Source organism: Mesorhizobium humile (genome assembly GCF_033977215.1).
GTDB lineage: Bacteria > Pseudomonadota > Alphaproteobacteria > Rhizobiales > Rhizobiaceae > Mesorhizobium > Mesorhizobium humile.
Genome location: NZ_JAVIIV010000020.1, coordinates 1 through 57462, shown reverse-complemented (window position 1 = coordinate 57462; position 57462 = coordinate 1). Strand labels below are relative to the sequence as shown.

At 64.3% G+C, this 57462-nt stretch carries 47 protein-coding genes, 1 tRNA gene and 1 pseudogene; 24 read left to right on the top strand and 25 right to left on the bottom strand.

Going from position 1 to position 57462, the window contains the following annotated elements; translation table 11 throughout:
- Positions 1-25: 25 nt before the first annotated feature.
- Complete coding sequence (hisS, locus tag RFM52_RS25410) at positions 26-1630, bottom strand: histidine--tRNA ligase (RefSeq protein ID WP_320298508.1); 1605 nt, start codon at positions 1628-1630, stop codon at positions 26-28.
- Between the two features lie 213 nt (positions 1631-1843).
- Between hisS and RFM52_RS25405 the strand changes: the two genes are divergently transcribed.
- Positions 1844-2074, top strand: coding sequence for a hypothetical protein (locus tag RFM52_RS25405; protein WP_320298507.1), 231 nt, complete (start codon positions 1844-1846; stop codon positions 2072-2074).
- 46 nt (positions 2075-2120) lie between these two features.
- Here RFM52_RS25405 and RFM52_RS25400 read toward each other — a convergent pair whose 3' ends face one another.
- Complete coding sequence (locus tag RFM52_RS25400; RefSeq protein WP_320298506.1) at positions 2121-2759, bottom strand: DNA-3-methyladenine glycosylase I; 639 nt, start codon at positions 2757-2759, stop codon at positions 2121-2123.
- Positions 2760-2975: 216 nt separating this feature from the next.
- On the opposite strand from RFM52_RS25400, the gene RFM52_RS25395 reads away from it, so the two are divergent.
- Both RFM52_RS25395 and RFM52_RS25390 read left to right on the top strand, forming a co-directional pair.
- On the top strand, positions 2976-3716 hold the full coding sequence (locus tag RFM52_RS25395; protein WP_320298505.1) for a L,D-transpeptidase: 741 nt from the start codon (positions 2976-2978) through the stop codon (positions 3714-3716).
- Between the two features lie 368 nt (positions 3717-4084).
- Positions 4085-5005 (top strand): bifunctional 5,10-methylenetetrahydrofolate dehydrogenase/5,10-methenyltetrahydrofolate cyclohydrolase, encoded by a 921-nt coding sequence (locus tag RFM52_RS25390; RefSeq protein WP_320298504.1) that lies wholly within the window; start codon positions 4085-4087, stop codon positions 5003-5005.
- Here the strand turns inward: RFM52_RS25390 and glcF are convergent, their stop codons facing one another.
- The 5 genes from glcF to RFM52_RS25365 all read right to left on the bottom strand — a co-directional run bounded on the left by glcF (position 5006) and on the right by RFM52_RS25365 (position 11168).
- Positions 5006-6331 (bottom strand): glycolate oxidase subunit GlcF, encoded by a 1326-nt coding sequence (glcF, locus tag RFM52_RS25385; protein ID WP_320298503.1) that lies wholly within the window; start codon positions 6329-6331, stop codon positions 5006-5008.
- Between the two features lie 10 nt (positions 6332-6341).
- The gene (locus RFM52_RS25380; protein WP_320298502.1) at positions 6342-6731 is read right to left on the bottom strand and encodes a DUF4870 family protein; all 390 of its coding nucleotides are present in this window, start codon (positions 6729-6731) and stop codon (positions 6342-6344) included.
- The gene (glcE, locus tag RFM52_RS25375) at positions 6728-7984 is read right to left on the bottom strand and encodes a glycolate oxidase subunit GlcE (protein ID WP_320298501.1); all 1257 of its coding nucleotides are present in this window, start codon (positions 7982-7984) and stop codon (positions 6728-6730) included. Before glcE ends, RFM52_RS25380 begins: the two co-directional genes overlap by 4 nt.
- Before the next feature lie 208 nt (positions 7985-8192).
- Positions 8193-9689, bottom strand: a complete 1497-nt coding sequence (locus tag RFM52_RS25370; RefSeq protein ID WP_320298500.1) for an FAD-linked oxidase C-terminal domain-containing protein — start codon at positions 9687-9689, stop codon at positions 8193-8195.
- A 156-nt stretch (positions 9690-9845) separates the two neighbouring features.
- Entirely contained in the window at positions 9846-11168 is a 1323-nt protein-coding gene (locus tag RFM52_RS25365; protein WP_320298499.1) for a DUF3422 family protein, read from the bottom strand.
- 207 nt (positions 11169-11375) lie between these two features.
- Here RFM52_RS25365 and RFM52_RS25360 point away from each other — a divergent pair, with 207 nt between their 5' ends.
- From RFM52_RS25360 to RFM52_RS25350, 3 genes are all read left to right on the top strand, one after another.
- On the top strand, positions 11376-12173 hold the full coding sequence (locus RFM52_RS25360) for an FCD domain-containing protein (RefSeq protein ID WP_320298498.1): 798 nt from the start codon (positions 11376-11378) through the stop codon (positions 12171-12173).
- 17 nt (positions 12174-12190) lie between these two features.
- On the top strand, positions 12191-13330 hold the full coding sequence (locus RFM52_RS25355) for an alpha-hydroxy acid oxidase (protein ID WP_320298570.1): 1140 nt from the start codon (positions 12191-12193) through the stop codon (positions 13328-13330).
- 114 nt (positions 13331-13444) lie between these two features.
- Positions 13445-14212, top strand: coding sequence for a metallophosphoesterase (locus RFM52_RS25350; protein ID WP_320298497.1), 768 nt, complete (start codon positions 13445-13447; stop codon positions 14210-14212).
- Positions 14213-14462: 250 nt separating this feature from the next.
- Here RFM52_RS25350 and RFM52_RS25345 read toward each other — a convergent pair whose 3' ends face one another.
- Complete coding sequence (locus RFM52_RS25345) at positions 14463-14594, bottom strand: hypothetical protein (protein ID WP_263481599.1); 132 nt, start codon at positions 14592-14594, stop codon at positions 14463-14465.
- 340 nt (positions 14595-14934) lie between these two features.
- On the bottom strand, positions 14935-15633 hold the full coding sequence (locus RFM52_RS25340) for a type 1 glutamine amidotransferase (RefSeq protein ID WP_320298496.1): 699 nt from the start codon (positions 15631-15633) through the stop codon (positions 14935-14937).
- 85 nt (positions 15634-15718) lie between these two features.
- Here RFM52_RS25340 and RFM52_RS25335 point away from each other — a divergent pair, with 85 nt between their 5' ends.
- The 4 genes from RFM52_RS25335 (at position 15719) to RFM52_RS25320 (ending at position 19858) form a co-directional block, all read left to right on the top strand.
- A complete protein-coding gene (locus RFM52_RS25335; protein ID WP_320298495.1) occupies positions 15719-16366 on the top strand; it encodes a hypothetical protein in 648 nt (215 codons plus the stop codon).
- A 31-nt stretch (positions 16367-16397) separates the two neighbouring features.
- A complete protein-coding gene (locus RFM52_RS25330) occupies positions 16398-17132 on the top strand; it encodes a 16S rRNA (uracil(1498)-N(3))-methyltransferase (protein ID WP_320298494.1) in 735 nt (244 codons plus the stop codon).
- 206 nt (positions 17133-17338) lie between these two features.
- Positions 17339-18712: a glutamate--cysteine ligase gene (locus RFM52_RS25325; RefSeq protein ID WP_320298493.1), complete on the top strand. Its 1374-nt coding sequence runs from the start codon at positions 17339-17341 to the stop codon at positions 18710-18712.
- Between the two features lie 102 nt (positions 18713-18814).
- Complete coding sequence (locus tag RFM52_RS25320) at positions 18815-19858, top strand: DUF937 domain-containing protein (RefSeq protein ID WP_320298492.1); 1044 nt, start codon at positions 18815-18817, stop codon at positions 19856-19858.
- 335 nt (positions 19859-20193) lie between these two features.
- Here RFM52_RS25320 and RFM52_RS25315 read toward each other — a convergent pair whose 3' ends face one another.
- Positions 20194-20484 (bottom strand): DUF1127 domain-containing protein, encoded by a 291-nt coding sequence (locus RFM52_RS25315; protein ID WP_320298491.1) that lies wholly within the window; start codon positions 20482-20484, stop codon positions 20194-20196.
- A 182-nt stretch (positions 20485-20666) separates the two neighbouring features.
- Between RFM52_RS25315 and RFM52_RS25310 the strand changes: the two genes are divergently transcribed.
- Complete coding sequence (locus tag RFM52_RS25310) at positions 20667-21623, top strand: LysR substrate-binding domain-containing protein (protein WP_320298490.1); 957 nt, start codon at positions 20667-20669, stop codon at positions 21621-21623.
- 3 nt (positions 21624-21626) lie between these two features.
- Here the strand turns inward: RFM52_RS25310 and RFM52_RS25305 are convergent, their stop codons facing one another.
- Positions 21627-23837, bottom strand: a complete 2211-nt coding sequence (locus RFM52_RS25305; RefSeq protein ID WP_320298489.1) for a putative bifunctional diguanylate cyclase/phosphodiesterase — start codon at positions 23835-23837, stop codon at positions 21627-21629.
- Between the two features lie 122 nt (positions 23838-23959).
- Between RFM52_RS25305 and xseA the strand changes: the two genes are divergently transcribed.
- A complete protein-coding gene (gene xseA / locus RFM52_RS25300) occupies positions 23960-25525 on the top strand; it encodes an exodeoxyribonuclease VII large subunit (RefSeq protein WP_320298488.1) in 1566 nt (521 codons plus the stop codon).
- A gap of 7 nt (positions 25526-25532) precedes the next feature.
- The gene (locus RFM52_RS25295) at positions 25533-26651 is read left to right on the top strand and encodes a DmpA family aminopeptidase (protein ID WP_320298487.1); all 1119 of its coding nucleotides are present in this window, start codon (positions 25533-25535) and stop codon (positions 26649-26651) included.
- A gap of 31 nt (positions 26652-26682) precedes the next feature.
- Here the strand turns inward: RFM52_RS25295 and RFM52_RS25290 are convergent, their stop codons facing one another.
- From RFM52_RS25290 to RFM52_RS25275, 4 genes are all read right to left on the bottom strand, one after another.
- Positions 26683-26934, bottom strand: a complete 252-nt coding sequence (locus tag RFM52_RS25290; protein WP_320298486.1) for a hypothetical protein — start codon at positions 26932-26934, stop codon at positions 26683-26685.
- A gap of 387 nt (positions 26935-27321) precedes the next feature.
- Positions 27322-27513 carry an FCD domain-containing protein gene (locus tag RFM52_RS25285; RefSeq protein ID WP_320298485.1) on the bottom strand — a complete coding sequence of 64 codons (192 nt, stop codon included), beginning with the start codon at positions 27511-27513 and terminating at the stop codon, positions 27322-27324.
- A gap of 132 nt (positions 27514-27645) precedes the next feature.
- Positions 27646-27722 (bottom strand) — tRNA-His (locus tag RFM52_RS25280).
- Positions 27723-28060: 338 nt separating this feature from the next.
- The gene (locus RFM52_RS25275) at positions 28061-28525 is read right to left on the bottom strand and encodes a phasin (RefSeq protein WP_320298484.1); all 465 of its coding nucleotides are present in this window, start codon (positions 28523-28525) and stop codon (positions 28061-28063) included.
- Between the two features lie 276 nt (positions 28526-28801).
- Here RFM52_RS25275 and RFM52_RS25270 point away from each other — a divergent pair, with 276 nt between their 5' ends.
- Complete coding sequence (locus RFM52_RS25270; RefSeq protein WP_320298483.1) at positions 28802-32755, top strand: PAS domain S-box protein; 3954 nt, start codon at positions 28802-28804, stop codon at positions 32753-32755.
- A 495-nt stretch (positions 32756-33250) separates the two neighbouring features.
- Here RFM52_RS25270 and RFM52_RS25265 read toward each other — a convergent pair whose 3' ends face one another.
- Positions 33251-35206, bottom strand: a complete 1956-nt coding sequence (locus tag RFM52_RS25265; RefSeq protein WP_320298482.1) for an acetoacetate--CoA ligase — start codon at positions 35204-35206, stop codon at positions 33251-33253.
- 267 nt (positions 35207-35473) lie between these two features.
- Here RFM52_RS25265 and RFM52_RS25260 point away from each other — a divergent pair, with 267 nt between their 5' ends.
- Positions 35474-37351 (top strand): AsmA family protein, encoded by a 1878-nt coding sequence (locus RFM52_RS25260; RefSeq protein WP_320298481.1) that lies wholly within the window; start codon positions 35474-35476, stop codon positions 37349-37351.
- Between the two features lie 26 nt (positions 37352-37377).
- Here RFM52_RS25260 and RFM52_RS25255 read toward each other — a convergent pair whose 3' ends face one another.
- The 6 genes from RFM52_RS25255 to RFM52_RS25230 form a co-directional block, all read right to left on the bottom strand.
- Positions 37378-38196, bottom strand: coding sequence for an ABC transporter permease (locus RFM52_RS25255; protein ID WP_320298480.1), 819 nt, complete (start codon positions 38194-38196; stop codon positions 37378-37380).
- A complete protein-coding gene (locus RFM52_RS25250) occupies positions 38193-39155 on the bottom strand; it encodes an ABC transporter permease subunit (RefSeq protein WP_320298479.1) in 963 nt (320 codons plus the stop codon). Before RFM52_RS25250 ends, RFM52_RS25255 begins: the two co-directional genes overlap by 4 nt.
- A 9-nt stretch (positions 39156-39164) precedes the next feature.
- Entirely contained in the window at positions 39165-40304 is a 1140-nt protein-coding gene (locus RFM52_RS25245; protein ID WP_320298478.1) for an ABC transporter ATP-binding protein, read from the bottom strand.
- A gap of 82 nt (positions 40305-40386) precedes the next feature.
- Positions 40387-41484, bottom strand: coding sequence for a polyamine ABC transporter substrate-binding protein (locus tag RFM52_RS25240; RefSeq protein WP_320298477.1), 1098 nt, complete (start codon positions 41482-41484; stop codon positions 40387-40389).
- A gap of 339 nt (positions 41485-41823) precedes the next feature.
- On the bottom strand, positions 41824-42789 hold the full coding sequence (locus RFM52_RS25235) for a DMT family transporter (protein ID WP_320298476.1): 966 nt from the start codon (positions 42787-42789) through the stop codon (positions 41824-41826).
- Positions 42790-42998: 209 nt separating this feature from the next.
- Positions 42999-44441, bottom strand: a complete 1443-nt coding sequence (locus RFM52_RS25230; protein ID WP_320298475.1) for a helix-turn-helix domain-containing protein — start codon at positions 44439-44441, stop codon at positions 42999-43001.
- Between the two features lie 251 nt (positions 44442-44692).
- Here RFM52_RS25230 and aceA point away from each other — a divergent pair, with 251 nt between their 5' ends.
- The 3 genes from aceA (at position 44693) to RFM52_RS25215 (ending at position 46954) form a co-directional block, all read left to right on the top strand.
- Entirely contained in the window at positions 44693-45982 is a 1290-nt protein-coding gene (aceA, locus tag RFM52_RS25225) for an isocitrate lyase (RefSeq protein ID WP_320298474.1), read from the top strand.
- A gap of 54 nt (positions 45983-46036) precedes the next feature.
- Positions 46037-46279: an SMc00767 family acetate metabolism repressor gene (locus tag RFM52_RS25220; protein WP_027168360.1), complete on the top strand. Its 243-nt coding sequence runs from the start codon at positions 46037-46039 to the stop codon at positions 46277-46279.
- A gap of 225 nt (positions 46280-46504) precedes the next feature.
- Positions 46505-46954 (top strand): response regulator, encoded by a 450-nt coding sequence (locus RFM52_RS25215; RefSeq protein WP_320298569.1) that lies wholly within the window; start codon positions 46505-46507, stop codon positions 46952-46954.
- Between the two features lie 14 nt (positions 46955-46968).
- Here the strand turns inward: RFM52_RS25215 and RFM52_RS25210 are convergent.
- A pseudogene (locus RFM52_RS25210) lies at positions 46969-47683 on the bottom strand (HAD family hydrolase).
- Positions 47684-47861: 178 nt separating this feature from the next.
- On the opposite strand from RFM52_RS25210, the gene RFM52_RS25205 reads away from it, so the two are divergent.
- On the top strand, positions 47862-49298 hold the full coding sequence (locus tag RFM52_RS25205) for a glutamine synthetase family protein (RefSeq protein WP_430699304.1): 1437 nt from the start codon (positions 47862-47864) through the stop codon (positions 49296-49298).
- A 159-nt stretch (positions 49299-49457) separates the two neighbouring features.
- Positions 49458-50744 (top strand): NAD(P)/FAD-dependent oxidoreductase, encoded by a 1287-nt coding sequence (locus RFM52_RS25200; protein WP_320298473.1) that lies wholly within the window; start codon positions 49458-49460, stop codon positions 50742-50744.
- Between the two features lie 66 nt (positions 50745-50810).
- On the opposite strand, the gene RFM52_RS25195 is transcribed toward RFM52_RS25200, so the two are convergent.
- Positions 50811-51026 carry a hypothetical protein gene (locus tag RFM52_RS25195; protein WP_320298472.1) on the bottom strand — a complete coding sequence of 72 codons (216 nt, stop codon included), beginning with the start codon at positions 51024-51026 and terminating at the stop codon, positions 50811-50813.
- Between RFM52_RS25195 and RFM52_RS25190 the strand changes: the two genes are divergently transcribed.
- Positions 51001-51894 carry an SH3 domain-containing protein gene (locus RFM52_RS25190; RefSeq protein WP_320298471.1) on the top strand — a complete coding sequence of 298 codons (894 nt, stop codon included), beginning with the start codon at positions 51001-51003 and terminating at the stop codon, positions 51892-51894. The genes RFM52_RS25195 and RFM52_RS25190 overlap by 26 nt on opposite strands.
- Before the next feature lie 214 nt (positions 51895-52108).
- Here the strand turns inward: RFM52_RS25190 and RFM52_RS25185 are convergent, their stop codons facing one another.
- Positions 52109-52855, bottom strand: a complete 747-nt coding sequence (locus RFM52_RS25185; RefSeq protein WP_320298567.1) for an SDR family oxidoreductase — start codon at positions 52853-52855, stop codon at positions 52109-52111.
- 257 nt (positions 52856-53112) lie between these two features.
- Here RFM52_RS25185 and zwf point away from each other — a divergent pair, with 257 nt between their 5' ends.
- The 3 genes from zwf to edd all read left to right on the top strand — a co-directional run bounded on the left by zwf (position 53113) and on the right by edd (position 57165).
- Positions 53113-54582, top strand: a complete 1470-nt coding sequence (gene zwf, locus RFM52_RS25180) for a glucose-6-phosphate dehydrogenase (protein WP_320298470.1) — start codon at positions 53113-53115, stop codon at positions 54580-54582.
- Positions 54564-55280, top strand: a complete 717-nt coding sequence (gene pgl / locus RFM52_RS25175; protein ID WP_320298469.1) for a 6-phosphogluconolactonase — start codon at positions 54564-54566, stop codon at positions 55278-55280. The genes zwf and pgl overlap by 19 nt, the downstream gene beginning before the upstream one ends.
- Positions 55281-55341: 61 nt before the next feature.
- Positions 55342-57165: a phosphogluconate dehydratase gene (edd, locus tag RFM52_RS25170; RefSeq protein WP_320298468.1), complete on the top strand. Its 1824-nt coding sequence runs from the start codon at positions 55342-55344 to the stop codon at positions 57163-57165.
- Positions 57166-57462: the final 297 nt, after the last annotated feature.

The following is a 57462-nucleotide window of genomic DNA, read 5'->3' as shown; positions in this document are numbered from 1 at the left end:
GAAGGAAAAGACAGCGCGGCGCCCGTCACTTCGATCGCTCCTCGGCCTGCGCCGCGAGAATCTTCTTCACCTCGCCAACCAGCTCGCTCTCCGCCACCGTCACCTGGGCAGGCCTTGTAGCGCGCCATTCGGCATTGTCGGTGATCTCGGCCGACATACGCGCGCCTTCGATCAGGTCCTTGATCTGCAGCTCGCCCCTGGCGCGCTCGTCGCCGCCCTGGATAATGGCGACCGGGCTGCCGCGGCGGTCGGCATATTTCAGCTGCGCCTTCATGCCGGCGCCGCCGAGATACATTTCGGAGCGGATGCCGGCGGCGCGGAGCTCGGCGACCATCTTCTGGTAGCGGCCGAGGCTTTCGGTGTCCTTATCCATGACCAGCACGACGACCGGAGCGATGACATCGGAGATGTCGAGCTTGCCGAGGTTCTTCAGCGCCGTCATCAGCCGCGAGACGCCGATCGAAAAACCGGTCGCCGGCACGGGCTCGCCGCGGAAGCGCGAAACCAGCCCGTCATAGCGACCGCCGCCGCCGACAGAGCCGAAGCGCACGATCTGGCCGTCCTCATTGGGGATTTCGGCTAGCAGCTCGGCCTCGAAGACCGGGCCGGTGTAGTATTCGAGGCCGCGAACGACGGAGGGATCGATACGAATACGGTTTGTAGCGTATCCAGATGCAGTGCACAGACTCGCTATCGTTTCTAACTCAGTTAGCCCCTGGTCAAGGAGCGGTGTCTCAGGCAGCGCCTCGCGGAGCCGCGCTAAGGTCTCATGGTTGTCGTATACAGCGTACACAGGGCCATCGAGATCATCCGCCTCGATCTCATCTACTTGCCCCAACCCAAACTGCAAAGCTTCAGACGCAGAAATCGCGATTTTCTCGCCTTTGTTGAGCAGAAGCGGACGCACAATACGTGCGATTTGCTTCTCCTCTAAGCCAGCGCCCTTGGTGAAATCACCGGATTCATCCAGCCGTCCTTTGCCGAGCAGCGCTTCAACGCCTTCGATACCAAGCTTGTCGAGCTTGTCGATTGCGCGCAGCACGGTTAGCCGGCGGCCGGCATTGTCCTCGCCGCCAAGCCCGATCGCTTCCAGCACGCCGTCGAGCACCTTGCGGTCGTTGACCCGGATGACATAGTCGCCGCGCTTGATGCCGAGCGCTTCCATCACGTCGGCCATCATCATCGCCATCTCGGCGTCGGCGGCGACGCCCGGCGTGCCTATGGTATCGGCGTCGAACTGCATGAACTGGCGGAAGCGGCCAGGGCCGGGCTTCTCGTTGCGGAAGACCCAGCCGGAGCGGTAGCTGCGATAGGGTTTCGGCAGCTTGTCGAAATTCTCGGCGACGAAGCGGGCCGTCGGCGCAGTGAGATCATAGCGCAGCGACAGCCACTGGTCGTCGTCGTCCTGGAAGGAGAAAACGCCTTCGTTCGGCCGATCCTGGTCGGGCAGGAATTTGCCCAAAGCGTCGGTGTATTCGATCATCGGCTGGTCGACCGGCTCGAAGCCGTAAAGCTCATAGACCGAGCGGATCGTCGCCATCATCTTCTCGACGGCGCGAATGTCTTCGGCGCTGCGGTCGGCAAAACCGCGCGGCAGCCGCGCTTTCGTCTTTTCCGATTTGTCGGCCATGGGATGATCTTCTCTGGTAATGGGCGCGCGTTTCCTAAACGATGCGGCTTGGAGCAGCAAGGGTTAGCAGGCTCTCCTTCTCCCTTCGCGGGAGAAGGAGAGGCGCGCCTGAAACAAAACCGCGCCAAAAACGAAACAATTCCGCCATCGGCGCGGCATGCTGCCGACACAATCGGCGACCATAAAGCGCACCGAAACAAGGGGTTCGGGGCCATGACGACGGCTAACGACATCATCGAGAGCGGCAGATCGGCCAGGCTGCGGCCCGCCGGCAACGCCGCCGTCAAGCCGGCGCAGCAGCCGGCCGGGCCGTTTGAGGTTGCGGCGGCCAAGCCGAGTGCGCGCGACGCGCTGGTGACGGGGCTTCTGGTCATCTACCCGGCCTTCGCCGCGGTGGCGGCGATCCTCGCCGGACTGTTCCTGGCCGGCGCCAGTAGCGTTTGATCGTGCACCCTTGCCTTCTCCCCTTGTGGGAGAAAGAAGAAGGCGCCTACTTCGGCCTTTTGAGCTTCTTTCGCTCCTTCTCCACCTCCGCCCTGCAGTAGCAGCCTTCGAGATGGTCGTTGACCAGGCCCATGGCCTGCATGAAGGCGTAGACCGTGGTCGGGCCGACAAAGCTCCAGCCGCGCTTCTTCAATTCCTTCGATATCCTGACCGACACCGCCGTGGTCGGATTGGCGCGCAGATGCGCCAGGTCGACGATTTCGGGCCGCTCCTGCGGACCCGGCTCGAACTTCCAGAACCAGGCGGCCAGGGAGCCGAACTCGTCCACCATCTCGCGGGCGCGCTTGGCGTTGTTGATGGTCGAGACGATCTTGCCGCGATGGCGGATGATGCCGGCATTGCCGAGCAGGCGCTCGACATCCGCGTCGGTGAACGCCGCCACCTTGTCGAAATCGAAACCGGCAAAGGCCTCGCGGAAATTCTCGCGCTTGCGCAGGATGGTCAGCCACGACAGACCCGACTGGAAGCCTTCCAGGCAGATCTTTTCGAACAGCCGGCGATCATCCGTTACCGGCCGGCCCCATTCATGGTCGTGATAGTGGAGATAGTCCGGCAGGTTGCCGTGCCAGAAGCAGCGCGCCTTGCCGTCGGGGCCGTCGAGAATACCGGCATTTTCAGTCGCCATCGCTCGCAAATCCATTCGTTAATGCGCTTCAGCGCCGCTTTTACCGTGGCTTTACCAGATTCCTGAACCGGCCGGTAACCACACCAAAAGGTTTACTGACAAAGCGGCATTTTACGCATTCCGATTCATGTTTTGCTTGCCGCTCCGCGCCAAGGATCGCGAAACCGAGGGCGTCCTCTCCGCCCCGGGTGAGTTCGACGATCAAGGTGCGTTCCGATGAAGACAGCGTTTTGCTCCCTGCTAGGTGCTGCGGCGATCCTTGCCGCCGGCGCCACGACCTCCCTTGCCAATGACCGTTATGCCGACCGGCCGCCGGTGATGGTGAGCCCCGACCTTTCGGCGCCCTGGGTGCTGCAGCTTGGCCAGGCACCGGGCATCGTCAAGCCCGCTCGCCAGGCAACGCAGCAGCCGCTGCGCCGCCTGTTCCAGGCGCAACCCGACGGGCAGCGGACGGCCACCGTGCAGCAGCCGGCCAAGCGCATGGTGATGCGGCCGCAGATCAATCCGGTCTACCTGCCGCAGGAAGTCGCCTATGACGGGCCGGCGAAGCCAGGCACCATCGTCATCGACACGCACCAGAACTTCCTCTTCCTGGTCGAGAAGAACGGCAAGGCGAGGCGCTACGGCGTCGGCACCGGCAAGCCCGGCTTCGAATGGTCGGGCACCCACAAGATCACCGACAAGAAGGTCTGGCCGGACTGGCGCCCACCGGCGGAGATGATCAAGCGCGAGGCGGCCAAGGGCCGTTACCTGCCGACCTATCTTGCGGGCGGCATGGAGAACCCGCTCGGGGCGCGCGCGCTCTATATCGGCACCACCGAATACCGCATCCACGGCACCAACCAGCCCTGGACGATCGGCGGTGCGGTGTCATCCGGCTGCATCCGCATGCGCAACGAGGACGTCGTCGACCTCTACGAACGCGTGAATGTCGGAACCACGGTCGAGGTGATATAGTCACAGCGAATCAGCCGGTTAGACGGCGCAACACTTTTAGTCTCCTGCTGTTGCAGCCAAGTCATAGTGCGATCCCGCGGGATATGCTTAAACCGGTGACAGAGTTTACGGGGGACGGGCCGTGTGGGGATACGGCCGGTCACGAAAGGGCAGCGCGGGCAACCGCGCTGCCCTTTTCATTTTGATTTTTCCTTTGATGCATGGCGCGGCAAGTCGCCCGGGAAGCAGACGGTTTCGCTTTCGGGGCTGATTTCCCGGCGATCCTCTGCTATTGCACTGCACAAAATCTCAGTTGTTTCGCAATTCCAGACAGAAAGCCGCTCCCGCGCCTGTCCCCTGAATTGCTCCAGAAGGCAGAGGTGCCAGCCATGACCCGGACCGACGACAGCCGCTACCTGAAAGGCGGCCCGGTCGCCCAGCGCATCATCGCTTCGGTGCGCGAAGACGCGGCGATCGCCACGGCCGAAGGCTTTCCGCCGAAGCTGGTTTCAATCACCGTCGGCGATACAGCGGCGGTCGACGTCTATGTGCGCAACCAGCGCGCCAAGGCGGCTCTTGCCGGCATAGGTTTCGAGGAGCGTCGCTTCGCCGCCGACATCACCGCCGGCGAGCTGGAAGCGGCGATCCACGGCCTCAACGCCGACCCGCGCGTCACCGGCATCATCATCCAGCGTCCGGTGCCGGCGCATATTCCGATCAAGACGCTGCAGGCGGCGGTGCATCCGCTGAAGGACGTCGAAGGCATGCACCCGGCCTCGATCGGCAACATCGTCTACAACCAGCTCGACCTGGCGCCCTGCACGGCAGCGGCCTCGGTCGAACTGCTGAAAGAGACCGGCCTCGAGCTCAAGGGGCTCGAAGTGGTCGTCGTCGGCCATTCCGAGATCGTCGGCAAGCCGATCGCCTTCCTGCTGATGAGCGAGGGCGCGACGGTGACGGTTTGCCACCATATGACGCGCTCGCTGGCCGCCCATGCGCGCCGCGCCGACGCGCTGTTCGTCGCCGTCGGCAAGCCGCGGCTGATCAAGGCCGACATGGTGAAGCCCGGCGCCGCCGTCATCGACATCGGTATCAATTCCGAGATCGGGCCTGACGGCGAAACCCGCATCGTCGGCGATGTCGATACCGACAGCGTCAAGGAAGTGGCCTCCTGGATCACGCCGGTGCCCGGCGGCGTCGGCCCGCTCACGGTGGCGATCCTCTTGCGCAACACCATGGTGGCGCTCAACCGCCAGCGCGCGCTCTACCGCGCCACCTACGGCGTGCCGGATCAGATCGCGGCGGAATAGTCATTCGGCAGCGATCAAACCGCTGTCGGAAACGCCTTCCGGCCTCGGACCGCCATAGGCCCAGTCGAGCAGCTTGATCGTGTGCACCACCGGCAGCCTGGCGGCGGACGCGATCTGCGTGATGCAGCCGATATTGCCGGTGGCAACGATTTCGGCGCCGGTCGCCTCGATGTTCTTCACCTTGCGATCGCGCAGCTTGGCGGAAATCTCGGGCTGCAGGATGTTGTAGGTGCCGGCCGAGCCGCAGCAGAGATGCCCCTCGCGCGGCTCGCGCACGACGAAGCCCGCCTTGGCCAGCAACTCCTTCGGCTGGCGCGTGATCTTCTGGCCATGCTGCATCGAGCAGGCGGAATGATAGGCGACAATCGTGCCCGGCTTGCGCACCGGCTCGGGCAGGTCGAGGGCGGCGAGATATTCGGTGACGTCTCTGGCCAGGGCAGAGACGCGCGCGGCTTTTTCGGCATAGGCCGGATCGAGACGCAGCATGAAGCCGTAATCCTTGATCGTGGTGCCGCAGCCCGATGCGGTGATGATGATGGCATCGAGCCCGCCCCGCTCGACAGCGCGTGTCCAGGCGTCGACATTCTGCCTGGCCGAAGCAAGGGCGGCCGCCTCGCGGCCCATATGGTGGACAAGCGCACCGCAGCAGCCCTCGCCTTCCGGCACCACGACCTCGACGCCGAGCCTGGTCAGCAGCGAGATGGTGGTGTCGTTGATGGCCGGATCGAGCACCGACTGCGCGCAGCCGGTAAGGATGGCGACGCGACCACGCTTCGCGCCCTGCCCGACATGAGTGCCGGGTTTCGCCATTGACGATGCCAACGGGATCGAGGATGGCGCGAGCTTCAGCATGGCGGCGACCGGCTTCAGCACCGGCAATTTCTCGAACAGGCCGATGAACGGCCGGCCAAGCCCGGCCAATTTCAGCGCGGTGCGGAAGCGGTTCGGATAAGGCAGCACGAAGGCCAACACGGCGCGCGTCAGCCGGTCGAGCAGCGGCCGCTTGTAGGTCTCCTGGATATGCGCGCGGGCATGGTCGACCAAGTGCATATAGTTCACGCCCGAGGGGCAGGTCGTCATGCAGGCAAGGCAGGACAGGCAGCGGTCGATATGGGTGACGATCTCCTTGTCGGCCGGCCGGCCATTCTCCAGCATGTCCTTGATGAGGTAGATGCGGCCGCGCGGCGAATCCAGCTCGTTACCAAGCGTCACATAGGTCGGACAGGTGGCGGTGCAGAAGCCGCAATGCACGCATTTGCGCAGGATCTTTTCCGATTCCGCGACATGCGGGTCGACAAGCTGGGCAAGGGAGAAATTGGTCTGCACGCAAAAATCCTTACTGTCCCAGAAGCCAGCTTTGCGGGTTCCTGACCGGCTCGCCGCGTTGCAATGTCTGCAGGCCCAGGATGCAGCGGGCGATAAACCAGACGGCGACGGCCAACATCAGCACGAAGCCGATCACAAGCATCATCAGGACCACCGAGATCAACGCGTAGAGAAGGCCGATCCAGAACGTCCTGATCAGGAACGTGTAGTGGCTTTCGACGAAGCCGCCGGCCTTGCCGCGGTTGATGTAGGCAAGCACGATACCGACAATGCCGGTGATGCCGATGACGAGGCCGGCGAGGTAGAGAATGTAGATGACCAGCGCGTTGGTCTGGCCCGGCTCCAGCCAGCGGTCGGTTTGGCGTGGTGCGCTGCTCGGTCCTGGATCGGTATTGCTCATGATGCTGCTCCCTCCATTGATCGGGCAAGAGTAGCAGAGCTGGAGCCCGGCGCCATGCGGCCGGGGTTGAGGATATTCTTCGGATCGAACTCGGCCTTGAGCCGCGCCGAGAGCGCCGCCAGATGCGGCGGCTGCGGTTCGAAGACTGGCACCGCCGCGCGATGCGAGGGCGAGGCGCGCACCAGCGTCGCGTGGCCGCCACCATGCTTGCTGATCAGCCCACGCAGCAGCTCGGCTTCGGGATCGTCCTCGCGCATCGACAGCCACACCAGGCCGCCCTGCCAGTCGTAAAAGGCGTCGACCGCCGCGTGCATGCGCAGCGCCATCACCATGTGATGCGCCTCGGACGGCGCCATCGACACGCGCCAGACCGGCCGTGCGCCGCCATCGGCGAAGGGAGCGCAATCGCGGATGTCGCGCCAGATCGTCTTCGACGCCTCGCCTGCGATCTCTTGGAGCGCGCCGGCCTTGCCGAGCAGCTGCTTCAATGCCTCGATGCGATAGACGACCGACGGGCCGAAACCTTCGACGCGCAGCAGCGTGGCGGCATCGCTGCCGTGCCTGCCACCGGCGACGCGCGCGGCGATCCGCTGCGGCAGATGCGCGGCGCTCGACACTTCAGCGCTGGAGCCGAGCGCCAGGCTCATCGCGGCGACGGCGGCATCGTCGAGCAGGCCGCGAATGGCCAAGGTCACTTCCGTTTCGGCGGCCGGCAGGACCTTGAAGGTGACATCGGTCAGAACGGCAAGCGTGCCCCAACTGTTGGCCATCAGCTTGGAGAGGTCATAGCCGGTGACGTTCTTGACCACGCGGCCGCCCGACTTAAACGCCTCGCCGCGTCCGGAGACGGCGGCAACGCCAAGGATGTGGTCGCGCGCAGCACCCGCCTTGAGCCGGCGCGGGCCGGACAGGTTCGAGGCCAGCACGCCGCCGATCGTGCCTCTGCCCGCCTCGCCGCTGAGCAGCGGGCCATAGTCCATCGGCTCGAAGGCGAATTGCTGGCCGTTTTCGGCGAGCAGCTTTTCGATTTCGGCGAGCGGCGTCCCGGCGCGTGCCGACAGCACCAGTTCGGCCGGCTCGTAGAGGGTAACGCCGGTGAGCTTCGACAGGTCGAGCGTATGCTCGGTCTGGAGCGGGCGGCCGATGCCGCGCTTCGAGCCGTGGCCGAGGATTTCGACGGGCGTTTCTTCCGCCGCAGCCCATTGGACGGTGGAGAGGACTTCGGCTGAGGTGGAGGGGGTGAAGGTGGTCATAGGCCGCGTTCCTTCGCGCCCCCCTCTGTCCTGCCGGACATCTCCCCCTCTAGGGGGGAGATTGGCAGCTTCTGCCACCGCGCCTCACTTGCAATGTCGGAGATTAGCGAAGGCCGCAATGACAGCTGATCTCCCCCCAAGAGGGGGAGATGTCCGGCAGGACAGAGGGGGGCGTGACAGAACGCCGACATGCGAGTTTGAACCCCCATCAAAACCTCGGAATGTCCGGAAACGCCACCTGGCCGCGGTGCACGTGCATCCTCCCCAACTCCGCGCAGCGCCGCAGTTGGGGAAAAACCTTGCCAGGGTTGAGCAGATGGTTGGGATCGAAGGCGCATTTGACGCGCATTTGCTGGTCGAGGTCGACCTGGTTGAACATTTCAGGCATCAGGTCGCGTTTCTCGACGCCGACGCCGTGCTCGCCGGTGAGCACGCCTCCGACCTCGACGCAAAGCCGCAAGATATCGGCGCCGAAACTCTCGGCCTTGTCCAGTTCGCCCGGCACATTGGCGTCGTAGAGGATCAGCGGGTGCAGATTGCCGTCGCCGGCGTGGAAGACATTGGCGACGCCGAGACCGTATTTCTCGGAGAGATCGCGCATGCCGGCCAGCACGCGCGGCAGTTCCTTGCGCGGGATGGTGCCGTCCATGCAGTAGTAGTCCGGCGAGATGCGGCCGACCGCCGGGAAAGCCGCCTTGCGCCCGGCCCAAAAACTCAGCCGCTCCTGCTCCGACTGCGAGATGCGGCAGGTGGTCGAGCCGTTCTTGTAAGCAATCGCCTCGACGAGGCCGATCAGGTGGTCGACCTCGACGCCTGGACCATCGAGCTCGACGATCAAGAGCGCCTCGACATCGAGCGGATAGCCGGCATGGACGAAATCCTCCGCCGCGTGGATCGCCGGGCGGTCCATCATCTCCATGCCGCCGGGGATTATGCCGGCGCCGATGATGTCGGCGACGCATTGGCCGCCCTGTTCGCTGGTCGGGAAGCCGATCAAGAGCGCGCGCGCGGTCTCCGGCTTCTTGAGGATCCGCACCGTGACCTCGGTGACGACGCCGAGCAATCCTTCCGAGCCGGTCATGACGCCGAGCAAATCGTAGCCTTCCTGGTCGAGGTGGCTGCCGCCGAGCCGAACCACCTCGCCATTCATCAGCACCATCTCGATGCCGAGCACATTGTTGGCGGTGAGCCCGTATTTCAGGCAGTGTACGCCGCCGGAATTCTCCGCGACATTGCCGCCGATCGAGCAGGCGATCTGGGAGGATGGATCGGGGGCGTAGTAAAAGCCCTCCTGCTCGACGGCGGTGGTGATGCCGAGATTGGTGACGCCCGGCTGGGCGACGACGACGCGATCGGGATAGTCGATCTGAAGAATGCGGTTGAAGCGGCTCATGACCAGCAGCACCGCATCCTCGAGCGGCAGCGCGCCGCCTGACAGCGAGGTGCCGGAACCGCGCGGCACGACGCGGATGTTGCGCTCGTTGCAGTATTTCAGGACGCGGGAGACCTGCGCCACCGTTTCCGGCAGCACCACGACCAGCGGCAGTTGCCTGTAGGCGGTCAGGCCGTCGCTTTCGAAGGCGCGCATTTCATTGGCCGCGTCCACGACGCCCTCGCCCGGCACGATGATGCGCATGTCGGCGACGATCTCGGCGCGCCGGCGCAGCGTCCCGGCATCTGGCTTGGGCATGGCTAGGCCGGACATCGGGCGGGCCTCATCTCGCTTGACTGGTCAAAATCTTTTACCAGCCTGACGGTTTTGTTGCAAACGCTGCTTTGGTCCCACGCGGACGGCGAGCATAATGCCAGGCTTCCGCAGCGGCAATCTGCCGCTGGCCTCGCAACCCATCGAGGAGGAAGGTTATTCGCCCGGATGCTTCGCCGGCTCGGAATGCATTTTCCGCACCCGGCGCACGCCCCACCAGACCAGCAGTATGGCGACCGGCACGGACGCCGCGGTGACGACCTCGGGCGCAAAGGCGTGACCAAAGATCGAGGCGCCCTTGGCGACATAGCCGATGAGGCCGACGACATAATAGGATACGGCGGCCACCGACAGGCCTTCAACGGTCTGCTGCAGGCGCAGTTGCAGCCGGGCGCGATTGTTCATCGACGCCAGCAGGTCACGGTTCTGCTTCTCGACCTCGACATCGACCCAGGTGCGCAGCAGCGTGGTGGCGCGCGTGAGTTTTCGCGACAGGTTGGCCTGGCGCTCCTCGACCGAGCGGCAGGTGCGCATGGCTGGCGCCATGCGCCGCAAGAGGAAGCCCGCCCAGGTGTCAAAACCCTGTACCGGCTCTTCATCCAGCGCTTCGAGCCTTTCGGTGACGATGCCGTCATAGGCGCGGCTGGCGCCGAAGCGATAGAGGCTGGATGCGGCGTCGGCCTCGAGTTCGGCGGCGAGTTCGGTGAGGTCGGCGAGCAGCGTCTGGCTGTCGCGGGTTTCGACCGCCTTCATTTCCAGCGTGGTCTGCGCCAGGCGGTCCTCGATGCGGCGAGCGCGGCCAGACAGCGTCAACGCCAGCGGCAGCCCGAGCATCGCGAGCGTACGATAGGTTTCGATGTCGATCAGCCGCTGCGACAGGGCGCCGGTGCTGGCCGGCGTCAGACCGCGATCGAGCACCAACATGCGGGTCAGACCGTCGCCGTCCTGGCGGAAATCGGTGAGGATGGCGGCGGCGCCTCGCTCGACCAGCGAATAGCACAAGCTGGTCGGATCGAAGCCGGCGATCAGCTTTTCGCTCGCCTGCGTCCATTTGCGGATCTCCAGGCGGATGCCGGAAATCACCGTGCCGGGTGGCGAGAAGCCATTGCCGAACGGCGAATCCTCCTGCCCCCGGCCGTTTTCGGCCAGTGGCCCTTCCCAGAGATAGGTCGAGAATTCCGTATGCCGCTCCCAGCGCAGCGTGCCCTTGCCCCATTTCATGGCATGGTGACGGGCTTGGCGGTCGGGCGCCGCGATGCCGAGGCGGCGCGACAGTTCGGACAGCACGGCATGATCGACGGCAGCGCCGCCTTCGGTCATGAAGGAAAGCTGGATGAGCACGCGCGGTTTTTCGATCAGCGGGTGCGGACGGGCATGGACCTCGCCCAACGCGCCAGGCCGCCCCTCATGCGCCGGGAAGCCCATGACACTGCCTTGGGCGCGCGGCTGGAACTCGATGTTGGACGTCTCGTCCGACACGGCTGGCCCCCTTGGTTTCGACCTTTCGTGCAATCGAGCCCTCTTGCGGCAATCGCCAACGCACGTAAACAGCAAATATTAGCGCTCGGGGATGGTGACGCATGACGGGTAATGCGACCGGGTTGGACGAATTGGATAAATAATTTGACCAGTTGGCGACAGACGCTTTAATCTGCGCGACCTCTGTTCCGTTTTCCAGGCGTCCCTTTGAGCGACATTTTCTCCAGGATCGAGCATTCGCGCACCGCCGACGAGGTTGTGCAGCAGATCGAGAGCCTGATCCTCGAAGGCGTGCTGCGCACCGGCGACCGGCTGCCGGGGGAGCGCGAACTGGCGCGCCAGTTCGACGTGTCGCGGCCGATCCTGCGCGATGCGCTGAAGGCGCTCGAAGGCCGAGGACTGCTGACGACCAAGGCCGGCGGCGGCACCCATGTCGCCGACGTCATCGGCCAGCTCTTCACCAAGCCTGTCACCGACCTCATCTCGACGCACCGCAAGGCGGTGACCGACTATCTGGAGTACCGGCGCGAGATCGAGGCGGTGGCGGCCGAATATGCGGCGCGGCGAGCGACGCCGGAAGACCTCGCGCTGCTCGACCGCATCATGGCGCGCATGGACGAAGCGCACCGGAACGGCGATTTCGACGACGAGGCGGAAATCGACGTCGAGTTCCATCATGCGGTCTGCGAGTGCGCGCACAACATCATCCTCCTGCACACGCTGCGCTCCTGCTACCGGCTGCTCTCCGAAGGCGTGTTCCAGAACAGGCTGCTGGTGTTCAGCGTGCCCGGCGCGCGCGAGGCGCTGCTCGAACAGCACCGGGCGATACATACAGCAATCAAGGCGGCAGACCCGATCGCGGCGCGCAAGGCCGCGATGGACCACATCACCTATGTCGAGCGCTCGATGGCGGAAGCCGAGCGCAGCGGCGACTGGCAGCGCGTGTCCAGGCTGCGCCTCAGGCAACGCTCGGACGACATCGAACCCACACGCAAACGCTCCTAGCCATCAGCGGGGAACCCATCATGAGCGAAATCCTCACCATCGCCGACCTCAAGGACCTGGCACGCCGCAGGGTGCCGAAGATGTTCTTCGACTATGCCGATTCCGGCGCCTGGACGGAGAGCACCTACCGGGCCAATGAAGAGGACTTCGCCAAGATAAAATTCCGCCAGCGCGTGCTGGTCGACATGAGCAACCGCTCGCTGGAAACGACCATGATCGGCGAGAAGGTGGCGATGCCGGTGGCGCTCGCGCCCACCGGGCTGACCGGCATGCAGCATGCCGACGGCGAGATGCTGGCGGCGCAGGCGGCGGAAGCGTTCGGCGTGCCGTTCACGCTGTCGACCATGAGCATCTGCTCGATCGAGGATGTCGCCTCGGCGACCAAGAAGCCGTTCTGGTTCCAGCTCTACGTGCTGCGCGACAAGGATTTCGTGCTCAACCTGATCGACCGCGCCAAGGCGGCGAAATGCTCGGCGCTGGTACTGACGCTCGACCTGCAGATCCTGGGACAGCGCCACAAGGATATCCGCAACGGGCTTTCGGCGCCGCCCAAGATGACGCTGGCCAACATCGTCGACCTGGCGCTGAAGCCGCGCTGGTGCCTGGGGATTGCCGCTACCCCGCGCCGCACATTCCGCAACATCGTCGGCCACGCCAAGGGCGTCGGCGACGTCTCTTCGCTGTCGTCCTGGACGACGGAGCAGTTCGATCCGCAGTTGTCATGGAAGGACGTCGCCTGGATCAAGGAGCGCTGGGGTGGCAAGCTCATCCTGAAAGGCATCCTCGACAAGGAAGACGCGCTGATGGCGGCCAAGACCGGGGCGGACGCGATCGTGGTCTCCAACCACGGCGGGCGTCAGCTCGACGGCGCCGCCTCCTCGATCTCGGTGCTGGAAGAAATCGCCGATGCGGTCGGCGACAAGATCGAAGTCCATATGGACGGCGGCATCCGCTCCGGCCAGGACGTACTCAAGGCGCTCTGCCTTGGCGCCAAGGGCACCTATATCGGCCGACCATTCCTCTACGGCCTCGGCGCGATGGGCAAGGACGGCGTCACCAAGGCGCTCGAAATCATCCGCAAGGAAATGGACGTCACCCTGGCGCTCTGCGGCAAGCGCCTCGTCACCGACATGGGCAAGGAGCAGCTCCGGCGGTAGGGTACAGCAAGCGCCACTATCGCCAACAGGGGGCAAGGACCGACTCCGCCGCTAGGGCGATGTTCACAGATCGGCGTTAGGTTCGGTCACAGCCTCGTCCCGGAAAACGCCACCTTGACCGAAACCGGCATCCATTACCTCGACGCGCGCGGGCCTGACGGCATGCGGCTCTACGCCATTGGCGACGTGCATGGGCGCCACGACCTGCTTGCCGCCATGCACCGGCGCATCGAGAGCGAACTGGAACACGCGCCCGGGTCCGACTGGCGCATCATCCATCTCGGCGACTATGTCGATCGCGGGCCGGATTCAAAGAGTGTCATCGATTTACTGATCGAGTCGCAAAAGCGCGATCCGCGCAACATCATGCTCGCCGGCAACCACGATATCGGCATGCTCGAATTCCTCGCCGATGCCGAGCCCGACGGCCTGTTCATGAATTATGGCGGCGTCCAGACGGCGCAGTCATATGGCGTGGATTTCACGCGGGACATGCATTGGTTCGGCAAGGCGGAGGCCATCGCGCGGGGGCACATGGCCCTGGTGAAGGCGGTGCCGCCCAGCCATGTCGACTTCCTGCGGTCGCTGCCGTTCTCGGTCAGTTTCGGCGATTTCTTTTTCTGCCACGCAGGGATCCGCCCCGGTGTGCCGCTCGACAGCCAAAGCCGGCAGGACCTGATCTGGATCCGCGACGCGTTTCACGACCACCCTGGACTTTATCCCAAAGTGATCGTGCACGGACACACGCCCGTGCCCGAAGCCGAGGTGAAGGCCAACCGCGTCAATGTCGACACGCTCGCCTGGAAATCGGGGACGCTGAGCGCGTTCGCCGTCAACGGCAGCGACAAGCAGATCATCGACGTGCAAGGCAAAGCGCTCTAAGGCGCATTGATATTCAGGTGAGGCCGGCCTGCGAATGACAGCTTTCTGCGCTTCCGGTGCTCACGTACTTCAGTACGCTCCGCTCCGGCCTTCGCCGGCCGAAGCTCTCACAAGTGTATTCGCTCTATGAAGGCTACGGCCGGCGTAGGCCGGTTCTCGAGAGCCGTCATTCTCGACTCGGCCTGACCTGAATCTCAACACACCTTCGGCGCGATCCCGGCTCGGACGTGCTGCCGATTTTGATGGAGGCTTAGTTCAGCGAGGCGGTGACGCCGTAGCCGTCGACGGCCCGGTGGTTGGTCGCTGCGTCGGCGGCATAGATACCCAAGCCGCAGAGCACGATGGCAGACAGCATGACAAAAGACAGGAGAGCTGCTTTCACGGACGTCATCTCTGGTTAAGCTTTCTGCATCTGGGCACGAGGCGGTTACCAATGCGTTGAAACGATAAAATGCGTCTCAATGTTTCGACGATTTCGCGCTTCTAAGCAGATTCTGTATCGCCGGTGTGTCGGCTGGATCACACAAAAGGTTCATGGCGGTTGCACCGGCGATACAAAGCGCGCCCTCTTAGGCGAGCAGCCGGACACAAACCAAGGAAGAAGAATGTTGTCCCCAAGCAGAAGCCCGCAGGCGTGCCAATTATGCCACGCTGCGTGCCAGGGCCGGCGCCGCTTAGGTGTGTTGAGGCCAGGCCGGCATCACCTGAGTATCGGCAAGCCTTTAGATCGTCGCCACCCAGGCGCGGGCGATCGCCAGCCCGGCGGCGTCGGCGTCTGCGCCATTGCGGGCCAGTTCGTCGTCGAGCCGGTCGTTCCAGTCGGGATGGCGCTCGGCGATCATTGCCGCGAAGGACGTGCTCCAATCGCGCACCATCGGCGTATCCGCCTCGAAGTGGAACTGGAAGCCGTAGACGGCGCGGCCGAGGCGGAAGGCCTGGTTTTCGGCTACCGCGCTTCCGGCCAGCCGCACGGCGTTTTCCGGCAGGCCGAACGTGTCGTCATGCCATTCGAAGATCGGGAATTTCTCGGGCAGCGCCGCCAGGACCGGGTCCGATTTGGCGGCCGGCGTCAGCGACACCTTATGCCAGCCGAACTCGGTGGCGCCACCGATCTGGTTGGTGCCGCCGAAGGCGCGCGCCACAAGCTGGCTGCCGAGGCATATGCCGAGCACCGCGCGATCCTTGTCGGCGAAATCGCGGGTCAGGTCCAGCAAGGCGGGGAAGTAGGGGCAGATTTCGTCGTCGAGCGCGTTCTGGGCGCCGCCCAGCATGACCATGGCGTCATGCTCGCTGCTGTCCTGCGGCAGCGTTTCGCCGTGGTAAGGCTTGCGCAGATCGATATCGGCGCCGGCCTCCACCAGCGCCGCGCCGATCTGGCCAAGGCCCTCATTATCGAAATTCTGGACGACCAAAACCCGCATCGAAAACCTGCTGACATGAAAATGCTGGGGCGAGCGATATCATGCGGCCCGCATTCCAGCCAAGATACGCAGCGGAGAGAAAGCTATGCCACTGCAGAACCGGGTCGATCCCTTCGGCGCCATCCATGCGGTGCCGGAACGTGGCTTGTTCACCGGCAATCGCGGCATCATCCACGATCCAGAGACCAGGACGCTGCTGAAGAAGCGCTGGGCCTTGCCGGCCTGGATCATCTGCGTGTGCCAGTTCCGCGATGTGCGGCGCGAGCCGATGGGCCGCAACCGGCCGGGCGGCAAGGCGGGCTGGACGGAATTGTTCTTCCTCGACGAGGTGAGCGCCTTAGCCGCCGGCCACCGGCCCTGCTTCTTCTGCCGGCGCGAACGGGCGACCGATTTCGTCGGCCGCTTCGGCGAGGCGTTCGGTATTGACGTGCCGCGCGCGCCGATGGTCGACAAGCGGCTGCACAAGGAGCGACTGGCTTCGGGCGGGAGGCCGCCTAGTGTGCACGTGGAAGACCTCGACAGCTTGCCAGACGGCTCCATGATTGCCAGTGGCGATACCGCCTATGCGATCCGCGCCGGCAAGGCACTCGAATGGTCGTTCGCGGGCTACGCCGCTCCCCTCACCTTCGAGCGCCTGGCAGGACAGAAGCTGCGGATGCTGACACCGGCGACCAGCGTTTCCGTATTGAAGCATGGTTTCACGCCGGTCTGGCATCCCAGCGCCGATACTTGACGCAGCCCGTCGCCTCACTCATTCCTCAGCGATGCGCGCCAACTATAAAATGCAGCGGCTGTTCGTGCCGGATGATCTTGAACCCGGCCTCGAATTCGACGCCGGACAGCAACAGAGCCATTATCTCGCCCATGTGCTGCGGCTCGGCGAAGGCGCCGAGGTTCTGCTTTTCAACGGCCGCGACGGCGAGTGGTCGGCTGCGATCGCCGCGAAGTCGAAGAAGGCGGTCCGGCTGAAGGTGCTCGACTTGCAGCGGCCGCAGCCGCCGTTGCCGGACCTCGTCTATTGCTTCGCGCCGCTGAAGCAAGGCCGGCTCGATTACCTGGTGCAAAAAGCGGTCGAGATGGGGGCCGGTGTGCTGCAGCCGGTCATCACCCAGCACACGCAGGTGGCAAAACCCGGCATCGAGCGGCTGCGCGCCAACGTCGTCGAGGCGGCCGAGCAATGCGGCATCCTGGCGGTGCCCGAGGTGCGCGAGGCGGAGAAACTGGAACGGCTGCTTGCCAATTGGGACAAGGAGCGGCGGCTGATCTTCTGCGACGAGGATGCCTCGACCACCAATCCGCTGCCGGCCTTGCAAGCGGTAAGTGAGAAGAAGCTTGCGCTTTTGGTCGGTCCGGAAGGCGGATTTTCCGAGGACGAGCGCAAGATGCTGAGGGCCTTGCCTTTCGTCACCGCGATCCCGCTCGGGCCACGCATCCTGCGCGCCGACACGGCGGCGGTGGCAGCACTTGCCGCGATCCAGGCGACGATCGGCGACTGGTGATCAAATCCTGTTGAGGCCTGGCTCAGGATTTTTTGCTTGATCGGCTGACGGCATTTCGTCCATCTAGCGCCGGCGGCCGTCCGGCCACTGCAGCACCGCGCCTCCTTTTCGTGGAGCAAAGGCCGCTGTAAAACTTAAAGTCTTGCGCAGGACGTCCAGCGGAAATCGATGCCGGTTTTCGGGGATCATGCGCACGGAGGGGCGAGATGGCGCGCGACACAACCGATACCCAGCCCATCGAAGGCATCGATGAATTGGTCGGCTATCTGGCCGACGGCAACAAACCGCGCGAAAAATGGCGCATCGGCACCGAGCACGAAAAATTCCCCTTCTATGTCGACGGCAACGCGCCCGTGCCCTATGGCGGCGAGCGCGGCATCCGCGCCATCCTCGAAGGCATGCAGGAGAAACTCGGCTGGGATCCGATCATGGATGCCGGCCGCATTATCGGCCTGGTCGAGCCGACCGGCCAGGGCGCGATCTCGCTGGAGCCCGGCGGCCAGTTCGAACTTTCCGGGGCGCCGCTGGAGTCGATCCACCAGACCTGCCGCGAGGGCAATGCGCATCTGGCGCAGGTGCGCGAGATCGCCGAGCCTATGGGGATCCGCTTCCTCGGCCTCGGCGGCAGCCCGAAATGGTCGCTGGCCGACACGCCGAAAATGCCGAAGTCGCGCTACGAGATCATGACGCGCTACATGCCGAAGGTCGGCACCAAGGGCCTCGACATGATGTACCGCACCTGCACGATCCAGGTGAATCTCGACTTCGAGAGCGAAACCGACATGCGCCGCAAGATGCAGGTGTCGCTGAAGCTGCAGCCGCTTTCGACGGCGCTGTTTGCCAATTCGCCCTTCACCGAGAGCCGGCCGAACGGCCTGCAAAGCTGGCGCGGCGACATCTGGCGCGATACCGACAACCAGCGCTCAGGCATGCTCGAACTCTGCTTCTCGCCCGATTTCGGCTTTGCCGACTATGTCGAATGGGCGCTCGACGTGCCGATGTATTTCGTCATTCGCGACGGCCACTATCACGACATGACGCGCTACACCTTCCGCCAGTTCATGGCGGGCGCGGCCCGCAACGAAGTCCCCGACGGCCTGCCGACGATGGGCGACTGGGCGAACCACCTCTCGACCCTGTTCCCCGACGTGCGCCTGAAGCGTTTCCTCGAAATGCGCGGCGCCGACGGCGGGCCGTGGCGGCGCATCTGCGCCCTGCCCGCCTTCTGGGTCGGGCTGCTCTATGACGAGCAGGCGCTTGACGCCGCCGAGACGCTGACCGCGAGTTGGACCTACGAGGAAGCGCTGGCAATGCGCAACGCCGTGCCGGAGCTGGGCATCGCCGCGCCGTTCCGCAACGCCACCTTGCGCGATGTCGCCCGCGACGTGCTCGCCATCTCGCGCACGGGCCTGAAGAACCGGGCCAGGAAGAACCGCGACGGCTATGACGAGACGTCCTTCCTCAACACGCTCGACGAGGTCGTGGCGCGCGGCACCACCAGCGCCGAGGAGATGCTGTCGGCCTACCACACGCGCTGGGGCGGTTCGATCGAGCCTGTATTCATGGAATATGCCTATTAACCCGTCCGGCATGCGCCGAGCGGTTGGGCAGCAAATGCCACTTCAATCGGTGATGGAAACGAACTAGGCTCTCCGACGAGGATATTGTCGGAGGAGAACCCAATGCCGTCCCTGTTCGACATTTTCGCCCAGGCCCAGAACGGCGCCGGCATGCAGGCGATGGCCCAGCAATACGGGCTTTCGATGCAGCAGACGCAGGCAGCGGTCCAGGCGCTGCTGCCGGCGTTTTCGCAAGGACTGCAGCGCAACACCGCCGATCCCTACGGGATGGGCGCCTTCATGACGGCGATGGCAAGCGGCCAGCACGCCAAATATTTCGAGGACGCCACCAGAGCCTTTTCGCCGCAAGGCATCGATGAGGGCAACGGCATTCTCGGCCATCTGTTCGGTTCTAAGGACCTGTCGCGCGCCGTGGCGAGCCAGGCCGCGCAGGCGACGGGACTGAGCCAGCAGGTGCTGCAGCAGATGCTGCCGGCAATGGCTTCGATGATGATGGGCGGGCTGTTCAAGCAGACCAACAATCAATTGAGTGGGGGGCAGATGCAGGCCGCCGGCGGGTTCGGTGGCGGCGGCAATCCACTCGGCGAGATCATCGGGGAGATGATGCGGCAAGGCGGCCTCGCGCCGACGCCGCAGACACGCCAGGCGCCGCAGCCGGCGCCCGATCCTTATGGCGAAAACCCGCTCGGCAAAGTGCTGCAGGACATGTTCGGCGGCGGCGCGCCGCAGCAACAGCCGCAGAGCCAACCCCGGCAGGCGCCCAATCCCTACGGCGAAAACCCACTCGGCAAAGTGCTGCAGGACATGTTCGGTGGCGGTGCGGCGCAGCAGCCGCAAGGACGACCGCAGCAGACTCAACCGCAACAGACGCAAAGCCCGTATGGCGACAATCCGCTCGGCAATATCTTCGAGGAGATGCTGCGCCAGGGCGGCGGCGGTTTCGGCCTGCCCGGCGGACAGCCGGCGCCGCAGCCGCAACAGCGCCAGCCGCAACAGCCGCAGACCAACCCGAGCGGCCGGCCCCGAAACCCGTTCGACGACATCTTCGGCAAGATGTTCGAGACCGGCGCGCAACAGCGCGACGAATATGAAAAGAATGTCGGAACGATCTTCGACCAGTTCAAGCGCGACATGGAACGGCGGTAGGTCTCGCGCGATCCTAAGATGCGTCGCCATTCAGATCGGGCCGAGCCGGAGTCGAAGACGGGCGCGAAGCGTCCAAACAAGGTAGGGTCCGAGAGCCGGAGCGGAGCGTACTTAAGTACGTGAGCACCGGAAGCGGACGACGTCGCCGTTTGCAGACCGGCCTCACCTGAATGACGTCCATCTTAAAAAAATGCCCGGTCCTGGAGGAGGAACCGGGCAATGTGCAGGCTGGCCGGCGGGGCACCGGCAGGGAGTGCGGGAGCCTGCATGAGACTTGGTCGCGCCGAGCCGTGAAAAGGTTCAACGCGACCGGAAATCCAGAGCAACGCGGCCGTTCAGGCGACCTGACGAGCAAGATCCTCGATCGTGTCGGCGCGCTCGCTGGCGATCGCGCGCAGCTTCACGGTCGGGTCGCGGCCGAAAGGAATGGCGACAGCGACATGAAGGTCGGCGCGGGTCAGACCGATATCGGCAAGCTCGGCGTCCGACATCTCGCCCAGGCGATAGAAGGCGCGGCGATTTTTCCAGGCGACATAGGCGTTGGCGAGAGCATTGAGCACGCGCGTCGCAACGGCCGGACGCGTGGTGATCCGCGGGGTCTCGGAAGCGAATTCAATCGTGGTCATGTCAGTCTCTCCTTCCAGGAGTCGAGCGGACGAAACCAGGCAACCGGCGCCTTGGGAGAAGCGCCGTTCCGGTTTCCATGCACATGCCTTCATGTGAACAACGCCAATTTGCCATCACGCGATTGATTAATCCAACGAATGTTTTTAATCTCTAGCATCAACATCAATGATGGGTTGGACCGATGAAAGCGCCGCTCGACCTCGATCAGTTGCAAACCTTCATCTCGATTGCCGATACGGGAAGCTTCACCCGAGCGGCCGAAGAGGTGCACCGGACGCAGTCGGCCGTGTCGATGCAGATGCGGCGGCTGGAGGAGCGGATCGGCAAGCCGCTGTTCGAAAAGGACGGCCGCACCAACAAGCTGACCGAGGAAGGCGACAGGCTGCTTTCCTATGCGCGGCGGCTGATCTTTCTCAACCGCGAGACGCTGGCCGCCTTCGACGACCAGCGGCTCGAAGGCACGATCCGCATCGGCACGCCGGACGACTATGCCGACCGCTTCCTGCCCGAGATCATGGCGCGCTTCTCGCGCTCCAACCCGCGCGTCGAACTGACGGTGGTCTGCGAACCGACGCCCGGGCTGGTCGAGCACATCAAGCGCGGCAATCTCGACCTGGCGCTGGTGACGCATAACGACACGCGCGGCCAGTCGGAAGTGGTACGGCGCGAGCCGCTTTTGTGGGTTACCTCGGCGAACCACGCCACGCATGAGCAGGAAACCCTGCCGATGGCGTTCGGCCGGCCGAACTGCATCTGGCGGCGCGCCGCGGTCGACGTCCTCGACCGGCAGAGCCGCGACTACCGCGTGCTGTTCTCCAGCTTCTCGGCCACGGTGATCACCGCGGCCGTGCTTTCCGGCCTGGCGGTCTCGGTGCTGCCGGAATGCGCGCTGCGGCCCGGCATGCGCGTGCTCGGCGAGGCCGACGGGTTCGGCCAGCTGCCGGACTGCCGCATCGGCATCATGCGCGGCCAGACCTCGCAGCCGGAGATCGTCGACGCCTTGGCCCGCCACATCGCCGAGAGCCTCGACAACATTTCCGTGCCGGTCAGCGAAGAGGCGGGAAGTTTCGACTTCGCCGCGCTCGCCTTCGCCAAGATGAAGCGGGGCAAGGCGAACCAGATCATGCCTGGCTGGTAGACGTCAGGCGCGGGCCACGGAACGTTCCCGGTTGGCAGGTGAAACACCCGGCAGCGCAAGCAATTGGCCGGGCTCCAGCGGCGGCGACAGCAGATAGCCCTGCAACTGATGGCAGCCCATGCCGACCAGCAGGGCCTTTTGCGTGTCGGTCTCGACGCCCTCGGCGGTCACCTCGACCTTGAGCGCCAGCGCCAGCTCGATCAGCGTCTTGGCGATTGCGCGGGCGCTTTGGTCCTCGTCGAGCAGACGCACGAAAGAGCGGTCGATCTTCAACTTGTCGATCGCCCGACGGCGCAGATAGCTGAGCGAAGAATAGCCGGTGCCGAAATCGTCGAGCACGATGCGCACGCCGGACTGGCGCAGCGCGGCAATCACCGCGCCGATCGTGTCATTGTGCTCGAGCAGCACATTTTCGGTGGTCTCGAGCTGCAGGCGGGACGGGTCGAGCCCGGTTTCTCTCAGGATCTCGGCGACCTCTTCGGCAAAGCCGACGTCACGCAGCTGCATCGGCGAGATGTTGACGGCGATCCACGGCAATTCGGTCGCGACGGCAAAGCGGCAAGCCTCGCTCAGCGCCCATTTGCCGAGCTCGCCGATGAGGCCACGCTCTTCGGCAATCGCGATGAATTGCGCCGCCGGCAAGGCGCCATGCACTTCATGCCCCCAGCGGATCAGCGCTTCGGCGCCCAGTATGCCGCGGCCGTCGGCCGCGAAAACCGGCTGATAAGCGAGCTTTATGCCACCTTCGCCGTCCAGCGCCTTGCGGAGTTCGGATTCGACCTTGCGCTTGCGCAACAAGAGATCGTCCATGTCGCCGGCGAACACCTCGTAGCGGCCGCGACCATTCTTCTTGGCCTCATAAAGCGCGATGTCGGCCTTGCGCAGCAGGTCGTCGGCATCCGTATCCGATCCGGACGACAGCGCAATGCCGACGCTGGCGCTGACGAAGACCTGGTCGTCGATCAGCCGGAACGGCTCGCGCAGCTTCAAGAGCAGCCTTTCGGCGATGTCCTCGGCACTGCCGACGTCGGGAACGTCGAGTAGAATGATGGCGAACTCGTCGCCGCCGAGCCGCGCGACGGTGTCGACTTCGCGGATCGTGTGCTTGAGCCGCGCCGCCGTCTGGCGCACGAGCTCGTCGCCGGCCGGATGGCCGAGTGTGTCGTTGATGTGCTTGAAGCGATCGAGGTCGAGGTAAAGCAGTGCGACGCGCGTTCCGTCCTGGCCGGCGAACAGCAGCGTGCGCCGCAAGCGGTCTTCGAACAGCGCCCGGTTGGGCAGACCGGTGAGCGTGTCGTGGAAGGCGAGATACTGCGCGTGGTCCTGACTGCTCTGCAACGCGGCCGAGGCACGGCGCAACCTGCGCAGTAGGTACATCAGGACGCCACCTCCCAGAAGCAGCGCGATCGCCAAGGCCGGCGCGGTCTGACGCACCAAAGTGAGGCCGGGCCTCAACCGGTCCCAACTGATGTATCCGAGGATGACGCCGCGGGAATCGATCAGCGGTACGGCTGCGGCGCCCGTCGGCTGCGACAGCGGCACCAGCCGCGCCCCCTCGAGCAGGTATTTTCCGGCGATCCTACCGATGACGGCATCATTGATGAACTCGGCCGAGACATGCAGATATTCTGTGCCAGTCGCCTGGGTGACACGATCCGTGCTCGGCACGAGCGGCATGATGCTCAGGATCGCGGGCTTCCCCTGGAGCGAGACAAGATCCTGAGCGACCATCTTGGCCGACTGCCCGGAGACGCCGGCCTTCGGCGGCTCAGCCAACATGTGGCGCAGCCTCGCTATGGTCGGCCGCAATTCCGGCTCGTCCTCACCCAAAGCCGACGCCTCGACGACCTTGCCTTCCCGCATCGCATGGATCGCACGGTTGGCTGCGTCGAGAATGTAGACCCGGTTGTGGCCGTAATAGGTGTACATCCACGTGCTGAGGTTTTCCTCGATCCAGGCCTGATTGCCCGCCCTCACATTGGTTACTGAATCATCCCAGACGGTCACGCTTTCCTGTTCGCGCTGGACCGCGGCGATCTGGTCCTTCAGGCCATCGGCTATGAAAATCTTCTGTCGTTCGAGGGAGGCCTCATCAGCCTGATTGGCGGCGTAGAAGCCAAAGCCGACGACGATGGCCAAAGCGAAAGCGGCGAGCGTCAGCACGGTCAGCGTGACCTGACGCGTCAACGGGCTGCTGTTGTGGCGTGCGCTCATCACGTCCCCGGCCGGCTCTCCTGGCGCGCCAGTCAAAGCAAATCGGGCTTAAAATCGCGTTATAATATTAGCGAGGTTTGTCCCGGCTTGACGCGCGCCGATAAGCGTTCCCCAATCGCCAAATGAGTGAAACAGCAACCGAATCACGCAGCAACGCCACCGAATACACGGTGAGCGAGATTTCCGGCGCGCTGAAGCGCACTGTCGAGGACGCTTTCGGCAATGTGAGGGTGCGTGGCGAGATTTCCGGCTATCGCGGCCCGCATTCGTCCGGCCACGCTTACTTCGCGTTGAAGGACGACCGTGCGCGGATCGATGCCGTGGTCTGGAAGACCACCATGGCGCGGCTGAAATTCCGCCCCGAGGAAGGCATGGAGGTGATCGCCAGCGGCAAGCTGACGACCTATCCCGGCAAATCCAACTATCAGATCGTCATCGACAATCTGGAGCCGGCGGGCGCGGGCGCGCTGATGGCGCTGCTGGAGGAGCGCAAGCGCCGGCTGCAGGCCGAAGGCCTGTTCGATGCCGGCCGCAAGCGGCGGCTGCCGTTCATGCCTCGGGTCATCGGCGTCGTCACCTCGCCGACCGGCTCGGTGATCCGCGATATCATCCACCGCATCAAGGACCGGTTTCCACTGCATGTGCTGGTTTGGCCGGTGAGGGTGCAGGGCGACACGACGGCCAAAGAAGTGACCGCGGCCGTCAACGGCTTCAACGCGTTGACATGGGACGGACCCATCCGCCAGCCAGACGTTCTGATCGTGGCGCGCGGCGGCGGCAGCCTCGAAGACCTCTGGGGTTTCAACGACGAAGGACTTGCGCGCGCCGTTGCGGCGTCCGGCATCCCGGTGATCTCGGCCGTCGGGCACGAGACCGATACGACTTTGATCGACTTTGTTGCCGACATGCGCGCGCCCACGCCGACGGGCGCGGCCGAGATCGCCGTGCCGGTCAGGGCGGACCTGGAGGCCACCTTGGCCAGCCTCGGCGCGCGGCTCAACGCCTGCGCCTCGCGGCATCTGGAGCGCAAGCGCCAGGCGGTGCGCGCGGCGGCGCGCGCGCTCCCCTCGCCCGACCAGTTGCTGGCGCTGCCGCGCCGCCGTTTCGACGATGCGACCAGCCGGCTGGGCCGCGGGCTGACGGTGAATATCGAGCGCAAGCGGGCAACGCTGGATCGGCAGAGGCTGACGCCGGCAACCCTGTCGCGGCGCCTCAATGAAGCCCGCACGCTGACCGGCCGCGACATCGCGCGCGCCCGCGCCGCGTTCTTCGCCATCGTGCGCGAGCGACGCACGCGCTTCCAGCGCACATCGACGCGCCTGTCGCCGGCGCCGATCGTGCGGCGCCAGAAGCAGCAGGCGGACACACTGGCCGCACTGACGCGCCGCCAGGATCAGGCGACGGCGCGACGACTCGACCGGCTGCGCGCGGCGCTCACGCAAGCGGACCGGCTGCTTTCGACATTGTCGCACAAAGCCGTGCTGGCGCGTGGCTTCGCGCTGGTCAAGGACGCCGATGGCGCCGTCATCAAGCGGGTCGCGGAGCTGGCGCCGGGTGCCGCGCTGCAGCTGGAATTCGCCGACGGCAATGCCGAAGCCATCGCCACCAGCGGCGGCGCGCGGCCGAAGCTGGCCGCTAAGTCTACAGCGAAGGCCAAGGAGCCGGGCAATCAGGGCTCGTTGTTCTGAGGTTTCCATGAGCAATCACGACCCGCATCTTCGCACCCCGTCGGGCAAGCCGCGCCTGCGCTCCTTCGGCATCGTGCCGGACGGCACGCCTGGACGCTTCAATGCGATCACCGACGTGCCGGGCGTGTCGGTGGGCTATACGACGCTGATTTCAGGCGACGGGCCACTTCGAGTTGGGACCGGCCCGGTGCGCACGGGCGTCACCGCCATCCTGCCGAGACCGGTTCAAGACCTCGCCACGCCGGTGTTCGCCGGCGTGTTCAGCCAGAACGGCAATGGCGAGTTGACCGGGACGCATATCATCGAGGAAACCGGCGCCTTCAATTTCCCGGTCACCATCACCAACACGCATTCCTGCGGCGTTACCCGCGACGCCACGCTGCGCTGGATGCACCAAGTGCTGCCAGCCGCGCTCGACAGCGCCTGGGGCCTGCCGGTGGCGGCAGAAACCTATGACGGCTTCCTCAACGACATCAACGGCCATCATGTCGGCTTCGAGCATGTCGCCGCCGCGCTCGACAGCGCCGGTGGCGGCGCCATCGAGGAAGGCAGCGTCGGCGGCGGCACCGGCATGATAACCTTCGGTTTCAAGGCCGGATCCGGCACTGCCTCGCGCATCGTCGAATGGCAGGACAGGCGTTATACGCTTGGCGTGTTCGTGCAGTCGAATTTCGGCAAAAGGCACAATTTCACCATCCGTGGCCGGCGCGTCGAGCCGGAGCTTATCGAACCGGCGATCCGCGAGGCCACGGCGCGCGCCGAAAAGGGTTCAATCATTGCTGTTGTCGCCACCGACGCGCCGTTCCTGCCGCATCAGATGAAGCGGCTCGCCCGGCGCGTGCCGCTGGGCATCGCCATGACCGGCGGCTTTGGCTACCACAGTTCGGGCGATATTTTTCTCGCCTTCTCGACCGCCAACCCAGAGGCCGCGCTGGGAGCTTCCGGTCGCATCGCCAGCGCGGAATTCATCCCGGACGTCGACATCGACCCGTTCTTCGACGCGGTCGTGCAAGGCGTCGAAGAGGCGATCTTCAACGCATTGGTGGCGAATGAGGATATGACCGGACGCGACGGCAACTTCGTGCCGGCGCTGCCGAAGGAATGGCTGAAGGAAAAATTCGGATAGAAATGGCCGCCGGCCTGTCGCAGGCGGGTATTTATTCCGCCGGCTTGTCGGGCTTCGCTTCGCCGGTGCTCTCTTCGGCGGCCTCCTCGAGGCGCGACGCGATCAACTCCTGGATGTCGCCGACCTCTTCCTGGATGTCTTCCAGGAGAATGCCTGCCTCGGCAGCCTTGGCGCAGCACTCCTTGGCGAGGGTCTCGGCCTGCTCGATCTTGATCGGCGAATGCTGGCATTGGACTTTCTCGCCAATCCATCCGCGCAAGAACTCGATCGCATGTTCACTCATACTGCTTCTTCCCTGGCGGCTAAGCCGGTTGGTAGCCATGAACGTCCACACCCCGCAAAGGATGCATGCCCCATTCGAACCGAGTCGGCCTCGACCGGCAAGACGTCTTGCCCGCGGGACAAGAGATCTTGCCCGTTGTACGCGAAACCGAAGGAATGGAAGGGTTCAAGGTGCACGTTCAGATCGTTGAGAATGATGAGATCGTTGATTGGGGTCGATAGAAGGGCCGCTGTTGTTTTTGCTTGCTTTTTTCTATCTCTGACAACGCATTTGTATCACAAACCGTATCATGGCTTCCCGGTCAACGTTGCCCCGGCCTCAGCCTGAGCAGGCGCTATATAGTGATATCCTCATGCAATGTCGACTCGGGGTCCGCCATCCGGGCGATTACCTCCCCAGAAGATTGCGCTCGACCGTCCTCAGATGCGTCAGTATCGCGTTGCTGGCGCCTTCGGAGTCGCGCGAAAGCAGCGCATCCAGAACGACCTGGTGCTCGCTGCAATAGGTGGCGCGGCGTTCCTCCGAGAAGGTACGCTTCTTCATCTCGAACCACGGCCGCTGATTGCGCAGGATGCGCATGAGATTGTGGATCTCCTTGAGGACAGGCGATCTTGTGCGCCTCGCGCACGGCGTTCAATTCGCCGGCGCTTGCATTGGTCGCGGCGCAATCGAAATCGCAATTTACGGCGATAAACCAGCAATCCAAATCGATGGTACCGTTGGCTGGGATCGAACCAGCGACCTCCGGATCCACAATCCGGCGCTCTAACCAGCTGAGCTACAACGGCACGCTTGCCTGAGCTTGATCGAGGAAGCTTCTTTCTCCGTGATCCGCTCTGTCGTTCGGCGATGCGTCAAATACGGGCTATCGGATTCTAATTCAAGGGCTTTGATAAGGGAAAGGACGGGTTTCCTCATCCGCCTGCGTCAAGGCAAAAGAAAAGGCCGGCGGGAGGAGGTGCCGGCCTTTTCCTGTTACGAGCCAGCGGGAGGAGGTGCTGGCTGGTCACCCCGGAAACGGAGGGAGGAGGTTCCATTTCCGGGTATCTGGTTGTTCAAACAATCGCATCTCTATTTGTCTGATGAAATGCGGCGTTTTGATGCAGCGCAAAATTGAGCGCTGAAATTAGGCAGCCTTGACGTCCTTCATCGCCTTCTCGAAGGCGCTCTTGACCGGCTTGGAGACGTCCTCGACCGCCTTGGTGGCAACGGTCTGGAACTCCTTGGCCTGCTCGACGGCCATTTCAACGCGCTTGCGCAGGAAGGAGGTCTGCAGCTCGACGACTTCCGAAAGGGTCTTGGCACCGACCAAGGCTTCGAGGTGCGAGAAGCCGGCCTCGGCATTGGCGCGCAGCGCGGCGATGGCCTTCAGCGAAACGTCGCTGGAAACGGTCTTGGCGGTCTCGTAGGTCGACTCCAGAACCTTCTGGGTCTCCTCGGCGCCGGTCTTCAGCTTGGCATAGGCTTCCTTCGACTGCTCGACGCCCTTCTCGGCGAAGGCGCGGATCTGGTCGGTGGCCTTGGAAGCGTCGAAGCTCGGGAATTCAACGTTTTCGATGGTCTCTGCGGTCTTGGTGGTGGTCTTGGACATTTTCCAACCTTTCGGGGCAGCGGCTTTGACAGAAAGCCGTCTCGTTCATGTATGATGGCAATATAAAGGATTTTTTGTGCATTGCAATATCTTTGTTGCACTGCACCATAAAAATCTTCCCATACGTTAGGTACCAAGGCGTTAGCCACAGGGCCGTTAACCAAGAGCCCAGAGATTTCGACCGATGCAAGCCCAGGCTTGTGGACCTTGGGGCCACAGGCTTTTATTAACAAAGCGTTAACTGAAAAATGCCCGCTCCGGAGGGTTGGCCAGCGCATGCCGCCTGAAAACTACTCCTTCCTCGACGTCGCCGTGCTCGACGCGGTGCGCCAGCGCTTTGCCGCGGGCGATGCCTTGGCCATCCTGTCGGTCGACCTCGAACAGGTGATCTGGGCGAACGGCCCGGGGGCGTCGGCGTTCGGCTATCCGGATATCGAGGCCATCATCGGCGCCTCGGCGCGGCTGCCGCTGATCGCCCGGCGGCAGATCATGGCGACCAGCGGGTTTCCGGACATCGGCAGCGACCGCGCCATCACGGTGAGGCTGGCCACCGGCATGGTGAGCCGCGCCGTCGGCTTCCTGGCCAGCGCCGTGACGATGCCGGATGGCGAGAAGGCAATTCTGCTCGCGTTACCGGCGGCGCAGACCAGTTCGCGCAGCGCCGGCGAAATCGCCAGCCGCGCCATCGGCGGCTTTACCGAGACGGGGCATTTCATCGCCTTCGTCGACGCGCAAGGCGATGTCGAGGCAGCCTCGGACGGCTTTGCGGCGCTCGGTATCGAGCCGCGGACGCTGGCCGCCCTGGTCGCGGATGTGGCAAGCAGCGGCGACCGCGTCGTCAAGCGCCTGGTGCCGGGCACCAATACCTCCTACCCGGCCGGTTTTGCGCAGCTCACCGACACGCGCCATCTGCTGGTGGTGATCGACGAAAACCAACTCGACGATTCGGATGGCGGGCAAGACGATCGGCCGGCCGCCGAGCTGGACGATCAGGCCGGCGACCAACAGGGTGCAGCGCCAGAGGCCGTTGTCGCTACGCCGCCGGGTGAAAGCCCGGTCGCGCCCGCACCCCAGTCCGCGCCGGACAACCCGGTGCCGGTCGTGGCGGCTGGCGAAGAGGCCGAGCCAGTCCAGGAGGCTCCCGACGGCGATGCGCCGCCTGACGCGGAGACCTTGGCCGACCAGCAGCCCACCCGGACCGAGCATCAGGCCAACGCCGCCGACTCCAGCAGGCAGGCCGCCGATGCGGGCGCCGGCCAGCACGACCATTGGTACTTCAATGCCGGCAACGAAGATGCCGCGCATGCTCAACCGGCAGCGCCGGTGAAGGGCGTGCCGGAGGGGGAAGCCACGGCTGAAGGCCAGGATGGCCGCGACGTGGCCGCACGCGAAACCACCACATCGGCCCAGCCGGCCCCGCCCCGCGACATCGACCGCTCCGCGCCGCCGCTGCGCTTCGTCTGGCGCACCGACGCCGAAGGCCGGTTCAGCGCGCTGTCGCCCGAATTCGCCGACATCGTCGGCCAGCCTGCCGCCGATGTGATCGGCCGCCGCTTCAGGGACGTCGCAGCCACGTTCGGCCTCGACGCCTCGGGCGAGATCGCCGGCCTGCTCGACCGACGCGATACCTGGTCCGGCCGCTCGGTGCTGTGGCCGGTGGCCGGAACCAGACTGAAGATCCCGGTCGATCTGGCGGCGCTGCCCGTCTACGGCCGCAGCCGCGCCTTCGAGGGTTTTCGCGGCTTCGGCGTCGCGCGCAGTGCCGACGCCGTGGTCGATCCGGAGGCGCTTGGCATGGCCCTGGTGCCGAATGCGGCGCCTGCCGGGGCCGAGCCGCCAGCCGAACAGCCACGCTCCGAGCAGACGGCGCCGGAACAGCCAACATCTGAAGACCCCTTCCAGGGCGAAGTGCCGGCATTGACCATCGTGCCGAAGCCGGAGCGGCGCTTCGCCGACAAGGTGATAAGGCTGGCCGAGCATCGCCAGCCGGCCAACGACAAGCAGCCGGGAAGCGACACGCCGGCAAATCAAAGGAGCTTGTCGATCCTCGAGCGCAGCGCGTTCCGCGAGATCGGCGAGCGGCTGCGCAAGGACAGCGCCACGCCTGCCGAGGAACGCGCCGCCGAAGCCGACAAGCAGCCCGACGCGGCGGAGCACGACGGTTCGGTGAGGGAAGCGAGCCCGGCATCCGCAGCGCAAGCCCCGGAAGCCGATGACGCAAAGGCCGATGCGGAGGCCGTGGAAGCGGAGACCGAGGCGGAAGGCCAGGAAGATCTGGCGCGACTCGACGGCATCGACGATGCCCCCGAGACGGCCGACACCGGCCAGGCCGAGACCTCGGCCGTTTCCGGCTCGCTGCTCAGCTATGCCGACGGCGAAGAACCCACGGAAGAAGCCGGCATCGCGGCCGTTTCCGAGAGCGAGCAAGCGGAGGGCGCCCGGCAGGCCGCCGAACCTGTCGCCACGGAACCGCAGCAGCCGGTCGAACAGCCTGCGGCGGGGCCGGTAGCGGCCACGCAGTCCGCCCCTGGCGGGACGGCCGACGACGACGACATGACGGCGGACGATTTCCGCGACGCGCAAGACAATGAGGATTGGGCAGGCTCCGACGCGGATGCCGCCGCGGCCGCGGAAGAACAGCCGGAAGAAGCGCCGGCGCGGCCACGCCTCGACGTGCCGCCGCTCAAACTCTCGGGTTTCGTGCCGTCCGCTCTTTCGACCGGAGAGGAAGCCAAGGCGCCCGATACGTCCATCCTCGCCAGGCTGCCGGTGCCGCTGCTCATCCATTCGGGCGACGTGCTGCATTATGCCAACGAAGCCTTCCTCGAACTCACCGGCTACGATGCGGTGGACGACCTCGCGGATGCCGGGGGCCTGGGCGCGCTCTTCGCCGACCCATATGCCGAGGACACCGCGACGGACGAAAGCGACCACTCGCTGAAGCTCAAGACCCGCAACGGCCAGGAATTCCCGATCGACGCGCTGCTGCGCTCCGTGCCGTGGCTCGGCGGCAAGGCGCTGATGCTGGTGGTGCGGCGTTCCGGCGAGGACGACGGGGCGCATTTCACCGCCGCCAACGACGAACCGGCGCTGCAGCCGGACGTGCCGGAACTGAAGTCGCGCATCGCGGAGATGCGCACCATCATCGACACCGCCACCGACGGCGTCGTGCTGATCGGCCGCGACGGCAACATCCGCTCGATCAGCCGGCCGGCGGAAGCACTGTTCGGTTTCGACAGCGACGAGGTCGCCGGCAAGCCCTTTGCCTCGCTGTTCGCCATAGAAAGCCAGCGCGCGGCGCGCGACTATCTCGCCGGCCTTTCGGAGCCGGGCGTCGCCAGCGTCTTGAATGACGGCCGCGAGGTCATCGGTCGCGAGGCGCAGGGACGTTTCATCCCGCTGTTCATGACTATCGGCCGGCTGCCCAACGACAGCGGCTTCTGCGCCGTGGTGCGCGACATCACGCAATGGAAACGGGCCGAGGAAGACCTGACGCAGGCGCGCGCGGTGGCCGAGCGCGCCTCCTCGCAGAAGACGGATTTCCTGGCCCGCATCAGCCACGAGATCCGCACGCCGCTCAATGCCATAATCGGCTTTTCCGAGCTGATGGTGGACGAGAAATTCGGCCCGATCACCAACGACCGCTATCGCGATTACCTGCGCGACATCAACCGGTCCGGCAACCATGTGCTCGACCTCGTCAACGACCTGCTCGACATCTCGAAGATCGAGGCCGGCCAGCAGGAGATGGACTACGAGGCGGTGTCGCTCAACGACACGCTGGCCGAGACGGTGGCAATGATGCAGCCGCAAGCCAATCGCGAGCGCGTCATCATCCGCTCCAGCTTCGCCTCGCGGCTGCCGGAAGTGGTGGCGGATCTGAGAAGCGTGCGCCAGATCGCCCTCAACATCCTGTCCAACGCCATCCGCTACACCCAGGCCGGCGGCCAGGTGATCGTCTCAACCGCTTACGAAGCTTCGGGCGATGTCGTCATGCGCGTGCGCGACACCGGCATCGGCATGACCCCGGCCGAGATCGAGCAGGCGCTAAAGCCGTTCAAGCAGATCAATGCGTTGAAGCGCGGACGCGGCGACGGCACTGGCCTCGGCCTGCCGCTGACCAAGGCCATGGTGGAAGCGAACCGCGCGCGTTTCGCCATCACCTCGACGCCAGGCGAAGGAACCCTGGTCGAGGTCGCCTTCCCTTCGACGCGCGTGCTTGCCGAATAAACATCGCAGGGACAAGGCGCGGCCAAAGAAAAAGGCGTCCAAGAGGACGCCTTGAGAAATGGGATGCTGTCACAACGGGGGCTTGAGCTGAACCTCAGGGGACGAGGAACGGGATTTCTCCCTCAAGTTACACGCGACTATCGGGGTCGTCCCTTAACAAGTCCTTACCGGGCCGCCAAAAAATTTACGAATGTGTACCACCCGTGAAATCTAGGTAAATTCGTCGGACAGATTTCGTTAACCATGTCGGGGGTTCCATTTGGGCATTGACGGCGGCGAAGGGATTCAAAGTTGGACGAAACATACCTCCCGTCGTCATCCACGGGCGAAGCAAGGAGCGAAGCGACGCGGCGTAGTTGCAACGGTGCAGAATTCTGCTCCGCTGCGCCCCTCGATCAAGGTAACGGCATGGATCCCAGGGTCTCCGCGACGGAGCTTCGCTCCTGCTCCGCCCAGGGATGACGACGTTGCAACGCCTCGGTCAATCTCCAACGGCTAGCTGGCCAGTTGCGGCAGGTCGCGAAACAGCTCCAGCGCTTCCGGGTTCGCGAGCGCTTCCTTGTTCTTCACGGCGCGGCCGTGGACCACGTCGCGTACCGCGAGCTCGGTGATCTTGCCGGACTTGGTGCGCGGGATATCGGTGACGGCGACGATCCTGGCCGGCACATGACGCGGGCTGGCGCCGGTGCGGATCCTGGCGCGGATGCGCTTTTCCAGATCCTCGTCCAGCCTCACGCCGGCGGCCAGCCGCACGAACAGCACGGCACGGACGTCATTGTCGAAATCCTGGCCGATGCAGAGCGCCTCGAGGATTTCCGGCATCTGCTCGACCTGGTTGTAGATCTCGGCGGTGCCGATCCTCACGCCGCCCGGATTGAGCGTGGCGTCTGAGCGGCCATGGATGATCATGCCGCCATGGGCCGTCCACTCGGCGAAGTCGCCATGGCACCAGACATTGTCGAAACGCTCGAAATAGGCCGCGTGATACTTCTTGCCTTCGGGATCGTTCCAGAAGCCGATCGGCATCGACGGGAAGGCTTTGGTGCAGACGAGCTCGCCCTTCTCCTGCCGGACGGGCTTGCCGTCGTCGTCCCAGACGTCGACCGCCAGGCCAAGGCCGGCGCCCTGGATCTCGCCGGTCCAGACCGGCTCGGTCGGCACGCCGAGCACGAAGCAGGAGACGATGTCGGTGCCGCCCGAGATCGAGGCCAGATGCACGTCCTTCTTGATGCCCTCATAGACGAAGCGGAAATCCTCCGGCGAAAGCGGCGAGCCGGTGGAGGAGATGGTGCGCACGCTCGACAGATCGTGGCTCGCGATCGGCTTCAGGCCGGCCTTGCGAACCGAATCGATGAACTTGGCCGAGGTGCCGAAATAGGTCATCTTCTCGGCATCGGCAAAATCGAACAACACATTGCCGTCGGGATAGAATGGCGAGCCGTCATAGAGCAAAAGCGTCGCGCCGGAGGCGAGGCCCGAGACCAGCCAGTTCCACATCATCCAGCCGCAGGTGGTGAAATAAAACAGCCGATCGCCGTCGAGCAGGCCGGCATGCAGCCGGTGCTCCTTGACGTGCTGGATCAGCGTGCCGCCGGCCGAATGCACGATGCATTTCGGGATGCCGGTCGTGCCCGAGGAGAACAGGATGTAGAGCGGATGGGCGAAGGGCAGCCGCTCGAAGCTGACAGTCCTCGCGGCAAAGGGCGAGAGCGCCTCTTCGAGCGCGGCCGCCTTGTCGATGGTGGCGGCGACATCGCCCGAGGTGCCAAGATAGTCGACGATGAGCACCTTGCGCACGCTCGCGAGCTTCTCGGCCACGGCGCGCACCTTGTCGGCCACCTCGATCGCCTTGCCGTTGTACCAATAGCCGTCCGGCGCGATGAAGACGACCGGCTCGATCTGGCCGAAGCGGTCGAGCACGCCCTGCTCGCCGAAATCGGGAGAGCATGACGACCAGACGGCGCCGATCGAGCTTGCCGCCAGCATCGCCGCGATCGTCTCGGGCATATTCGGCATCATCGCGGCGATGCGGTCGCCGGCCTTGACGCCGAGCGACAGGAAGAGCTGCTGCAGCCGCGACGTCAGCGCATGGAGCTCGTTCCAGGAGAGCCGCCGCTCGACCTTGTCCTCGCCGCGGAAGATGATGGCCCCGCCGGCCCCGGTCTTGTGCAAAAGGTTCTCGGCGAAATTGAGCCTGGCGTCGGGAAAGAAGCTGGCGCCGGGCATCTTCTCGCCGTCGACGAGGTGCCGCTCGCCCTTGTCGCCGACAAGCCCGCAGAAATCCCAGACCAGGCTCCAGAAGGCTTCGCGGTCGTCGATCGACCAGCGATGAAGGTCCCCGTAGCCGGAGAAAGAAAGCGTGGCCTTTTCAGCCGCCTTCATGAACGCGGTTAGGGGCGCTGCATCGATCCGATCCTGCGTCGGAGTCCACAAAGGTGTGTCGGCGGCCATGATCGCTCCTCCCAAAGCGCGTCGCGTTCGAGCCAAGTTAAGCTCAACGTCGCCCATGCCATCGTCCCAGAAACGGCGCGCGATTGCGGATCGGGATCGTGCAGACCGCTTATGCATATTGCAGCGCAGCAGAGCAAGATTTTGTTCGGGCGACCCATGGCCGCCGCTGCGCAAATGCCATCGCAAGGCCATAAAGACTTGAAAAGCGTCGGCGCTCGGTTACACCCGTCGGGCGATTTTGTCGGCAATGAAAGCATACGGGGCGAAATGCCATCATCTTTGATCCGGCGCGGGGTGTGGGCGATCGGCGTTGCCGTGCTCATTGTCGCGCTCGCGGTCGCGGCGCTGCCGCTGATTGCCTCGACCCGCATCGTGCGCGACCGCATCGCGTGGGAATTGAGCGCCTGGAGCGGTTTCAGGGTGACGATCGACGGCTCGCCGCGCATCGAGGTGTGGCCGAAGTTCCGGGCGATCCTCAGCGACGTGACGCTGTCGCAGTGGACAGAGACCGATGCGCCGCCGGTGGTCGAGGCCGATCGCGTGGAAGTCGATCTCTCCGCCATGGCGGCTTTGCAGGGCAACGTCGCCTTCTCGACCGCACGGCTGGTGCGCCCGACGATCAGGGTCCAGCGCATGGCGAGCGGCTTTTATCTGCCGCCGCTTCCGACCGGGGGGCGCATCACGCGCTCGATCGATACCGCGCGCGGCGTTGTCACCGCCAATCCGCAGAAGCCCGATCTCGGCAGATTGCCTTCCGATCCGTTCGGCACCGTCGAATTCCGCGATGGTCGGGTGGTGACTTCGGTCGACGGCAAGGATAGCGAAGTCCTGAGCAGCCTGAGCGGCCAGGTGAACTGGGAAGCGATGAACAGCGAAGCATCGCTGACCGCAAGCGGGATCTGGCGTGGCGAAAGCGTGCAGCTCGATTTCTCCTCGGCGAAACCGCTGGTGCTTTTTGCCGGGGGAGCCGCGCCGGTCACTCTTTCCTTCAAGGCCGCTCCCGCGACATTCTCCTTCGACGGAACGGCCTCGATGTCGGACAACGCCTACCTGGACGGCCAGGCAAAGTTTGCCGCGCCGTCGCTGCGGCGCGTGCTGGAGTGGTCGCAGGCAAGCATCGCGCCGGGTGCCGCGATCGGCGCGGTCTCGATCGCCAGCAAGGTGAACGCCTCGGCGGGGCGTGCGAAATTGGAGAACACCACCGTCACGCTCAACAACAATCCGGGCATGGGAGCGCTGGATTTCTCCTTCGCCGACGGCAGCCCGGTAATTGCCGGCACGCTCGCCTTCGACACGCTGGACCTGAGGTCCTTCCTGTCGGCCTTCACGCCTGTCGCGCCCGCCGGCGAGGCCGGCCCCGGCGACATCGACACCAGCTTCCCCGACCGCATCAACCTCGACCTCAGGCTGTCGGCGGCCCATGCCACGGTGGGACCGGTCCAGCTCGCCGACGTCGCGGCCACAGCGCAGGTCAAGAACGGCCTTGCCGTCTTCGACATATCCGACGCGTCGGCCTTCAACGGCAACATCCAGAGCAGCCTGCGCTTCGACCGCAAGCCGGAAGGCACGCAGGTCGAGATGCGGCTCCTGGCATCGGACGTGGATACGGGAGCCTTTGCGACGGCGGCGGGAATGACGCGACTGGTGCCGGCCGGCACCGGGACGGTGTCGGTCATCCTCAAGGGGCCGGGCAAGGCCTGGAACTCCATCTTCGAGAATGCCGACGGATCGTTCTCGGCGACTTTCGGGCCGGGCGCGCTCAACGGGCTCGACCTGCCTGCCTTCCTCAAGCGCAACCAGCAAGGCGGCTTCTTCGCGCTCGACGACGTCGCCAATGGTTCGCTGCCGATCGAGGGCGCCGAGATCAAGGCGAGCATTTCGAAGGGTGTGGCGCGCCTCGACAAGGCCGAGATCAATTCGCAGAAATACAAGATCTGGCTATCCGGCATCGCGTCCTATGCCGGACGCGGGCTGGCGCTTTCGGGCGGCGTGGTGCCCAACGGCCAGCCGGCGCAGCAGCCCCAGACCAACGGTCAGGCGGCCAGCCCGACTGCCACGCCGCCGAGCCAGTCGCTGTTCTTCGTCGGCGGCAACTGGAGCGCGCCGTTCATCTCGCCGATCGCTCCCGGCGTTTCAGGCCAGTAAGTGAGGGGGGCGCAAGGCTCCACCGCTTAACCGCGCTGCGCGGCCTGCTCGTCGAGCTGACGCTGGATCTCGCGACGCTTGTTGGCGATAGAGGCGATGATGACGCCGACCGCCACCACCGCGATCAGGATCGTGCAGGCAGCGTTGATTTCCGGCGTCACGCCGAGACGCACCTGGCTGTAGATCTTCATCGGCAGCGTGGTGGCGCCGGGACCCGAGGTGAAGCTCGCGATGACCAGATCGTCCAGCGAGAGCGTGAAAGCCAGCATCCAGCCGGAGATGATCGCCGGCAGGATGACCGGCAAGGTGATCTGGAAGAAGGTCTTCACCGGCGGCGCGCCGAGATCCATAGCCGCCTCCTCCAGCGATCGGTCGAACGTGACCAGCCGCGACTGCACGACGACGGCAACGAAGCACATGGTGAAGGTGATGTGCGCGAGCGTCACCGTGAGGAAGCCGCGGTCGAGCCCGACGGCGACGAAGAGCAGCAGCAGCGAGAGGCCCGTTATGACTTCCGGCATGACCAGCGGCGCGAAGACCATGCCCGAGAAGAGCACCCGCCCCTTAAAGCGCGTGTAGCGCGTGAGCGCGAGGGCGCCGAGCGTGCCCAGCACGGTCGCGACCGTGGCCGAGATGACGCCGACGCGCGCCGTCACCCAGGTGGCGTCCATCAGGCCCTGGTTGTGGAACAGCGACACGTACCATTTGGTCGAGAAGCCGCCCCAGACGGTTACGAGCTTGGATTCGTTGAAGGAAAAGACGATCAAAAGCACGATCGGCAAATAGAGAAAGGCAAAGCCCAGCACGATCGAGGTGATGTTGAAGCGGCTCCAGGTGGCGTTCATTTGCCCTCCTCCTGCGCGCGTGCCTGCGCCTGCTGGAAGAACATGATCGGAATGGTCAGCACCAGGAGCAGGATAACGGCCACCGCCGACGAGACCGGCCAGTCACGGTTGGAGAAGAATTCGTTCCAGAGCGTCTTGCCGATCATCAGCGTCTGCGAGCCGCCGAGGAGGTCGGGAATGACGAACTCGCCGACGGCCGGGATGAAGACGAGCAGGCAGCCGGCGACGACACCGGGCAGCGACAGCGGGAAGGTGATCTTCCAGAAGGCGCTGGTCGGCGGGCAGCCGAGGTCCTTGGCCGCCTCGATCAGCGTATAGTCCATCTTTTCCAGCGACGAATAGAGCGGCAGCACCATGAAGGGCAGGTAGGAATAGACGATGCCTATGAAGATCGCGGTGTAGGTGTTGAGGATGACCAGCGGCTGGCTGATCAGGCCCGTGGCGAGAAGAACCTGATTGAGCAGCCCCTCGGGCTTCAGGATGCCTATCCAGGCATAGACGCGGATCAGGAACGAGGTCCAGAAAGGCAGTATCACCAGCATCAGCAAGGTCGGGCGGATCGTGGCCGGCGCCCGCGCCATGCCATAGGCGATCGGATAGCCGACGATCAGGGTGAGTATCGTCGAGATCCCCGCGATGATCAGGCTCGTCACATAGGCGTTGAAATAGAGCGCGTCCTGGGTGAGCCAGGTGTAGTTGTCGAAGTTGAGCTCGCGGACGCCGGCGAGGAATCCAGAGACGCCGTCGGTGAAGTCGAGCACCGGCGTATAGGGCGGCATCGAGATCGCCGTCTGCGACAGCGAAATCTTGAACACGATGATGAAGGGGACGAGGAAGAAGAACAGCAGCCAGAGATAGGGGATGATGATGACGAGGCGGTCGACGAAGCCTTTTGCCAGCCTCGCCGGCAGTGTTGTGGCTTCAGTCGATGGGGCGGCAATCGCGGCGATATCCGTCATCTCAGCCTCCTACCTGGCCAACACGACGCCGGCATCGGGCCGGAAGGAGACCCAGGCGCGGTCGTTCCAGGTGAGCGGATCCTCGGTGACGCGCAAGGCGTTCAACGCGCTTGCCCGCACGATCTGACCGTCGTCGAGCTTGATATGATAGACGGTCATGTCGCCGAGATAGGCGACGTCGTAGACCTCGCCTTCGAGCGCGTTGACCGCATCGGCCGGCTTTTTGGAGGAAACCCTGATCTTCTCCGGCCGGATCGCGAAGACGATGTCGGAGCCGGCAGCGGCGTTGCCGCCATTGTCGACGACGATCTGCGCTCCAGTCGCGCCGGTGATGCGTGTGGTGCTTGCCGTACGCTCGGCAACCTTGCCCTCGAACATGTTCACATTGCCGACGAAATGCGCCACGAAGCGCGAGGTCGGCGCCTCGTAGATCTCGGCAGGCGTCGCGACCTGCATCACCTCGCCCTTGTCCATGATGGCGATGCGGTCGGCCATGGTCATGGCCTCTTCCTGGTCATGCGTGACGACGACGAAGGTGAGGCCGAGCTCCTGCTGCAGGTCCATCAGCTCGAACTGCGTTTCCTCGCGCAGCTTCTTGTCGAGCGCGCCGAGCGGCTCGTCGAGGAGCAGAACCTTCGGCCGCTTGGCGACCGAGCGGGCAAGCGCCACGCGCTGGCGCTGGCCGCCCGAGAGCTGGTGCGGCTTGCGCTTGGCGAACTGCTCGAGCTTGACGAGCTTCAGCATCTCGGCGACGCGCTTTTCGATATCGGCTCCCGGCATGCCTTCCTGCTTGAGGCCGAAGGCGATGTTCTTTTCCACCGTCATATGCGGAAACAGCGCGTAGGACTGGAACATCATGTTGACCGGCCGCTTGTAGGGCGGGATGCCGCGCAGATCCTGCCCGTCAAGCAGGATGCGGCCCGCGGACGGCTCCTCGAAGCCGGCGAGCATCCTGAGCAGGGTCGACTTGCCGCAGCCGGAAGCGCCGAGCAGGGCGAAGAATTCGCGCTCGAAGATGGTCAGCGACAGGTTGTTGACGGCGGTGAAGTCACCGAACTTCTTGGTCACCTTGTCGAACTGGATATACGGCTTGGCGTTCGGGTCGTTCCATGGCGCGAAATCCCTGCGGATGCTGCCAAGCGATTTCATGGTCCCCACTCCGTTACTTTTTTAAAAATTCCCAAAAAGAAAGCGACCCCGGCAGCTGGCTGCCGGGGTCGTGTCGCAATGCTCACTGGCCGGTGACGATCTTGGTCCAGGTGCGCGTGATGACGCGCTGTGTCTTGGGATCGTATGGCGCAACGGTATAGAGCTTCTTCGTCGTCTCCTCGTCCGGATAGACCGAAGGATCTTCCAGGATCGCCTTGTCGATGAACTGCTGCGAAGCCTTGTTGCCGTTGGCGTAGAGTACGTAGTTCGACGACTTGGCGATGACTTCGGGCGTCATCATGTAGTTGATGAACTCGAGCGCGTCGGCGACATGTGGCGCGTCCGCGGGGATCGCCATCTGGTCAAACCACATCTGGGCGCCTTCCTTCGGCACCGAATAGCCGATCTCGACGCCCTGCTTGGCTTCCGTGGCGCGGTTGCGCGCCTGGAATACGTCGCCCGACCAGCCGATCGCCATGCAGATGTCGCCGTTGGCCAAAGCGTTGATGTATTCCGACGAATGGAACTTGCGGATATAAGGCCGGACTTTCAGCAACGCTTCCTCGGCCTTGGAAATGTCATCGGGCGAAGTGCTGTTGGGGTCGAGGCCGAGATATTTCAGCGCCGCCGGAATGACGTCGGCGGGAGAATCCAGCACATAGACGCCGCAATCCTTCAGCTTGGCAAGCTTCTCAGGATTGAAGAAGGTGTCCCAGCTGTCGATCTTGTCGGTGCCGAGCGCGGCCTGCACCTTCTTGACGTTATAGCCGAGGCCGACCGTGCCCCACATATAGTTGACCGAATATTCGTTGCCCGGATCGTATTTGGCGGTGCGCTCGGAAATGACGTCCCACATGTTGGAGATGTTGGGCAGCTTCGATTTGTCGAGCTTCTGGAACACGCCCGCCTGGATCTGGCGCGCCAGGAAGTTGGCGCTCGGCACGACGACGTCATAACCGCTGCCGCCGGCAAGCAGTTTGGTCTCCAGGATCTCGTTGGAATCGAAGGTGTCGTAGACGACCTTGATGCCGGTCTTCTTGGTGAAGTCGTCGATGATCGAGCTGTCGATGTAGTCCGACCAGTTGTAGACATTGACGACGCGGTCTTCGGCATGGCCGCTTAAGGTGAAAAGCGTCAGAAATGCCGACGTCGCCGAAAGCCATAGAGCTTTGCGGATCATGATGTTCTCCTTTGGTGAGTGTTCCCTTGCCGGCTCGTCGCGATATGGCGGGGCGGCGTTTGGTTCAGATTATTGAGCTTTCCGGAGGGCAACAAGCGCGACCTGTCGGCGCTGCGTCGGGTTGCCGGTCGGCGGTCAAAGACCTCCCGCGGCGTGCCCTTATAGGGTATCCGGGCGGCGTCAGCGGCGTGCGCCGTGGCGTGGGCAGAGATACGACGATGTGGTCCGGCCTTAGTCAGGCCGGCAGAGACACTTGGCAAGATACGCCTGTCTTGTTGTTGCCGTGACCGCAGCCTGCCCGCCCGGCAACTGGGTTGTCAATGGGGGAAGACTCCAACTTCAATTGGGGGACGGCAAACCGGTGATACCGGGACGCGCCGGCCGCGTCTGGCGCTTGAACTCCAGGCCGATATGGACGAGCAGCGCCGTGACCACGACCGTGCCGCCGATGATGGTGCGCACCGATGGCACTTCGGAATGGACGAGCCAGACCCAGATCGGCCCAAGGATCGGCTCGAAGGTGCCGAGCAGCGCCGCGATCGCCGCCGGCACCAGCCGCGCGCCCATGGCGAAAAAGGCGAGGCCGACACCAAGGTTGATGACGCCGAAGGCGAAGAGGAAGCCCATGTCTCGCCCCGAAACCGCGAACGCCGAGGCCTGGGAAGCGGCGAAAGCGCCGGCCAGCAGCGCCGCGAGACAATTGGCCGGCACCATGCGCACATGGGCAAAGCGCCGGGTGATCACGGTCGCGACAGAGAACATCACCGCGATCAGAAGCGCCAGGCCGTCGCCGATCGGCGAGACGGCGCCGCCGAGGGATTCGGAGACCATGATGGCGACACCGGCGATGACGGCGGCAATCGCGATCCAGGTCGCGGGGCCGACCCGTTCGCGAAACAGGAGCCAGGCAAGGAGCGCTGCCAGCAGCGGCACGCCGGCCTGCATCAGGAGGATATTGGCGACAGTCGTGTAGGCAAGCGCCACCACGAAGCTGGTCGAGGCGGTGGCGAAGCAGAAGGCGACGCCGAGGCCGGGCAGGCCCATATGCCGGAAGAGTTTCAGGGTGCCGCGCCAACCGTCGCGCCACAGCATGAAGGCGACGAGAAAGGCCACGGCCCACAGCGAACGCCAGAACACCACGGTCCAGCTGTCGCCGACATGGATGAAACGGGCGATGGTGCCGCCGAAGCTCCACATAAGCGCCGAAAGGAAGACCAGGAGCATGCCGATCCGCTCCTCGCGCGGCGAGACGGCCGGCAAAGCGGCAGGCGACGAGGCGACAGGGGATGGGGCGGTATCGGTCATGGACATGGCTGTCAGCGAGTTGCGTTCGACACGATGCACCGAGGACCACACGGATTCTGTGTCTCAAACGACGGGACTGTGTCTCAATCGCGTAGCGCAAAGTAGAAAGCCATGCGTGATCCAGCATTCGCTCAAATGTAGGACAACCTCGCGGCGGTTTACCTTGACACAGTCAGACCCCATGCCGATGCGAGGGCTCGGGCGGCGTATCATCCCTGAAAATCGAAGGCGCTGAGGCCCGTCACCATCTCGTCGAGGCCGAGCGGGCGCGTCACCGGCGGCTCGGCGCGCGCGAGGCAGCCGGCTCGCTCGCAAAGCCTGCAGGCAGGGCCTACCGGCGTGGCGAAGCCTTGCCCGGACTTGCCGGCGGCTCCGGCCGGCAGCGCCGCGCCGTAGACGATCTCGTCGCGGAAGCCGATATCGCAGCCGAGCAAGAGCGCGGTGCGACGCGGCCGTTCGGAGAAGGCGCCTTGCGGGCCCTCCAAGGTGCGGGCGATGCAAAGGAACTCGGCGCCGTCTGGCATTTCCAGCGCCTCGACCAGGATCTGGCCCGGCTGCGAGAAGGCCGCATGGACTGGAAGCTTGGGGCAGCTGCCGCCGAAGCGGCTCTGCGGGTAGCCCTGGCTGCCGGCCTTGCGGAAGCGGTTGCCGGCATTGTCGACTTCCAGCATGAAGAACGGCACGCCCGATGCGCCCTGCCGCTGCAGCATGGTCAGGCGGTTGGCCGCCTGTTCGAAGGAGACGCCGAAGCGGGAACGCAGGACGTCGATGTCGTAGCGGGCTCGAACGGCGGCGGCATGGAAAGCCTGATAGGGCATCATCAGCGCGTGCGCGGCATAGCGGCCGAGCTCAAAGCGGGCGAGCCGGCGCGCCTCGTCGGTGCCGAGCTTCAGCGCCTGGACCTCGCCCGCGATGGCCACCGACATGCGCATCAGGCTCGCCTCCATGGCGACTTCGCGCAGCTGGTCGAACGGCGACAGCCGCTCGGACAGGAACAGGCGTTGCGAATGCCGGTCGTAACGGCGGCGCCAGTTGGGCATGGTGGCGACCGGCAGAACCTTGACGACGATGCCGTGCTCGCGCCTCAGCCAGGCTTTCAGCGCGCCGGACAGGTCGTCGCCGGCCTCGAGCACCGATGTGAAAGCCTCCGCCTCCTCTTCCAGCGAAGCGAAGTGGTTCGGACGGCGTTCGAACACTTCGTGGACTTCATCGGCAGGCAGGCGTGTGCCGGACAGCGCGGTTGCCCTGCCCTCCCTGGCCAGAAGCTGGTTGAGGTCGGACAGGCGCTCGGCCTGTTCGCGGTAGGCGCGAAAGAGCTTTACCATCGCCGCCGAGGCATTCGGCGCCGTCTCGGCGAGATCGATCAGTTCTTGATCGCCGGGCAGTTCGCCGGCAAGAAGCGGATCGCTGAACGCCTCGCGTAGTGCCGCGATCGAGCCTTTCGTCTCTCCCTGCAATTCATGCGGATCGACCTTGTAGACGGAGGCGAGCTTGAGAATGAGTTGCACCGTCAGCGGTCGCTGGTTGCGCTCGATCAGGTTGAGGTAGGAAGGCGAGATGCCCAGCCCTTCGGCCATCGCCGTCTGGGTCAGGCTCCTGGCGTTGCGCAGCCGGCGCAGCCGCGGCCCGGCAAAGATCTTCTGGTCGGCCATTCCTGCCTTCCTTGACAAGAATTTACATGGATATCGAGTCCAACGGCCGCTTCGCCGCTTTTACAATCGTGACAAATTTACAGAGATAACCTGTCAATGACAACACAGCTTTTCCTTTATTTTCCGCGCTGAGCGGCGGTTTGTCTGGGCGTTTTTCGCGCTGCAATGTAAATGATGTCACACGCAGACATCGCAAGGCTATGCGCTTGCGAAGCAGCGCTGAAGCAGTTCCAAACGATCCGGAGTGACCAATGACCGATTTTTACAACCTCGTCCCCTCCGCGCCGGAAGGCCGTTTCGACGGCATCGAGCGTCCCTATTCACCGGAGGATGTGAAGCGGTTGCGCGGCTCCGTGCAGATTCGCCAGACGCTGGCCGAGATGGGCGCGAACCGGCTGTGGAAGCTCATCCATGAGGAGGATTTCGTCAACGCGCTGGGCGCCATGTCGGGCAATCAGGCCATGCAGCAGGTCCGGGCCGGGCTGAAGGCGATCTATCTCTCGGGCTGGCAGGTGGCCGCCGACGCCAACACCGCGTCAGCGATGTATCCGGACCAGTCGCTTTACCCGGCCAATGCGGCGCCGGAACTGGTCAAGCGCATCAATCGCACCTTGCAGCGCGCCGACCAGATCGAGACGTCCGAAGGCGACGGGCTGTCGGTCGAGACCTGGTTCGCGCCGATCGTCGCCGACGCAGAAGCCGGCTTCGGCGGCCCGCTCAATGCCTTCGAGATCATGAAGGCCTTCATCGAGGCGGGTGCTGCCGGCGTCCACTATGAGGACCAGCTGGCGTCGGAAAAGAAGTGCGGCCATCTCGGCGGCAAGGTGCTGATCCCGACGGCTGCGCATATCCGCAACCTCAACGCGGCGCGCCTTGCGGCCGACGTGATGGGCACGCCGACGCTGGTCGTGGCGCGCACGGATGCCGAGGCGGCGAAGCTTTTGACCTCCGATATCGACGAGCGCGACCGGCCTTTTGTCGACTACGACGCCGGCCGCACGGTCGAGGGCTTCTACAATGTGCGGAACGGCATCGAGCCATGCATCGCGCGCGCCGTGGCCTATGCGCCGCACGCCGACCTGATCTGGTGCGAGACCTCGAAGCCGGATCTGGCGCAGGCCAGGAAGTTTGCCGAGGGCGTGCACAAGCGTCATCCGGGCAAGCTGCTCGCCTACAACTGCTCGCCGTCCTTCAACTGGAAGAAGAATCTCGACGACGCGACGATCGCGAAGTTCCAGAAGGAGCTCGGCGCGATGGGCTACAAGTTCCAGTTCATCACGCTTGCCGGCTTCCACCAGTTGAACTTCGGCATGTTCGAGCTGGCGCGCGGCTACAAGGATCGCCAGATGGCGGCCTATTCGGAACTGCAGGAGGCCGAGTTCGCGGCGGAGGCCAACGGCTATACCGCGACCAAGCACCAGCGCGAGGTCGGCACCGGCTATTTCGACGCCGTGTCGATGGCGATCACCGGTGGTCAGTCTTCGACAACCGCCATGCATGAATCGACCGAGCACGCCCAGTTCAGGCCGGCGGCCGAGTAACGGATAACAACCAGAGGAAACGCCCGCAGGGCATTTACATCGAGGAGAAGAGCAATGGCATCGATAAGCCGCGTCAAGGAAAGGGCAGAAGAGCAATCGAGCGCGATGAGCGTCGACCAGCAGGCGACGATCCGCATGCTCGCCAACGATCTGCACAGGCTCAACCAGTCGGTCATGAAGGCAGTCGAGGCCGGCGTCTCGGTGGAGTTGGTGCGCTCGGCCAGGCACCATGGCGGCGACGGCAACTGGGGAGACCTTTTGATCCCGGTGATCGTTACCCAGCAGAGTCACACTTGACGTAACGTCAACAGTCTCGGCGATAGTCTCCCGTGCGTTATACGTTCGGGAGACTGTCGCATTTTTTCGGTTTGCCTTCATCGTCGAGAGGTACGACTTGCGCTGAATCTCGGAATTTCTTGCTATATTTTCGACCTCGACCGTTTCAGCTTGACACCGGCCGCGATCTCACCCAATTGTGCCTCAGGTTTCAACCCTGCATTGAACCAGAGTGCCTGCCCGCCGATGTGTCCCGCCGACCGTGACGACCACTCCGAAAAACATCCGAAACCGGCGGCCCGGACTGGCGCGATCGCGGCGGACTTTTCCAAGGTGCTCGTCGTCGGAAAGTCGTCGATCAACCGCGTCGTGGTCTCGAAAATCGTCGAGAAATCGGGGCTGAAGCCGATTTCGGAACAGCCCGAGGCCGCCGAGAAGACGCTGGCCGGCCAGCTGCCCGGCGCCATCATCCTTGACGGCGGCCCGGACAACAAGGATTGCGACCGGCTGATGTCGGCCATCGACGCGCTGCGGCGCGCCTCAGGCAAGCCGCTGCCCGCGGTGATCCTGCTTTCAACCAGGAATGGCACGCCGGAAAGCCTCGGCCTGTCGAGCGTGATCGATGCGGTGGTTGCCAAGCCCATCACGCCCGAGAGGCTGCAACCGGTGGTCGATCGCCTGATCGGGCGCGGCTAAGGCCCCAAACGTCGTCAGCCTGCTGCGGCGATGCTTTCGATCAGTGCGGGCAGTTCGCCGAGGTCGGCGATCTCGCGGAAACGCGGCGCCGCGACCGGCGCCTCGGCGTGCTCGGCCGCCCAGGTCAATTCATGCGGGACATAGATGCCCCAGCCGCCGGCGTCGATGGCCGGGACGACGTCCGACTTCAACGAGTTGCCGACCATCATGCTCTTTTGCGGCCCGTCGCCATGGCGGCTGAAGATACGGGCATAGGTAGCAGCGCTCTTGTCGCTGACGATCTCGACTGCCTCGAAGAACTCGCCCAGTCCCGATTGCGCCAGCTTGCGCTCCTGGTCCATCAGGTCGCCCTTGGTGATCAGCACCAGGCGATAATTGCCGGCGAGCTTCTCGACCGTCTCACGCGCATGCGGCAGCGGCTCGATCGGATGGCTGAGCATGTCGCGGCCGGCAGCCAGGATTTCCGCGATGGTCGAGGCCGGAACGCGGCCTTCGGTAACCTCGATCGCCGTCTCGATCATCGACAGCGTGAAGCTCTTTATGCCGAAGCCGTAGAGGCCGAGATTGCGCCTGGCGGCAGCAAGCAAGTTCGCCGAAATCCGGCTTGCGTCGCCTATGCTCGGCAAGCATGGCCAGGAAGCGCTGTTCGGTCATGCGGAAGAACTGCTCGTTCTGCCACAGCGTGTCGTCGGCATCGAAACCGATTGTGGTCAACCGGGAACCGGACATCAGCGCGCTCACTCTTTTCTGACAGGCACATCTAGACGTTGCAGCGCCGCCAGCAAGCGGAAACTGGCAGCGGCTGAGCGACTTTCCTCGGGCGCTCGCCTTGGCATGCCTGGCACCTCCCCTTCCCTTCCCCCGTGGCGCCCGGCTATACTTCGAAATCCGCAACACAATCTGGTGAATGATGCCGCCTGAAAAAAAGGAAGTCCGTCCGTCAAGTCGGGGGGGACGCGCCCGCACGCCTGCGTTCCTGAAAAACGAACGCGGTGTGAAGAACTGGAAGGAAGCCAGCGCCTGGCTCGAATGGCGCGGCATCGAGGACATCGAGTGCATCACGCCCGACCAGGCGGGCGTTGCCCGCGGCAAGATGATGCCGTCGAAGAAATTCACCTCCAACACCTCGCTGGCGCTACCTTCGGCCGTGTTCATGACGACGATCTCCGGCGGCTATCCCGAGGACGGCAACGGCTTCCACTATCCCGAGGATGACGGCGACCTGAAGCTTCTGCCCGATCTTTCGACGCTGACCGTCGTGCCCTGGGAAGAGGATCCGACGGCGGCGGTCATCTGCGATCTCGTTCACCAGGACGGCCGCTCGGTCGAGTTCACGCCGCGCAACGTGCTGAAGCGCGTGCTTGCCGCCTATGACGAGCGCGGGCTCAAACCGGTCGTGGCGCCCGAGATCGAATTCTATCTGGTGCGCAAGAACCCCGATCCGGACTATCCGCTGACGCCGCCCGTCGGGCGTTCGGGCCGTCCGATCGGCGGCGGCGCCGGCTATTCGATCGCCGGCGTAAACGAATTCGACGAACTGATCGACGACATCTACCATTTCTCGGAACGGCAGGGCCTGGAGATCGACACGCTGATCCATGAGGAAGGCGCCGGCCAGCTCGAGATCAACCTGCGCCACGGCAACCCGATCGAGCTCGCCGACCAGGTCTTCATGTTCAAGCGCACCATCCGCGAGGCGGCGCTGAAGCATGAGATCTATGCCACCTTCATGGCAAAGCCGATCCAGGGCCAGCCGGGCTCGGCCATGCACATCCACCAGTCGGTGCTCGACAAGAAGACCGGCAAGAACATCTTCTCGGCGGAAGACGGCTCGGAGACCGACGCGTTCTTCCACTTCATCGGCGGCATGCAGAAGCATGTGCCGAACGCGCTGGTGATGTTCGCGCCTTACGTCAATTCCTATCGCCGGCTGACGCAGCAGGCCTCGGCTCCGGTCAACAACAAATGGGGCTATGACAACCGCACCACCGCCTTCCGCGTGCCGCGCTCGGATCCGGCGGCGCGACGCGTCGAAAACCGCATCCCGTCCTCCGACGCCAATCCCTACCTGGCGCTGGCGGCATCGCTGGCCTGCGGGCTGGTCGGCATGAATAATAAGATCAAGGCGGAACCGCCGGTCCTGACGACCGCCAATGCGGATGAAATCGACCTGCCGCGCGGCCTGCTGGAGGCCGTCGGCCTGTTTGAGGACGACACGGAGCTCGGCGCCATCCTCGGCAAATCCTTCGCCGCCACCTATACCGCGATCAAGCGCGCCGAGTTCGAGACCTTCATGGAAGTGATCAGCCCGTGGGAGCGGGAGTATCTGCTGCTGAATGTGTGATCGGCGAATTCCTCGCGTGAATGGTAAATGGTGAATAGCGAATGGTGAGTAGTTTTATACTGGATGGATGAGGGCGGACGAAGCGGTCGCGTCTATTCACTATTCACTATTCACTATTCACCATTCACCATTCACTGTTCACCGTTGACTGGCGTTCCAATGCCTTACCAATCACCGATCTCCCCCGGACGCTCGTGGTACGAGGATACTGCCGGCTCACGGCCAGAATATCCGGCGCTAGACGGCGACCGCGGTTGCGACGTGGTCATCGTCGGCGGCGGGTTTACCGGCTTGTCTGCCGCTGCGCACTTGGCCAAGGCCGGCGTCAATGTCGTGCTGATCGAGGCCCATCGCTTCGGCGACGGCGCGTCGGGGCGCAATGGCGGCCAACTCGGCACCGGACAGCGCGCCTGGGCGGAGGAGTTGGAGGCAGAATACGGCCTTTCCCGCGCCAAGGCGCTGTTCGACATGGCGGAAGAAGCCAAGGCGCATCTTCTGGACTTCGCCGCCGCCAACGCGATCGACATCGACTATATGCCGGGCCAGCTTTCGGTGGCGCACAAGCGGCGCTATGTCGACGACTACAAGCGCCACGCCGAGATCATGACGAGCCGCTTCGGCTACCCGCATGTCAGCTTCATGGACGCGGCGGAGACGGCGGAACGGTTGGGCTCGACACGCTACTTCGGCGGGACCCGCGACACCGGCACGGGCCACATCCACCCGCTGAAGCTGGTGATCGGCACGGCGAGAGTGGCGGCGGCGGCCGGCGCGCATCTCTTCGAGCAGACGCCGTCCACCGGCATCGTTTCCAATGGCGGCAAGGTGACGGTCACAACGCCCAACGGCACGATCACGGCCGACAAATGCCTGATCGGGGTCAATGCCTATGGCGGCAATCTGGAGCCTGTGAGCGCGGCGCATATCATGCCGATCGGCTCCTTCATCGGCGCGACCGTGCCGCTCGGCGCCGCCTCCAAGGTGCTGCCCGGTGGCGAGTCGGTCGACGATTCCCGCTTCGTGGTGCGCTATTTCCGCAAGTCGAAGGACGGCCGGCTGTTGTTCGGCGGCCGCGAGGTCTACGCCGTCAACGATCCGAAGGATATCCATATCCACATCCGCAAGCAGATCGCCGAGCTCTACCCGGACCTGAAAGATGTCGAGATCACGCATGGCTGGGGCGGCTATGTCGGCATCACGGTGCCGAGAAAGCCGTTCGTGCGCGAGGTGATGCCGAAGGTGATCTCGATAGGCGGCTATTCCGGCCACGGCGTCATGCTGTCGAACTTCTTCGGCAGGCTCTATGCCGAGACCGTCGCCGGCAACCGCGACCGGCTGAAACTGATCGAGGACCTGAAAATCCCCGCCTTCCCGGGCGGTCGCCGCTTCCGAGCGCCGCTCCTGTTCCTGGCGCTCAACTGGTTCGCGCTGCGCGACAGGATTTGAGGCTGGCCGCCAGTCCAAGCCATCGATTCGACGCGGGCGGCTTCCACGCGGCAGGTTGTGGAAGCCTTAACAAACGCGCAGAATTTCGCAAATTGGCTCACTCATGCCATAATCAGCAGTAAAAGATGCGATTATGGGCGAAAATCCGGGGATTTCGCGGGCCTTGTCCGCAAAGATTTCGGGACCGATGCCGATCAGGCCAATCGTTACGGCAATGATCGAAAGAACGTCGGCCCGCTTGTTGGAGGTGGTTTGAGTGAACGAGCCCTTCAGTTTCGGCATGCCGGAACGGCAGCGCTTCACAATGCAGTTCGGCTATAGCGTACGGCCATCCTTCTGGCAGAGGATGCAGTCGAACGCGCATCTGGTCATTGCTGCGGTCGGCACCGCCGCGCTGCTGGGCGTGGCCGCGGTGGCGCTATGGCTGATCGTCCCGGGCGGTGATCGGCAAGTGGCCGCGGCAAGCGCCGAGCAGACCGTTCCGACAGTTCCGGTGAAGACCACGAAGATCGCTCCGGCGGCAGCCGCGGTCACCGTGGCAGCAGCGGCACCGCAGGCCGCGCCCAAGGCGGATGCGGTTTCGCCGGCAATAGCGGTTCGCAAAGCCAGCATTCCAGCACTGGCGTCGAACAGCCCCCGCTGGACGGCTTCGGACTCCAAAGCCTCGCCGGACCAGGCCGAGGATCAACCAGTTCCATCCAAGCAGGCTGCCGGCCCGAGCGCCGCGCAATCAACCGATACGGCCTTTGCCGAGCCCACCGCCGAGAACGACGCTTCGGACGCGCTGTCGCAGGTCGCCGCTCCCGCGGGCGATACGCCGGCGGCCGCGAAGAAGCCGGGCGACAAGATGGACGGCGCCCAAACCGCCGCCATCCCCGAGGCCAAGCCTGAGGTTCCAGATGCGCAGGCGACAGCGACCGACGGCGTTGCGCAGCCCAAGCCGAACCCTCCAAAAGCCAGCGCGGCCGCAAACGGGCGCATTTTGAGGGCCGTGACCATGCGCTCCGGCCCGAAGAAGGGCGCATCCGCAATCACGACGGTGCCGGCCAAGGCATCGGTGCAAGTGATGAGCTGCAAGCAATGGTGCGAGATCGTCTATAACGGCAAGCACGGCTGGGTCTACAAAAGCTACGTCAAGACCGGCGCCTGAAGCTTAACCCGCCAAGCAGCCGTCCGAAGCGACTCCCCGCAGACCCGCCTTCATCGCGCTATGGCCCAGCCCCTTTCGTTATGCCCATCGCTGTGACATCGAGTCAATTGGAGCCAGGCGTGGCGCGGCTCAGCTTCACCGGGTCGCGAGTCCGCTCTTTGCATCGGGCACTGCACAATTTTATGCATCGAACCAGCCACACTCGATGAGCAGCTCAAATACAGCGGCCGCCATCGACCTCCAGCGCCACGCCGGTGATGAAGGCGGCTTCATCCGAGGCGAGCCACAGCGCCGCGTTGGCGATATCGAGCGGCGTCGAAAGCCGGCCGAGTGGAATCGAGGCGCGGAATTTCTCGCGGATCTCGGGCGTGTCGGCGCCCATGAACTTCTCCAGCATGCCGGTCTCGCCGGCGACCGGGCAGAGGCAGTTGACGCGGATGTTCTTCGGCGCCAGCTCGACCGCCATCGACTTGGTGGCGGTGATCGCCCAGCCCTTGGAGGCGTTGTACCAGGTCAGGCCTGGCCGCGGCCGAAGCCCGGCCGTCGAGGCTGTGGTCAGGATGACGCCGCCTCCCTGCCGGTCCATGATCGGCACCACGGCAAGCGCAGCGTGATAGATTGCCTTCATGTTGACGGCGGTGATCAGGTCGAAGGTTTCCTCATCGACGCGGAGCATGTCGCCGTTGCGATGGGTGAAGCCCGCATTGTTGACCATGATGTCGATGCGGCCGAAGGCGCTCTTGGCGGCATAGATCATCTCGTCGAATTCGGAGCGCAGGGAAACGTCGGTCTGGGTCCAGATCGCGCTCTCGCCGATCTCTTGCGCCACCCGCTCGGCGCCCTTGGCGTTGAGGTCGGCGACGACCACGCGCGCGCCCTCTTCGGCGAAGCGCTTGGCCATGCCTTCGCCGAAGCCCGACGCGGCACCGGTGATGATGGCGACCTTGTTTTCCAGACGCATGGCTTTCCTGCTCATTGGATTTCCGCAACCATCTCCCTTAGCTTTCGTCACATTCGCGTTCTATGGTGCGACCGCGAACGTTGCCGAAAGCTGGCTTGCCGACAAGCCTGCCGGCCACGCCGAGTGTCTGGAAACAGGTGGACCGATGCAAGTGCAAGCGATTGGTCCTCACATGTGACACCATGGCACTGGAAAATTTAAATCGATTAGAATATACCAACCAAGCCGCCGCCAACCGGCATCAAATCGGACTGACCATGACCAGCCAGATCATCCCTGTCGATCCCTTCGACTTCATCATCTTCGGCGGCACCGGCGACCTGTCGGAACGCAAGCTCCTGCCGTCGCTCTACTATCGCCAGTGCGGCCACCAGTTCTCCGAGCCGACGCGCATCATCGGCACGTCGCGCGCCAAGATGACCGATGCCGAATTCCAAGCCTTCGCCAAGAAGGCGATATCGCAGCATGTGAAGCCGGCCGATATCGACGCCAAGGAGCTGGAGAGATTCCTGGCCAGGCTTTCCTATGTTTCGGCGGACGCGACCACCGGCACCGGCTTCGACAAACTCAAGAAGGCAATCGGCGACAGCGACCGCATCCGCGCCTTCTACCTCGCGGTGGCGCCGGCGCTGTTCGGCGACATCTCGCACCAGCTCAAAGAGCACAAGTTGATCACGCCGAATTCGCGCATCGTGCTGGAAAAGCCGATCGGTCGCGACCTCGCCTCGGCGCGTGCGCTCAACGACGCGGTGGGCGACGACTTCCATGAAAGCCAGATCTTCCGCATCGATCACTATCTCGGCAAGGAAACGGTGCAGAACCTGATGGCGCTGCGCTTTGCCAACGCGCTCTATGAGCCATTGTGGAATTCGGCCCAGATCGACCATGTCCAGATCACGGTCGCCGAAACAGTGGGGCTCGAGGATCGCGTGACCTACTACGACAAGGCGGGCGCGCTGCGCGACATGGTGCAGAACCACATGCTGCAGCTGCTCTGCCTGGTCGCCATGGAGACGCCGTCGTCGATGGACGCCGACGCCGTCCGCGACGAGAAGCTGAAGGTGCTGAGGGCGCTGAAGCGTATCAACGGCAATGAGGCGCCCAAGCACACGGTGCGCGGCCAGTATCGCGCCGGCGCCTCGGCGGGCGGTCCGGTCAAGGGCTATGTCGAGGAGCTCGGCAAGGACAGCAACACCGAGACCTTCGTCGCCATCAAGGCCGAGATCGGCAACTGGCGCTGGGCCGGGGTTCCGTTCTACCTGAGGACCGGCAAGCGGCTCGCCACCCGCGTCTCGGAAATCGTCATCGAGTTCAAGCCGATCCCCTATTCGATCTTCGGCGAGAGCGCCGGGCCGATCTTCGCCAACCAACTGGTGATCCGGCTGCAACCGGACGAGGGCGTCAAGCAGTATATCATGATCAAGGACCCGGGACCGGGCGGCATGCGGCTGCGCCAGATCTCGCTCGACATGAGCTTCGCGCAGTCCTTCCAAGGACGCGCGCCGGACGCCTATGAGCGGCTGATCATGGATGTGGTTCGCGGCAACCAGACGCTGTTCATGCGCCGCGACGAGGTCGAAGCGGCCTGGAAGTGGATCGACCCGATCCAGAACGCCTGGGAGAGCGCCCGCCAGGAAGCTCAGGGCTACACGGCCGGAACCTGGGGGCCGTCGGCCTCGATTGCCTTGATCGAACGTGACGGACGGACATGGCACGAGAGCAATTGAGCGAAGTCCGTTACGGCTGGAACGGCTTTGCCGACCGACAGGGCCTGGCGGCAGCACTTGCAGGACAGATTGCCGACCGGCTGAGCGGCGCCATCGCGCAACGCGGCGCCGCGCTGCTCGCGGTGTCCGGCGGCAGCACGCCGGCGAAGTTGTTCGCCGTGCTGTCGACCACGCCTATCGCCTGGGACAAGGTCACCGTGACGCTGGTCGACGAGCGCTTCGTGCCGCCATCCTCGCCACGCTCGAATGCCGGGCTGGTGGCGGCGAACCTGCTCCAGAACAAGGCAGCCGCGGCGCGCTTCGTGCCGCTCTACCATGAGGCGGCAAGCATCGAGGACGCGGCGGCGACGGACAGCGAAGCGCTGCGGGCGCTGCCCTGGCCGCTCGACGTGGTGATCCTCGGCATGGGCGGCGACGGCCACACGGCCTCGTTCTTTCCCGATGCCGGCAACCTCGACGAATTGCTCGACCCCGCCTCGCGGCGGATCGTTCTGCCGGTGCATGCGGCGAGCGGCGGCGAACCGCGGCTGACGCTGTCGATGGCGCGCATCGTCGCCGCCGGCTTCGTCGCGCTCCATATCGAAGGCGAGGACAAGCGCACCGCATTCAACGGCGCGATGGGGCCTGGCGCGAAGAAGCCTGTCCGCAAAGTGCTAGAGGCGGCGCCGAGACCGATAGAGGTGTTCTGGGCACCCTGATTTCAAATGAGGACAGCGCGGTGGCAGAGGGAGGACGCTGCCGGGCTCGAAAGGACGGACCATGACAGCCAGACGCGACATCGAAGCCATCACGGAACGCATCCGCCAACGTTCGAAAGCCGGCCGAGAAACCTATCTCGGCCGTATCGCGGAGGCTTCCAGCCGCACCGCCAACCGCGCGGTGCTGGGCTGCGGCAACCTTGCCCATGGCTTTGCCGTGTGCAGCCCATCCGAAAAGATCGCGCTCGGCGGCGACCGCGTGCCTAACCTCGGCATCATCACCTCCTACAACGACATGCTGTCGGCGCATCAGCCCTTTGAAACGTTCCCGGCGCTGATCAAGGAAGCCGCGCGCGAGGCCGGCGGCATCGCGCAGGTGGCCGGCGGCGTGCCGGCGATGTGCGACGGTGTCACCCAGGGACAGCCCGGCATGGAGCTGTCGCTGTTCTCGCGCGACGTGATCGCCATGGCGGCAGCGATCGGCCTATCGCACAACATGTTCGACGCGGCCGTCTTCCTCGGCGTCTGCGACAAGATCGTGCCCGGACTGGTGATTGGAGCGCTCACCTTCGGGCATCTGCCCGCCGTCTTCATCCCGGCTGGGCCGATGACGACCGGTCTCGCGAATGACGAGAAGGCCAAGATCCGCCAGCTTTATGCCGAAGGCAAGGTCGGCCGCGCCGAGCTGCTGGAGGCGGAGTCCAAATCCTATCACGGGCCGGGCACCTGCACCTTCTACGGCACCGCCAATTCCAACCAGATGCTGATGGAGATCATGGGCCTGCACACGCCCGGCGCCTCCTTCGTCAATCCCGGCACGCCGCTGCGCGACGCGCTGACCAGGGAAGCGGCGAAGCGGGCACTGGCGATCACCGCGCTCGGCAATGCCTACACGCCGGTCGGACGCATGATCGACGAGCGATCGATCGTCAATGGCGTCGTTGGCCTGCACGCCACGGGCGGCTCGACCAACCACACGATCCACCTGATCGCGATGGCCGCCGCCGCCGGCATCGCACTGACCTGGCAGGATATTTCCGACCTGTCCGAGGCCGTGCCACTGCTCGCGCGCGTCTATCCGAACGGGCTTGCCGACGTGAACCATTTCCATGCCGCCGGCGGGCTTGGTTTTCTGATCCGCGAGCTGCTCGACGAAGGCCTGCTGCACGAGGACGTCCAGACGGTGTGGGGTGAAGGTCTGCGGCCCTACGCCGTCGAGGCGCGGCTTGGCGACGACGGCGGCGTGGTGCGCGAAGCAGCGCCGCTTGTGAGCGGCGACGAGAAGGTGCTGGCGCCGTTCAAGAAGGCATTCCAGCCGACGGGTGGCCTGAAAGTGCTTGGCGGCAATCTCGGCCACGCCGTCATCAAGACCTCTGCCGTGAAGCCTGAGCGCCGTGTCATCGAGGCGCCGGCAAAGGTGTTCGACAGCCAGCAGGCGCTGAACGACGCCTTCAAGGCCGGTACGCTGACCGGCGATTTCATCGCCGTCATCCGTTTCCAGGGCCCGAAGGCCAACGGCATGCCGGAACTGCACAAGCTGACCACCGTGCTCGGCATCCTGCAGGATCGCGGCCAGCGCGTGGCGCTGGTGACCGACGGGCGCATGTCGGGCGCCTCCGGCAAGGTGCCGGCGGCGATCCATGTGACGCCGGAAGCGGTCGAGGACGGACCGATCGCGAGAATCCATGACGGCGACATCATCCGGCTCGACGCTGATGCCGGCACGCTGGAAGTGCTGGTGCCGGGAACGGAATTCGCGCTGCGCCGCACGGCCGACGCCGATCTCATCGGCAACGAATTCGGCTTCGGCCGCGAGTTGTTCGCGGGCTTCCGGCAACTGGTCGGCCGCGCCGACCACGGCGCCGGCGCCTTCGGCAACGCCTGATCTCGTTTCGAGTGCGAGGCTAGTTGCGCTGACTATACAAAATTTTGTATAATTGTCGGCCTGAAGATGCTTGACGTTGCGGCTACAGCGATCTCATGAGGGAGCTAATTCCTCTACACGGTGATTTGGAAAGATTGCAGGCTTGTCGGGCAAGGCTATCAACGTCCGCTGGGGTATTCAGGGCAAACGCTGGCGATGAGTTGAAGGCTCCGAACCTCGTCATTCCAGGGCGGAGCAAGGAGCGTAGCGACGCGCGCAGACCCTGGAATCCATGCCGTTACCTGGACCGAAGTGTGC

Excerpts from the sequence above, each read along its gene's own strand:
- hisS (WP_320298508.1), bottom strand. The coding sequence starts at position 1,630 with ATGGCCGACAAATCGGAAAAGACGAAAGCGCGGCTGCCGCGCGGTTTT.
- RFM52_RS25405 (WP_320298507.1), top strand. The coding sequence starts at position 1,844 with ATGACGACGGCTAACGACATCATCGAGAGCGGCAGATCGGCCAGGCTG.
- RFM52_RS25400 (WP_320298506.1), bottom strand. The coding sequence starts at position 2,759 with ATGGCGACTGAAAATGCCGGTATTCTCGACGGCCCCGACGGCAAGGCG.
- RFM52_RS25395 (WP_320298505.1), top strand. The coding sequence starts at position 2,976 with ATGAAGACAGCGTTTTGCTCCCTGCTAGGTGCTGCGGCGATCCTTGCC.
- RFM52_RS25390 (WP_320298504.1), top strand. The coding sequence starts at position 4,085 with ATGACCCGGACCGACGACAGCCGCTACCTGAAAGGCGGCCCGGTCGCC.
- RFM52_RS25380 (WP_320298502.1), bottom strand. The coding sequence starts at position 6,731 with ATGAGCAATACCGATCCAGGACCGAGCAGCGCACCACGCCAAACCGAC.
- glcE (WP_320298501.1), bottom strand. The coding sequence starts at position 7,984 with ATGACCACCTTCACCCCCTCCACCTCAGCCGAAGTCCTCTCCACCGTC.
- RFM52_RS25370 (WP_320298500.1), bottom strand. The coding sequence starts at position 9,689 with ATGTCCGGCCTAGCCATGCCCAAGCCAGATGCCGGGACGCTGCGCCGG.
- RFM52_RS25340 (WP_320298496.1), bottom strand. The coding sequence starts at position 15,633 with ATGCGGGTTTTGGTCGTCCAGAATTTCGATAATGAGGGCCTTGGCCAG.
- RFM52_RS25335 (WP_320298495.1), top strand. The coding sequence starts at position 15,719 with ATGCCACTGCAGAACCGGGTCGATCCCTTCGGCGCCATCCATGCGGTG.
- RFM52_RS25330 (WP_320298494.1), top strand. The coding sequence starts at position 16,398 with ATGCGCGCCAACTATAAAATGCAGCGGCTGTTCGTGCCGGATGATCTT.
- RFM52_RS25325 (WP_320298493.1), top strand. The coding sequence starts at position 17,339 with ATGGCGCGCGACACAACCGATACCCAGCCCATCGAAGGCATCGATGAA.
- RFM52_RS25320 (WP_320298492.1), top strand. The coding sequence starts at position 18,815 with ATGCCGTCCCTGTTCGACATTTTCGCCCAGGCCCAGAACGGCGCCGGC.
- RFM52_RS25315 (WP_320298491.1), bottom strand. The coding sequence starts at position 20,484 with ATGACCACGATTGAATTCGCTTCCGAGACCCCGCGGATCACCACGCGT.
- RFM52_RS25310 (WP_320298490.1), top strand. The coding sequence starts at position 20,667 with ATGAAAGCGCCGCTCGACCTCGATCAGTTGCAAACCTTCATCTCGATT.
- RFM52_RS25305 (WP_320298489.1), bottom strand. The coding sequence starts at position 23,837 with ATGAGCGCACGCCACAACAGCAGCCCGTTGACGCGTCAGGTCACGCTG.
- xseA (WP_320298488.1), top strand. The coding sequence starts at position 23,960 with ATGAGTGAAACAGCAACCGAATCACGCAGCAACGCCACCGAATACACG.
- RFM52_RS25295 (WP_320298487.1), top strand. The coding sequence starts at position 25,533 with ATGAGCAATCACGACCCGCATCTTCGCACCCCGTCGGGCAAGCCGCGC.
- RFM52_RS25290 (WP_320298486.1), bottom strand. The coding sequence starts at position 26,934 with ATGAGTGAACATGCGATCGAGTTCTTGCGCGGATGGATTGGCGAGAAA.
- RFM52_RS25285 (WP_320298485.1), bottom strand. The coding sequence starts at position 27,513 with ATGCGCATCCTGCGCAATCAGCGGCCGTGGTTCGAGATGAAGAAGCGT.
- RFM52_RS25275 (WP_320298484.1), bottom strand. The coding sequence starts at position 28,525 with ATGTCCAAGACCACCACCAAGACCGCAGAGACCATCGAAAACGTTGAA.
- RFM52_RS25270 (WP_320298483.1), top strand. The coding sequence starts at position 28,802 with ATGCCGCCTGAAAACTACTCCTTCCTCGACGTCGCCGTGCTCGACGCG.
- RFM52_RS25265 (WP_320298482.1), bottom strand. The coding sequence starts at position 35,206 with ATGGCCGCCGACACACCTTTGTGGACTCCGACGCAGGATCGGATCGAT.
- RFM52_RS25260 (WP_320298481.1), top strand. The coding sequence starts at position 35,474 with ATGCCATCATCTTTGATCCGGCGCGGGGTGTGGGCGATCGGCGTTGCC.
- RFM52_RS25255 (WP_320298480.1), bottom strand. The coding sequence starts at position 38,196 with ATGAACGCCACCTGGAGCCGCTTCAACATCACCTCGATCGTGCTGGGC.
- RFM52_RS25250 (WP_320298479.1), bottom strand. The coding sequence starts at position 39,155 with ATGACGGATATCGCCGCGATTGCCGCCCCATCGACTGAAGCCACAACA.
- RFM52_RS25245 (WP_320298478.1), bottom strand. The coding sequence starts at position 40,304 with ATGAAATCGCTTGGCAGCATCCGCAGGGATTTCGCGCCATGGAACGAC.
- RFM52_RS25240 (WP_320298477.1), bottom strand. The coding sequence starts at position 41,484 with ATGATCCGCAAAGCTCTATGGCTTTCGGCGACGTCGGCATTTCTGACG.
- RFM52_RS25235 (WP_320298476.1), bottom strand. The coding sequence starts at position 42,789 with ATGACCGATACCGCCCCATCCCCTGTCGCCTCGTCGCCTGCCGCTTTG.
- RFM52_RS25230 (WP_320298475.1), bottom strand. The coding sequence starts at position 44,441 with ATGGCCGACCAGAAGATCTTTGCCGGGCCGCGGCTGCGCCGGCTGCGC.
- aceA (WP_320298474.1), top strand. The coding sequence starts at position 44,693 with ATGACCGATTTTTACAACCTCGTCCCCTCCGCGCCGGAAGGCCGTTTC.
- RFM52_RS25220 (WP_027168360.1), top strand. The coding sequence starts at position 46,037 with ATGGCATCGATAAGCCGCGTCAAGGAAAGGGCAGAAGAGCAATCGAGC.
- RFM52_RS25215 (WP_320298569.1), top strand. The coding sequence starts at position 46,505 with ATGTGTCCCGCCGACCGTGACGACCACTCCGAAAAACATCCGAAACCG.
- RFM52_RS25205 (WP_430699304.1), top strand. The coding sequence starts at position 47,862 with ATGATGCCGCCTGAAAAAAAGGAAGTCCGTCCGTCAAGTCGGGGGGGA.
- RFM52_RS25200 (WP_320298473.1), top strand. The coding sequence starts at position 49,458 with ATGCCTTACCAATCACCGATCTCCCCCGGACGCTCGTGGTACGAGGAT.
- RFM52_RS25195 (WP_320298472.1), bottom strand. The coding sequence starts at position 51,026 with ATGCCGAAACTGAAGGGCTCGTTCACTCAAACCACCTCCAACAAGCGG.
- RFM52_RS25185 (WP_320298567.1), bottom strand. The coding sequence starts at position 52,855 with ATGCGTCTGGAAAACAAGGTCGCCATCATCACCGGTGCCGCGTCGGGC.
- zwf (WP_320298470.1), top strand. The coding sequence starts at position 53,113 with ATGACCAGCCAGATCATCCCTGTCGATCCCTTCGACTTCATCATCTTC.
- pgl (WP_320298469.1), top strand. The coding sequence starts at position 54,564 with ATGGCACGAGAGCAATTGAGCGAAGTCCGTTACGGCTGGAACGGCTTT.
- edd (WP_320298468.1), top strand. The coding sequence starts at position 55,342 with ATGACAGCCAGACGCGACATCGAAGCCATCACGGAACGCATCCGCCAA.